This window comes from Polaromonas sp. C04, assembly GCF_002002705.1.
Classification (GTDB): domain Bacteria; phylum Pseudomonadota; class Gammaproteobacteria; order Burkholderiales; family Burkholderiaceae_C; genus Rhodoferax_A.
In genome coordinates this window covers 1-55,598 of sequence record NZ_MUNS01000029.1, presented here as the reverse complement: position 1 = coordinate 55,598, position 55,598 = coordinate 1, and the positions used below count along the sequence as shown (strand labels likewise).

General features: G+C 64.8%; 55 protein-coding genes, 1 tRNA gene and 1 riboswitch (1 of these 57 running past the window's edge). Of the genes, 22 read left to right on the top strand and 34 right to left on the bottom strand.

Annotated elements, in window-relative coordinates; genetic code table 11:
• The 8 genes from B0E49_RS09600 to B0E49_RS09565 all read right to left on the bottom strand — a co-directional run.
• Positions 1-572, bottom strand: the 5' portion of a protein-coding gene (locus B0E49_RS09600) for an XrtA-associated tyrosine autokinase (protein WP_077561976.1). 352 nt of this gene lie to the left of the window's left edge; only the first 572 of its 924 coding nucleotides appear in the window; its start codon is at positions 570-572; its stop codon lies off the left edge, out of view.
• A 7-nt stretch (positions 573-579) separates the two neighbouring features.
• Entirely contained in the window at positions 580-2,154 is a 1,575-nt protein-coding gene (locus tag B0E49_RS09595) for an XrtA system polysaccharide chain length determinant (protein WP_077561975.1), read from the bottom strand.
• 78 nt (positions 2,155-2,232) lie between these two features.
• Positions 2,233-2,823, bottom strand: coding sequence for an XrtA/PEP-CTERM system exopolysaccharide export protein (locus B0E49_RS09590; protein ID WP_502688703.1), 591 nt, complete (start codon positions 2,821-2,823; stop codon positions 2,233-2,235).
• 443 nt (positions 2,824-3,266) lie between these two features.
• Positions 3,267-3,342: transfer RNA gene (locus B0E49_RS09585), tRNA-Asn, on the bottom strand.
• 270 nt (positions 3,343-3,612) lie between these two features.
• Complete coding sequence (thiE, locus tag B0E49_RS09580; RefSeq protein ID WP_077561974.1) at positions 3,613-4,539, bottom strand: thiamine phosphate synthase; 927 nt, start codon at positions 4,537-4,539, stop codon at positions 3,613-3,615.
• Positions 4,540-4,541: 2 nt separating this feature from the next.
• Positions 4,542-5,348, bottom strand: a complete 807-nt coding sequence (locus B0E49_RS09575; RefSeq protein WP_077561973.1) for a thiazole synthase — start codon at positions 5,346-5,348, stop codon at positions 4,542-4,544.
• A 12-nt stretch (positions 5,349-5,360) separates the two neighbouring features.
• Positions 5,361-5,558 (bottom strand): sulfur carrier protein ThiS, encoded by a 198-nt coding sequence (thiS, locus tag B0E49_RS09570; RefSeq protein ID WP_077561972.1) that lies wholly within the window; start codon positions 5,556-5,558, stop codon positions 5,361-5,363.
• On the bottom strand, positions 5,555-6,670 hold the full coding sequence (locus B0E49_RS09565; RefSeq protein ID WP_077561971.1) for an FAD-dependent oxidoreductase: 1,116 nt from the start codon (positions 6,668-6,670) through the stop codon (positions 5,555-5,557). The genes thiS and B0E49_RS09565 overlap by 4 nt, the downstream gene beginning before the upstream one ends.
• A gap of 38 nt (positions 6,671-6,708) precedes the next feature.
• Positions 6,709-6,807, bottom strand: a riboswitch (TPP riboswitch).
• Between the two features lie 71 nt (positions 6,808-6,878).
• On the opposite strand from B0E49_RS09565, the gene thiD reads away from it, so the two are divergent.
• On the top strand, positions 6,879-7,730 hold the full coding sequence (thiD, locus tag B0E49_RS09560) for a bifunctional hydroxymethylpyrimidine kinase/phosphomethylpyrimidine kinase (protein ID WP_144264512.1): 852 nt from the start codon (positions 6,879-6,881) through the stop codon (positions 7,728-7,730).
• A gap of 8 nt (positions 7,731-7,738) precedes the next feature.
• Here the strand turns inward: thiD and B0E49_RS09555 are convergent, their stop codons facing one another.
• From B0E49_RS09555 to dsdA, 12 genes are all read right to left on the bottom strand, one after another.
• Positions 7,739-9,028 carry a purine-cytosine permease family protein gene (locus tag B0E49_RS09555; RefSeq protein WP_077561969.1) on the bottom strand — a complete coding sequence of 430 codons (1,290 nt, stop codon included), beginning with the start codon at positions 9,026-9,028 and terminating at the stop codon, positions 7,739-7,741.
• 60 nt (positions 9,029-9,088) lie between these two features.
• On the bottom strand, positions 9,089-10,456 hold the full coding sequence (locus tag B0E49_RS09550; protein WP_217349232.1) for an MATE family efflux transporter: 1,368 nt from the start codon (positions 10,454-10,456) through the stop codon (positions 9,089-9,091).
• Complete coding sequence (locus tag B0E49_RS09545) at positions 10,453-11,097, bottom strand: DUF2239 family protein (RefSeq protein ID WP_077561968.1); 645 nt, start codon at positions 11,095-11,097, stop codon at positions 10,453-10,455. Before B0E49_RS09545 ends, B0E49_RS09550 begins: the two co-directional genes overlap by 4 nt.
• Before the next feature lie 133 nt (positions 11,098-11,230).
• On the bottom strand, positions 11,231-12,331 hold the full coding sequence (locus tag B0E49_RS09540) for an NAD(P)/FAD-dependent oxidoreductase (protein ID WP_077561967.1): 1,101 nt from the start codon (positions 12,329-12,331) through the stop codon (positions 11,231-11,233).
• A 35-nt stretch (positions 12,332-12,366) separates the two neighbouring features.
• Positions 12,367-12,696, bottom strand: a complete 330-nt coding sequence (fdxA, locus tag B0E49_RS09535; protein WP_077561966.1) for a ferredoxin FdxA — start codon at positions 12,694-12,696, stop codon at positions 12,367-12,369.
• Positions 12,697-12,824: 128 nt separating this feature from the next.
• A complete protein-coding gene (locus tag B0E49_RS09530; protein WP_077561965.1) occupies positions 12,825-14,186 on the bottom strand; it encodes a sulfate adenylyltransferase subunit 1 in 1,362 nt (453 codons plus the stop codon).
• Positions 14,186-15,130, bottom strand: coding sequence for a sulfate adenylyltransferase subunit CysD (cysD, locus tag B0E49_RS09525; RefSeq protein ID WP_077561964.1), 945 nt, complete (start codon positions 15,128-15,130; stop codon positions 14,186-14,188). The genes B0E49_RS09530 and cysD overlap by 1 nt, the downstream gene beginning before the upstream one ends.
• Entirely contained in the window at positions 15,127-15,900 is a 774-nt protein-coding gene (locus B0E49_RS09520) for a phosphoadenylyl-sulfate reductase (protein ID WP_077561963.1), read from the bottom strand. The genes cysD and B0E49_RS09520 overlap by 4 nt, the downstream gene beginning before the upstream one ends.
• The gene (locus B0E49_RS09515; protein ID WP_077561962.1) at positions 15,897-16,304 is read right to left on the bottom strand and encodes a DUF934 domain-containing protein; all 408 of its coding nucleotides are present in this window, start codon (positions 16,302-16,304) and stop codon (positions 15,897-15,899) included. The genes B0E49_RS09520 and B0E49_RS09515 overlap by 4 nt, the downstream gene beginning before the upstream one ends.
• Before the next feature lie 25 nt (positions 16,305-16,329).
• Positions 16,330-18,132: a nitrite/sulfite reductase gene (locus B0E49_RS09510; protein ID WP_077561961.1), complete on the bottom strand. Its 1,803-nt coding sequence runs from the start codon at positions 18,130-18,132 to the stop codon at positions 16,330-16,332.
• Between the two features lie 35 nt (positions 18,133-18,167).
• A complete protein-coding gene (locus tag B0E49_RS09505) occupies positions 18,168-18,959 on the bottom strand; it encodes a sulfite exporter TauE/SafE family protein (RefSeq protein ID WP_077561960.1) in 792 nt (263 codons plus the stop codon).
• 96 nt (positions 18,960-19,055) lie between these two features.
• Positions 19,056-20,408, bottom strand: coding sequence for a D-serine ammonia-lyase (gene dsdA, locus B0E49_RS09500; protein WP_077561959.1), 1,353 nt, complete (start codon positions 20,406-20,408; stop codon positions 19,056-19,058).
• Positions 20,409-20,520: 112 nt separating this feature from the next.
• Here dsdA and B0E49_RS09495 point away from each other — a divergent pair, with 112 nt between their 5' ends.
• Positions 20,521-21,747 (top strand): ABC transporter substrate-binding protein, encoded by a 1,227-nt coding sequence (locus tag B0E49_RS09495; protein ID WP_077561958.1) that lies wholly within the window; start codon positions 20,521-20,523, stop codon positions 21,745-21,747.
• Between the two features lie 56 nt (positions 21,748-21,803).
• On the opposite strand, the gene mnmC1 is transcribed toward B0E49_RS09495, so the two are convergent.
• Both mnmC1 and B0E49_RS09485 read right to left on the bottom strand, forming a co-directional pair.
• Positions 21,804-23,672, bottom strand: a complete 1,869-nt coding sequence (gene mnmC1 / locus B0E49_RS09490; RefSeq protein ID WP_077561957.1) for an FAD-dependent 5-carboxymethylaminomethyl-2-thiouridine(34) oxidoreductase MnmC1 — start codon at positions 23,670-23,672, stop codon at positions 21,804-21,806.
• 23 nt (positions 23,673-23,695) lie between these two features.
• Positions 23,696-23,968, bottom strand: coding sequence for an oxidative damage protection protein (locus tag B0E49_RS09485; RefSeq protein WP_077561956.1), 273 nt, complete (start codon positions 23,966-23,968; stop codon positions 23,696-23,698).
• A 324-nt stretch (positions 23,969-24,292) separates the two neighbouring features.
• Between B0E49_RS09485 and B0E49_RS09480 the strand changes: the two genes are divergently transcribed.
• From B0E49_RS09480 to B0E49_RS09455, 6 genes are all read left to right on the top strand, one after another.
• Positions 24,293-25,537 carry an ABC transporter substrate-binding protein gene (locus tag B0E49_RS09480; protein WP_168175029.1) on the top strand — a complete coding sequence of 415 codons (1,245 nt, stop codon included), beginning with the start codon at positions 24,293-24,295 and terminating at the stop codon, positions 25,535-25,537.
• A 25-nt stretch (positions 25,538-25,562) separates the two neighbouring features.
• Positions 25,563-26,321, top strand: coding sequence for an ABC transporter ATP-binding protein (locus B0E49_RS09475; protein ID WP_077561954.1), 759 nt, complete (start codon positions 25,563-25,565; stop codon positions 26,319-26,321).
• Positions 26,318-27,118 (top strand): ABC transporter ATP-binding protein, encoded by an 801-nt coding sequence (locus tag B0E49_RS09470; RefSeq protein ID WP_077561953.1) that lies wholly within the window; start codon positions 26,318-26,320, stop codon positions 27,116-27,118. The genes B0E49_RS09475 and B0E49_RS09470 overlap by 4 nt, the downstream gene beginning before the upstream one ends.
• Positions 27,115-28,008 (top strand): branched-chain amino acid ABC transporter permease, encoded by an 894-nt coding sequence (locus tag B0E49_RS09465; protein ID WP_077561952.1) that lies wholly within the window; start codon positions 27,115-27,117, stop codon positions 28,006-28,008. The genes B0E49_RS09470 and B0E49_RS09465 overlap by 4 nt, the downstream gene beginning before the upstream one ends.
• The gene (locus B0E49_RS09460) at positions 28,005-28,973 is read left to right on the top strand and encodes a branched-chain amino acid ABC transporter permease (protein ID WP_077561951.1); all 969 of its coding nucleotides are present in this window, start codon (positions 28,005-28,007) and stop codon (positions 28,971-28,973) included. Before B0E49_RS09465 ends, B0E49_RS09460 begins: the two co-directional genes overlap by 4 nt.
• Before the next feature lie 93 nt (positions 28,974-29,066).
• Entirely contained in the window at positions 29,067-29,621 is a 555-nt protein-coding gene (locus B0E49_RS09455) for an NADPH-dependent FMN reductase (RefSeq protein WP_077561950.1), read from the top strand.
• Between the two features lie 75 nt (positions 29,622-29,696).
• Here B0E49_RS09455 and B0E49_RS09450 read toward each other — a convergent pair whose 3' ends face one another.
• A complete protein-coding gene (locus B0E49_RS09450) occupies positions 29,697-30,344 on the bottom strand; it encodes an FMN-dependent NADH-azoreductase (protein ID WP_077561949.1) in 648 nt (215 codons plus the stop codon).
• Positions 30,345-30,515: 171 nt separating this feature from the next.
• On the opposite strand from B0E49_RS09450, the gene B0E49_RS09445 reads away from it, so the two are divergent.
• The 3 genes from B0E49_RS09445 (at position 30,516) to B0E49_RS09440 (ending at position 32,438) form a co-directional block, all read left to right on the top strand.
• The gene (locus B0E49_RS09445; protein ID WP_077561948.1) at positions 30,516-31,412 is read left to right on the top strand and encodes a LysR substrate-binding domain-containing protein; all 897 of its coding nucleotides are present in this window, start codon (positions 30,516-30,518) and stop codon (positions 31,410-31,412) included.
• A 127-nt stretch (positions 31,413-31,539) separates the two neighbouring features.
• Positions 31,540-31,698: a hypothetical protein gene (locus B0E49_RS20500; RefSeq protein WP_168175028.1), complete on the top strand. Its 159-nt coding sequence runs from the start codon at positions 31,540-31,542 to the stop codon at positions 31,696-31,698.
• 98 nt (positions 31,699-31,796) lie between these two features.
• On the top strand, positions 31,797-32,438 hold the full coding sequence (locus B0E49_RS09440) for a peroxiredoxin (RefSeq protein ID WP_077561947.1): 642 nt from the start codon (positions 31,797-31,799) through the stop codon (positions 32,436-32,438).
• Positions 32,439-32,443: 5 nt separating this feature from the next.
• On the opposite strand, the gene B0E49_RS20135 is transcribed toward B0E49_RS09440, so the two are convergent.
• Positions 32,444-32,728: a hypothetical protein gene (locus B0E49_RS20135; protein WP_144264510.1), complete on the bottom strand. Its 285-nt coding sequence runs from the start codon at positions 32,726-32,728 to the stop codon at positions 32,444-32,446.
• Here B0E49_RS20135 and B0E49_RS09435 point away from each other — a divergent pair.
• The 6 genes from B0E49_RS09435 (at position 32,711) to B0E49_RS09410 (ending at position 37,890) form a co-directional block, all read left to right on the top strand.
• A complete protein-coding gene (locus B0E49_RS09435) occupies positions 32,711-33,727 on the top strand; it encodes a sulfate ABC transporter substrate-binding protein (RefSeq protein ID WP_077561946.1) in 1,017 nt (338 codons plus the stop codon). The genes B0E49_RS20135 and B0E49_RS09435 overlap by 18 nt on opposite strands.
• 181 nt (positions 33,728-33,908) lie before the next feature.
• A complete protein-coding gene (locus B0E49_RS09430; protein ID WP_286137900.1) occupies positions 33,909-34,496 on the top strand; it encodes an RBBP9/YdeN family alpha/beta hydrolase in 588 nt (195 codons plus the stop codon).
• Entirely contained in the window at positions 34,493-35,374 is an 882-nt protein-coding gene (gene cysT, locus B0E49_RS09425) for a sulfate ABC transporter permease subunit CysT (RefSeq protein ID WP_077561945.1), read from the top strand. Before B0E49_RS09430 ends, cysT begins: the two co-directional genes overlap by 4 nt.
• Entirely contained in the window at positions 35,371-36,246 is an 876-nt protein-coding gene (cysW, locus tag B0E49_RS09420; protein WP_077562036.1) for a sulfate ABC transporter permease subunit CysW, read from the top strand. Before cysT ends, cysW begins: the two co-directional genes overlap by 4 nt.
• Entirely contained in the window at positions 36,243-37,346 is a 1,104-nt protein-coding gene (locus B0E49_RS09415) for a sulfate/molybdate ABC transporter ATP-binding protein (protein WP_077561944.1), read from the top strand. Before cysW ends, B0E49_RS09415 begins: the two co-directional genes overlap by 4 nt.
• Before the next feature lie 19 nt (positions 37,347-37,365).
• Positions 37,366-37,890, top strand: a complete 525-nt coding sequence (locus B0E49_RS09410) for a disulfide bond formation protein B (protein WP_077561943.1) — start codon at positions 37,366-37,368, stop codon at positions 37,888-37,890.
• Here B0E49_RS09410 and B0E49_RS09405 read toward each other — a convergent pair.
• The 4 genes from B0E49_RS09405 to argA form a co-directional block, all read right to left on the bottom strand.
• Positions 37,872-39,239: an erythromycin esterase family protein gene (locus tag B0E49_RS09405; RefSeq protein WP_077561942.1), complete on the bottom strand. Its 1,368-nt coding sequence runs from the start codon at positions 39,237-39,239 to the stop codon at positions 37,872-37,874. The genes B0E49_RS09410 and B0E49_RS09405 overlap by 19 nt on opposite strands.
• Positions 39,240-39,260: 21 nt before the next feature.
• Positions 39,261-39,929 (bottom strand): phosphoribosyltransferase, encoded by a 669-nt coding sequence (locus tag B0E49_RS09400; protein ID WP_077561941.1) that lies wholly within the window; start codon positions 39,927-39,929, stop codon positions 39,261-39,263.
• Entirely contained in the window at positions 39,926-40,612 is a 687-nt protein-coding gene (locus B0E49_RS09395; RefSeq protein WP_077561940.1) for a dienelactone hydrolase family protein, read from the bottom strand. Before B0E49_RS09395 ends, B0E49_RS09400 begins: the two co-directional genes overlap by 4 nt.
• Before the next feature lie 236 nt (positions 40,613-40,848).
• Entirely contained in the window at positions 40,849-42,198 is a 1,350-nt protein-coding gene (argA, locus tag B0E49_RS09390) for an amino-acid N-acetyltransferase (protein ID WP_077561939.1), read from the bottom strand.
• A gap of 66 nt (positions 42,199-42,264) precedes the next feature.
• On the opposite strand from argA, the gene hrpA reads away from it, so the two are divergent.
• Positions 42,265-46,614 carry an ATP-dependent RNA helicase HrpA gene (hrpA, locus tag B0E49_RS09385; RefSeq protein ID WP_077561938.1) on the top strand — a complete coding sequence of 1,450 codons (4,350 nt, stop codon included), beginning with the start codon at positions 42,265-42,267 and terminating at the stop codon, positions 46,612-46,614.
• Here the strand turns inward: hrpA and B0E49_RS09380 are convergent, their stop codons facing one another.
• The 6 genes from B0E49_RS09380 to lptF form a co-directional block, all read right to left on the bottom strand.
• Positions 46,615-46,773, bottom strand: coding sequence for a DUF3309 family protein (locus tag B0E49_RS09380; protein WP_077561937.1), 159 nt, complete (start codon positions 46,771-46,773; stop codon positions 46,615-46,617).
• Between the two features lie 89 nt (positions 46,774-46,862).
• Positions 46,863-48,038, bottom strand: coding sequence for a pyridoxal phosphate-dependent aminotransferase (locus B0E49_RS09375; RefSeq protein ID WP_077561936.1), 1,176 nt, complete (start codon positions 48,036-48,038; stop codon positions 46,863-46,865).
• Positions 48,039-48,164: 126 nt separating this feature from the next.
• Entirely contained in the window at positions 48,165-49,118 is a 954-nt protein-coding gene (locus B0E49_RS09370) for a CysB family HTH-type transcriptional regulator (RefSeq protein ID WP_077561935.1), read from the bottom strand.
• Between the two features lie 54 nt (positions 49,119-49,172).
• Entirely contained in the window at positions 49,173-49,538 is a 366-nt protein-coding gene (locus B0E49_RS09365; RefSeq protein ID WP_077561934.1) for a sirohydrochlorin chelatase, read from the bottom strand.
• Between the two features lie 2 nt (positions 49,539-49,540).
• On the bottom strand, positions 49,541-50,662 hold the full coding sequence (gene lptG / locus B0E49_RS09360; RefSeq protein ID WP_077561933.1) for an LPS export ABC transporter permease LptG: 1,122 nt from the start codon (positions 50,660-50,662) through the stop codon (positions 49,541-49,543).
• A complete protein-coding gene (lptF, locus tag B0E49_RS09355) occupies positions 50,659-51,780 on the bottom strand; it encodes an LPS export ABC transporter permease LptF (protein ID WP_077562035.1) in 1,122 nt (373 codons plus the stop codon). The genes lptG and lptF overlap by 4 nt, the downstream gene beginning before the upstream one ends.
• A gap of 23 nt (positions 51,781-51,803) precedes the next feature.
• On the opposite strand from lptF, the gene B0E49_RS09350 reads away from it, so the two are divergent.
• The 4 genes from B0E49_RS09350 (at position 51,804) to B0E49_RS09335 (ending at position 55,406) form a co-directional block, all read left to right on the top strand.
• Positions 51,804-53,315 (top strand): leucyl aminopeptidase, encoded by a 1,512-nt coding sequence (locus tag B0E49_RS09350; protein WP_077561932.1) that lies wholly within the window; start codon positions 51,804-51,806, stop codon positions 53,313-53,315.
• A gap of 7 nt (positions 53,316-53,322) precedes the next feature.
• Entirely contained in the window at positions 53,323-53,757 is a 435-nt protein-coding gene (locus tag B0E49_RS09345; protein WP_077561931.1) for a DNA polymerase III subunit chi, read from the top strand.
• A complete protein-coding gene (locus B0E49_RS09340) occupies positions 53,757-54,107 on the top strand; it encodes a hypothetical protein (RefSeq protein WP_077561930.1) in 351 nt (116 codons plus the stop codon). The genes B0E49_RS09345 and B0E49_RS09340 overlap by 1 nt, the downstream gene beginning before the upstream one ends.
• A 165-nt stretch (positions 54,108-54,272) precedes the next feature.
• A complete protein-coding gene (locus tag B0E49_RS09335; protein WP_077561929.1) occupies positions 54,273-55,406 on the top strand; it encodes a branched-chain amino acid ABC transporter substrate-binding protein in 1,134 nt (377 codons plus the stop codon).
• The last annotated feature ends 192 nt before the right edge of the window (positions 55,407-55,598 follow it).

The window sequence follows — 55,598 nt, the reverse complement described above, 5'->3', positions numbered from 1 at the left end:
GCGCGGGCGTGCGGCGTTCCAGCAGGCAGGATGGTCAGCTTGTCGATGTTTGTTTTCAGCAGCATGCCCGACATGTCGCTGGACTCACCCAGCACCAGGTCGAGTAAGCCGGGACCTTCTGACAGCCCCAGCACTTTCATCACGGAGGGCCGCGCCACGTCGGCGTCCACCAGCATGACCGTGTAATCCAGTTCGGTGGCCATGCTCATTGCCAGATTGATGGCCGTAAAAGTCTTGCCTTCACCAGCCAATGCACTGGTGACCATGATCAGGTTGCCGTGGGCAATGACAGATGCGCCTTTACCCATGGCGTTATTGATCAGCGGACGTTTGATCACCCGGAACTGATCCGCAATCTGGGATCGTGGCGCGTGGGGACTGACGATGCCCGCTGCGGCGAGTGCCTCCAGATCAATGTCAACACGTCGGGACAGAAGGGCGGGCTGGACCGCGCTCACAGGTCTCTGGGCAGCGTCAACCGCTTGAGCCACTTCAGGCCTTGCAGGCATTTCAGCGCCCGCCTGACGAAGCTGCTCCAGACGTTCTGCGGCCTGTTCGATCAAACTACTCATAGTTGATTCATCCTGCCCGCCCGGACATCATGGAAAATATGATCATCCCGGCAACAAAAGTTGCAACCAGCCCGCCTGATGCGCCCAGGAACTTCTTTAAATCGGACTTTTCCTGTCGTGCCTCCGAGTCGTCCATGACCATCGAGACAACACCCACCAATGGCAAGCCTACCGCCTCCCTCAAGGAGCGCGCATCGTAAAAGACGGCTCGCAGCTGGCTGGCGATAAAGGTGACTGCAAGCCCGGCACCCAATGCCGCCAGCAGCGCCAGAGGCAGCAGCAGCAGACGGTTGGGCGCCACCGGTTTGGGAGAGGCGCGTGGTGGATCAATCAAACGAAAGTCTGCGACGCCTGCGGCATTGTCCAAATCACCCGATAAGGAGGCCGACTCCCTTCGGGCCACAAGATCGTTGTAGTGCTTTTTATTGATGTCGTAATTGCGGTTCAACTGGGCATACTCAGCCTCAATTTCGGGCGCTGTTTTCATCATGTTGCGCGCCCGACTGAACCGCGCCTCATATTCCGCCACTCTGGCTCGCAAGGCAGCAACCTGTACCTCCGATGTGGCCAGCAGACGGTTGAGCTCCTGATAAGCCAGGCTGTTGCTGGATACCGGTGCCGGATTCGCCATTGCAGCTTTCCGCAATTCGTCTACCCTCTTTTTCTTTTCAGCCTCCAGTTCAGCAATGAGTCGCCTGGCTGCGATCACGTCGGGGTGTTGTTCTGTAAAACGCTGCAACAGGTCATCGAGGCTGTGCTTCTGCGCCTCGATTCTCTTGTCTAGCTCAGGAGTGGCAATTGACATGGCGGACTCCTGCAACAGGCTGCGCGATGTGATATCGGCGTTCTGTGCCTGTTCTGCCTGCAATTGTTGCTTGGCCGCATCACGCGCGTTCTCGGCCTCACGCAAATCAAGCCGGGCCTGGCTCAATTGAGCGCTCACGGCACTGAGTTGACCGGCCATGTCGGTACCGTCGGCGTTTTGCAACTCGATATTGCGGAGTTTGAATTCCTTCAGGCGGGACTCGGCCTCTTCGAGCTTGGCCAGGTAGGTTTTGATTTGCTCGTCGATGAACTGCTTGGCCGTATTGGAGTCCTTGCGTGTGTCCCCCAATCGTGATTCCACAAAAATGGACACCAGTGACTGGACCACCTTCTTTGCCTTCTCGGGGCTGGTATCGCGGTACGACAGCACATAAAGGTTGTCCTGGCCGACATTGTTGATTTGGAGGTTTTTCATCAGGCTGTCAATCAGCGCATCCTGTGCGGCCTTGGACTGGGTTTTCAGGTCCAGATCGGCCATGCGCACCAGCTTTTCAACGTTGGGGCGACTGATCAGCGTGCGACTCAGCATCATCACTTGCTGCTCGACGTTGGGTTGCACCGCCAGGCCCGACATCAAGGGCTTCAGGATGGACTGCGTGTCCACAAAAATGCGGGCCGATGCCTCATATTTGTCAGGTACCGACAGCACCACGAAAGCACCGATCGCAGTGACCACCCACGCAACCAGCAGGCCCAGCCAGCGATACTTCCACATGCCCCTGGCAGCGGTAAATACTTGGCGAATCAACTCATCCATCGGATCAGGTCCTTGCAGTCAGGGTGCGGCGCTGCAATACCTTCGTCAAGCGAAGCAGCAAACAGAAGGATGCCAACCTTAAAACCACCCTTGCGGAATGATCAGGATGTCGCCTGGCTTCATTTCAACATTGGCAGATATGTCGCCGCGCTTGATGAGATCTTTGAGCCGTACTGAATATCGCTTGTTGTTCTCGGACGCACGTGTGATGGAAGCACTATTGCCGGCAGCGAAGTCGGTCAGGCCACCCACCGCGATCATGACGTCCAGCACGGTCATGTGTTGCTTGTAAGGCAGGGTCTGGGGTTTTGCCGCCTCGCCAATTACCCGTATTTGCTGGCTGTACGGGCCCACAAAACTGGTAACAATGACGGTAACGACGGGGTCACGTACGACTTTTCCCAGCGCCTTCTCGATGTCCCGGGCAATTTCCTGGGAAGTTTTGCCTTGTGCAACAAGCTCATCGACCAATGGGGTCGAGATTTTTCCATCCGGGCGGACCGGAACCGAGAGGGAAAGCTCGGGATTGCGCCAGACAATAATATTGAGCACGTCGCCAGGCCCCACAACATAGTTGTAATCCGGGGTGGCCGCATCGATCGGCGCGGGCGGAAAAGCGGTTGAAAAACCAGCACACGCAGACAGCACGCTGGCAAGCGCGCCTAGCAACGCCCAACGAAACACAGTCGTGGTAGCGATCGAAAAGCTTTTCACAGCGTATCCCCCAATAAAAGATGCAACCAGACGTGCAATACGAGTTGCGACTATATAACAGTTGCCAGCGCTGTCAGCGCAAAACGGTGCTTCGCTCGATCAGAGGTGAAAAATGCGTCACTATTTCACACTTTTAGTGTATCTATCTTGGGTTTGGATTCGATGACGACGCCTGTTGACCATGCGCGTAGTTCATGCTTGCGGCGCGTGGCTGGCGACCCCGGCGGCGCGCGCGATGGAGTGCATGCGGCAGTATCCGGCGCAGGAGCTTGTGGCTGCGGCTCCTTGATCGGGTGCCGAAAACCGCTGGATACCACTGGGTATTAGAGCGCGTCTAACAAGAAGAAAGCCCGCTATTCAAAAAATAGCGGGCTTTCAAGTGCCTGTGCGGCTTGTAGTGGCTCCTCGACCTGGGCTCGAACCAGGGACCTACGGATTAACAGTCCGGCGCTCTACCAACTGAGCTATCGAGGAACAAGCCTTAAATTATAGCAATGTTTTTGGGCGATCCTGGCGTGCTTCGAACTGAGATGCGGTGCGCTACGGGGGACGCCTGAGGCGATCCATGCCTCGCGGGTTCAGCTGGCCCTGAGCCGGCCGTCCATGGATGGGGCATCGCCAGCGGCGGTAACGTGTGGTCATTCAAAAGCATGGATTGCTATAAAAATAGAAGCAATATGTCAAGACTTCGCAGGGGCTACGGGTGTATTTCTTTTAAATTTTGCCGTGACTGGTGACTCCCTGTCACGGCATTTGAATCGTCCCCTGCCTCGTCATCCAGGCCTGCATCTCTGCTTTCAACTTTGCTACCGCCGCCTCCGGTTGCGCCGCAGCGACCAGTGCGCGCACGACCGCCACCGAACCCACGCCGCTGGCGAGCACCTCGGGCAGTTTGCTGCCGTCGATGCCGCCGATCGCCACCAGCGGATAGTCGCGCATCAGCCGGGCATAGGCGGCCAGGCGGCCGGTGCCTTGCGGCGCGGTGGCCATCTGCTTGAGGGTGGTGGGGAACACCGCGCCCATGGCGATGTAGCTGGGGCTGAGGCGGTCGGCACGCAGCATTTCGGCATAGCCGTGGCTGCTCAGGCCGAGCCGCAAACCGGCGGCGCGGATGGCGGGAAGGTCCGCCGTGGCTAGGTCTTCCTGTCCCAGATGCACGCCGTACGCGCCTGCGGCGATGGCGGCTTGCCAATGGTCGTTGATGAACAGCAGCGCGTCCGTGCCCTTGACAGCCTCGACCGCCGCGCGCACTTCACGCTCCACGGCCTGGGCATCGCCGGATTTGAAGCGCAGTTGAACCGTGGGCACGCCGGCCCGCGCCATGCGCGCGACCCAGGCTGCATCGGGCAGCACGGCGTACAACCCGAGCTGCTTGGGGCAACTGGCGAAAGCGTCCGGCCGCGGCCAGGCCCGCATGCCGAAGTCCTGGGGATCGGCGGGCCAGTCGGCGGGACCGAAATGGCCTGTGCGCAGCGTCATCGCCTGCCAGGCGTGGGCCAGGCACTCGGCGTCGATTTCGATGAATCCCAGATCCAGGCAGGCTTGTTTGGCGGCGCGGTAGACCGGCGCCTCGCTGCTGAATGCCGGCGCGGTGCGAACCTGCGGCGTCAGCCCGAGCGTGGCCTGATGCGCCGACACAATGGCCTGCGCCATGTCGTGGTGGGAAGTCATGGTCAAGCCTCATGCCAGAAAGGGGTGCCCAGTACGGGGGTGCTGGGCTGGGCGGCATCGTGCTCCAGCATGGCGCCGGCAAGGTGCGCGTCGCGCCCCGCCTGCACCGCGCCGGCGAATGCGCCCGCCATGACCACGGGGTCCTGCGCCAGCGCCACGGCCGTGTTCAGCAGCACGCCGTCATAACCCCATTCCATTACCTGGCAGGCGTGCGAGGGCAAGCCCAGCCCGGCGTCGACGATCATGGGCACGGCCAGGCGCTCGCGCAGCATGCGCAGGGCATAGGGATTGACGGGGCCCTTGCCGGTGCCGATGGGCGCCGCCCACGGCATCACGGCCTGGCAACCCACGTCCACCAGACGCTGGCACAGCACCAGATCCTCGGTGCAATAGGGCAGCACCTTGAAACCGTCCTTGATCAGCCGGCCGGCCACGTCGACCAGATTGAGGGTGTCGGGCTGCAGTGTGTAGTCGTCACCGATCAGTTCGAGCTTGATCCACGGCGTGGCAAACACCTCGCGGGCCATGTGCGCCGTGGTGATGGCCTCCTGCACGCTGTGGCAGCCGGCGGTATTGGGCAGCACCGGCACATCGAACTGGCGCAGCAACTCCCAGAAGCTGTTGCCGGCGTTGCTGTCCGCCACCTGCTGGCGCCGCAAAGAGGCGGTCACCATCGCAGGGCGTGCGCGGCGCACGGCCGCTTCCATGGTGGCGGGCGAGGGGTAACGGGCCGTGCCCAGCAGCAGGCGGCTCTGGAATGTCTGGCCGTACAGGACCAGGGGATCGGAAGGCGTGGAGGCGTTGTTCATGGATGGATCCTTTCAGCCGCCGGTGACCGGGAAAATGACCTCGATGTCGTCGCCGGGCTGCAACAAGGTCTGCGTGTAATGCGTGTTGGCGACGAACTGCATGTTGACGGCCACGGCGAACGGCGGCCGGGGTTGCAACAGGGCGAGTGCGTCGGCCAGCGTCGCGCCACTGTGGATTTCGTGTGCCGTTTTGTTGAGAGTGATGTTCATGAGGCCACCCCCTCGGCCTGTTCAAGGTCCAGTGCAAAGGTATTGGCCAACGCGGACTCGCCGGTGGCAACCAGTTCCATCACCACATCGAGCAGCGCCGGTGCAATCATGAAGCCGTGGCGGAACAGGCCGTTGATTTGCAGCACGCGCGGGCCCAGCGCGCGAATGGCCGGCAGGTTGTGGGGCAGGGCGGGGCGGCACTGCGTGGCGATCTCGACGATGCGCGCCTCGGCAAAACCGGTGTGCACTGAATACGCCGCGCTCAACAGCTCGAGGGTGGAGCGCACACTGGCGGGAGAGAGATCGTCCGACTCGATCTCGGTCGCTCCGATCACAAACAGATGCTCCTGCTTGGGGACGATGTAGAGCGGGTAGCGCGGATGAATCAGGCGGGTCGGGCGGATCAGCGTCACTTCGGGCGCATGGACCCGGATGATTTCGCCGCGCACGCCGCGCAAGGCCGGCCACTGGCCGCGCGCGCCCAGGCCGCGGCAGTCGAACACCCAGTCGGGCTGGCCGCGCTGGCCGGGGTGGAAGTCGCCTGGGTCGCGCGGGCTGTGCCAATGCAGTTCGACCTGCAGCGTTTGCAGTCGATGCAGCAGCGCCGCCAGCAACTGGCGGTTGTCGAGCTGGCCTTCACCGGGCAGATAAAGCCCCTGCGTAAAACGCGCGCCCAGTGCGGGCTCCAGCCGGGCCACGCCGGCAGCGTCCAGCGGCTGCACGGCCGGCAGCGCCGTGATGCGCTGTTGGATGGCTTTCATCTGGCCGGCGAAACGTGCGGCCTCCGCGGCATCTTGTCGGTGCCACAGGATCAACGAACCCTGCTGCTGGAAAAACACCGGCTGATCGAGCTGCGCGATCAGCGCAGGCCAGCGCCCCAGCGCGTGCAGCCCCATTTGCACCACGCCGGCTTCGGTTACGGCGGATTCGGCCAGCGGTGCCAGCATGGCTGCCGCAACATGGGCAGCCGCACCTTCAGCCTGCGGGCCGCCGGCGTCATACAGCTCGACCGCATGGCCCGCGCGCGCGAGCTGCACGGCCAGCAGCCGGCCCATCAGGCCGGCGCCCAATACCACCGAGGTGGACAACTTTGACGAGGAGTGGAAATTCATGGGTCCATCTGCAGAAAACAGCTGGACAAAACGAGGTGGCCTCATTGGTGGAAACTTCCCACGCCAGCATGATCTGGATCGGGTCTTAGGGTTTATCTCAGTCAAGCCAAACTGGCCAGACACCCCTGTTTCATCCGTACCCCAGATTACATCACACCCCGCAGGCATTGGTCGCATTGCAACTTGCCGCATAATTTTCGCAATGACCATGAATGATTCTTTTCGGCCGCCGGGCGGCCGCTATCCGCGGGTTTTGTCGATTGCGGGCTCGGACAGCGGCGGCGGCGCCGGTATCCAGGCCGACCTCAAGACCCTTAGCGCGCTGGGCTGCTACGGCATGACCGCCATCACGGCCATCACGGCACAAAACACGGTGGGCGTGCGCGCCATCCATGGGGTTCCGTCGGACATGGTGAAGGCCCAGATTCAAGCGGTGGTGGAAGACATCGGCGCGGATGCCGTGAAGATCGGCATGCTGCACTCGCCCGAGATCGTGAAGGTGGTTGCGTGGGCGATTGACCACTACCAGCTCACGCAGGTGGTGCTGGACCCGGTGATGGTCGCTACCAGTGGCGACCGTTTGATCGCCCAGGAGACCGTACAGGTTCTGGTGCAGGAACTGTTTCCGCGTGCGACGGTGGTCACACCCAATCTGGACGAAGCGGCCTTGCTGCTGGCGCGCGACATCCGTGGCGTCGAAGCGCTCGACCAGGCCGCCAGCGACCTGCTGGCGCTGGGCGCGCGGGCGGTGCTGCTGAAGGGTGGCCATCTGCCAGGAGATCAGGTGGTGGACGTGCTGGCGCAGTCCGCTGGCGCGCGCCAGCGTTTGCAATCGGCGCGCATTGCCAGCCGCAACGTGCATGGCACGGGCTGCACCCTGTCCTCGGCCATTGCAGCGTATCTGGCGCTGGGGCTGCCCTTGCCGCAAGCGGTCGAGCAGGCACGCGCCTATATTCTGGCGGCGATCGCCGCGGGGGCCGGCGTGCATACGGGACACGGGCATGGCCCCTTGAACCACGGCCACGCGCCCGTGCCGCTGCGCATACTGCCAGCGCTGTAGCGAGCTATTCAGACCTGTTTCGGACGCGTCAGCCAGGCCAGCGCAAAGGTGAGCGCGAGGGTCGGCAGTGCGGAGCCCCATTGCGGCGCCCAGGCTGCGGTCGCGTGATAGATGGCAATACCAGCCAGCCACAGCACGGCGGCAGTGACGTCAATCTTGCGAGGCGAGGGTGCGAGTTCGGGCCGCTTCCTGAGGCCCAGCCGGCCCAGGATCACGCCATACAGCGGCACAAACACCGAGCTCAAAGTCAGCAGAAATGGCTCCAGGCTGTGCATTGGCAGCACCAGCGCCAGGGCGGTGCACAGGAGCGCAAGCAACAGGCCCCAGCGGCGGATGCTCCACGACGGCTTGAGGCTGTGCGCCGACACCGAGCCCGAGTAGACATCGCCATAGGCATTGTCGATTTCATCGATCAGGATCAGGCTCAGCGCAATCAGGCCACCCTGTGCGAGCAGCAGCGCGCCCACCAGGTTGTCCCCCGGCTGCGCCACGCTGGCCACCAGCACGCCCAGCGCATAGCACCAGATATTGGCAACGGCGTAACCCAGCCAGGTGCCCCCCAGCGCGCTCCTGCCGCTGCGGCCGTGGCGTGCATAGTCCGCCACCAGAGGCAGCCACGACACCGGCATTGCAATCACCAGATCGAGTGCCGACAGCATGCCCATGCTGCCATCGCCGGGCCGGGCCCAGATGGCTGCAAAACCCCGGCTCTGCAACTGCCCGGCAAACTGCCACGTCAGCCACAACAGCGAGGCAATCACCAGCGGCAGCCCGAAACGCGCCACAAACCGGCGTACCAGCCGGATCATGGAGCCGGCCATCAGGGCCGTCAGCACGGCGCCCCAGAGCAGCGTGGTGCCCAGTACACCGGCCGGTCCGTCGAGGGCGAAACCCAGGGTCTGTTTGCCGATGGCGGCCGTGCCGTCGCGCATGATCACGAGCTCGAACGTGGTCCAGCCAATCAGTTGCACGATATTGAGCAGCACCGGCAGCCGGGCGAAAAAACTGCCGTAGGTGGCATGCATCAACCCGGCACTGGACAGGCCGCTATCGCAGCCGATCTTGGCGGTCCAGGCCAGCAGGCCCGCGCCCACCAGCGACCCGAGCACGACGGCCAGCATGGCGTCGCGCGTGCCCACGGCAGGCACCAGGTAGGCGCCGACCTGGATGACGAGCAGGCCAACGCCCAGGCTGAACCAGAGCGAGGCATGCTCCGGCCAGTGAAAAACCCGGTCTGCGGCCGGGACTGGCGTCAAAGCCAGGTTGCCGGGGGCGGGAAGCGATGTGGTATCGGTCATGTGTTCGGTTCTGTGCAGGGTGAAAGGCGAGTGGGCTTGGCTTTTGTACGAGGGCTGCGCTCACAGCCTGCGAATGGGCCGTTTGCGCCAGACCAGCCGGTAATAGCTGGTCTGCATTGCGAGCATCGCCAGAAAGGCCACAGGATAGGCCATCCAGATGCCATTCAATCCGATGCGATGGCTCAGGACCCAGGCAACGGGCACCTCGACCGCCAGGATGGCGAACATCGAGATGGCGGTCGGGACCAGCACGCTGCCGCTGGCACGCATCAGGCCCGACAGCACGGCAGACATGCCGAAGACGATGGAGCTCCACAGCATGATGTGCAGCAGGGTTTGCGCGACCTCCACCACCGGCGCGCTGGTGATGAAAAAGCCGACGATGGTGCGCGAGAACAGATACGCCAGCACCACCAGGGAGCCCGTGATGGCGAGGTTCATCAGGATGCCGGTGCGGGCGATCTTGCCCAGCGAACTTGTGCGCCCCGCGCCAATCGCCTGGGCGCCCAGAATGGACGCCGTGATGGCGATGGAGATCGCCGGAAACTGAACGTAAGCAACGACCTGATTCACCGCGCCATAGGCCGCCGTGGCGTCCGAGCCGAACCGGTTGACCAGGAACAGCACGGCCACCTCGGCCAGCGAGATGGTGATCATCTGTACTGCCGTCGGCAGGCCGATGCGCAGCACCCGCGCCAGGATGGCGCTATCGATCTTCATGTGGTGCAAAAAAACCGCATCCGGGGCCAGGGGGTGCTGGCGTTTGAGCATGTACCAGCCGAGCCAGAGCAGCGCCACCGAATACGAGGCCACGCTGGCCCAGGCGCCGCTGGCGACCCCCATCATCGGCAAGCCGCCCCAGCCACGAATCAGTGCCGGCGTCAGCACCAGTCCGATGGCGGTCGAGATCAGCAGGGTGAGCAGCGGCGTCACGGTGTCGCTGACGCCGCGCATCATCGAGGTCGCGAGCAGAAACACGAAGATGCCCGGTGCGGCAATCAGCATGATGCGCGCGTAGCTCGTGGCCCCGGGCAGGATATCGGCCGGCGTGCCCAGCAGGGTCAGCATCGGGCCCGTGAAAGCGCCACCGAACACGGCCACCAGCAGCCCCGCACCGATGCCGACGCTGAGCGTGGTGCCCGCAATCGCCTTGACCCGTTCGACTTCCCGGGCGCCCCAGGCCTGACCGATCAGCACCGAGGCACCGGCGCCCAGGCCGATCATGAACGAGATGAAGAAAAACAGAATCGGAAAAAATGCAGACACCGACGCCATCGCCCCGACGCCCAGCATCTGGCCGAGGTAGACGTTGTTGATGGTGCCGGACAGGGCCTGCAGGATATTGGCCAGCATCATCGGCCCGAGAAAGGCCAGGAACGCCTTCCACAGCCGCGGGCGCGTCGCCGGGTTTGCTGCTGCGGCGCTCATTCGGCGCTTCCTTCAAGGTGCGCTTGAGGCTGCGGCTCGAAGGCCGCTGTTGCCAGTTTCGTCGCATGAAGACAGACATCCACAGGCCACGCCTGCACGAGCTCGTCAAAGCGTGCGGCGTTGCCGGCGAACAGCGCTCGGGTGGCTTCTTCGAAGCCGCTCTGGTGCCCCGCGATCGCCGACATAAAGCGGTAGGCCGCTTCCTGCGCCTGCCGTACACGGTCCTTGCCGGCATTGGCGCGCCGCGCTTCTTCCACCAGTTTGCGCAGCGCCACGGAGGCGCCGCCGGGCTGGCCGGCCAGCCAGTCCCAGTGCCGGGGCAGCAGGGTGACTTCGCGTGCCACCACGCCCAGCCGGGGCCGTCCCGGGCCGCGGCGTCCCTCTGCCATGGCGCCGCACGGCGGATTCTGCCCGCCGTCGTGATGCGGCTTTTGTTCGAGTCGCTGCGCCACGTCAGCCGGGGTGCCGCGCAAATCAAGTTCGACAATGGCACTTGTCTTGTCGTCAAACACCAGCACGGGCTCCGTGACCCCCTGGTCAATGATTTTTTTTACGGCGACGGCGACGGCCTTCAGCTCGCCGGATGCGATGCGCCGGCTGCCTTCAAAGGCGATGCAATGCGCGGGTGTTGATTCGTCCATTTTTTATTTTCCCAAAATTGGATCGAATAATACCCGGATTAAATTGGTTTTTAATATCGCCCGGGTAAAAATAAATCGAATCGGGCACAAAAAAGGCCCGCACGCGCGGGCCTGATCGATGAGCGCAGCCGGCTCAGTCGAACACCGGCGTCTCCACGCCCAGCACCTTGTGCAGCTTGGGGCTGGTGGTGGTGTACTGCAGATGGATCTTCTTGTCCGGGAAGATGAACGGCGCGGCCCCAAAGGCGGCCAGCGCGCACTCGTGAAAGCCGCTCAAAATGAGCTTCTTCTTGCCCGGGTAGGTGTTGATGTCGCCCACCGCAAAAATGCCGGGCACGTTGGTGGAGAACTTCTCGGTGTCCACCTTGAGCTGCTTGCGCTCGATGTCCAGACCCCATTCGGCAATGGGCCCCAACTTCGGGCTGAGTCCGAAAAACACCAGCAGCACGTCCAGCGGCACCACACGCGTCACGCCGTCTGAGCCCGTGACCTTGGCGCCGGTAAGCCGCCCGTCCTTTTCCTCGTAGCCGGTGACCTGGCCGACGATGAACTGCATCTCGTAGGCGTTGCACAGCTCATGCATCTTCGCGACGCTGGCCGGCGCCGCCTTGAAGCCGTCGCGGCGGTGGATCAGGATCACGCTCTCGGCCTTGTGCGGGCCGTCCTTGACAAAGTTCAGCGCCCAGTCCAGCGCGGAGTCGCCGCCCCCCACGATCACCAGGTTCTTGCCCGCGAAATCGGCCGGGTTCTTGACACGATAGAACAGCTGCGAGCCATCGAACTTGTTCAGGCCGTCGACCTTCAACAGGCGCGGCTGGAACGCGCCGACGCCGGCGGCGATGAAGATGGTCTTGGTCAGGAAGCGCGTGCCCCGGGAGGTTTCGACATAGAAGCGGCCGTCCTCCTGCTTTTCCACCACCGTCACTTCCTGACCAAAATGGAAGGTCGCGCCGAACGGCTCGATCTGCTTGAGCAGCGAATCCGTCAGTTCCTGGCCGGTGCACACCGGCACGGCGGGAATGTCGTAGATCGGCTTATCGGGATAGAGCTCGACGCACTGGCCGCCGGGATGGGCCAGCGAGTCGATCACATGGGCCTTGATCTCGAGCAGGCCGAGCTCGAACACCTGGAACAGGCCGACCGGGCCTGCGCCGATGATGACGGCATCGGTTTCAATCGGGCCATCGTGGGCCTGGGCGGTGTTGATCACTTCTTGGTTCAGTTGAGGTTCCATAATTCTTTCGCCGGGTCTGCGGCAGGCCCGGTGCTTTAACGCACCAGCTCGCCGATTTTGTCGGTCTTGTCTTTCCATTCTTCGGCGTCGTCGAGCGCCGGTTTGCGTTTCGTGATGCTCTTCCAGCCGGGCGCATGGCTCAACTCGACATTGAGCTTGATGAAGGACATTTGATCAGCGGGAAGATCTTCTTCGGCGTAAATCGCATTCACCGGGCATTCGGGGATGCAGACCGCGCAGTCGATGCACTCGTCAGGGTCGATCACCAGCATGTTCGGGCCTTCGCGGAAGCAGTCCACGGGACAGACGTCCACGCAGTCGGTGTATTTGCAGCGGATACAGGAATCGGTGACGACGTGGGTCATGTTTTGTTCTGTTCGGATCGATCAAAAGAAGGGCCAGCCCTTGATTTTATTGGGTTTTGCGTGTCGGGTCTCGGGGACGGGTCCCGAACCCAGGCCCGACGCGATCAAATGCTGATCTGGCGCAAGCTTTACTGCACGAGCAACGCACCCGACGTCTTGTTGGACGCCGTGTCCACCAGCACCATCGAGCCCATCATGCGCGATTGCGCGTAGGGCCGCGTGGCAACGGGCTCCTGCAGCGCAAGTTCCACATGCCCAATGGCGTTGGGGGCGAGCTCGGTAGCGTCTTCCTCGGCCAGGGTGTTGATGTTGAGCCTGTGAACGATGCGGTTGACCCGCGCCTTGACCCAGCGATGACCGTGCAGGGCCCAGTAAACGCGGCCCGCCACCAGCGGCACATCGTCCATCCAGGCCACCGTGGCGTTTAGGGTGGTCTTGCCCTCAAGGCTGATCGCGTTGTACCCGTCGTCCGGCTCGCTGGCCAGCAGCCAGTCACCGCGCGAGACATCGATTTCGCGGTCCAGCACGATGCCGGCGCTGCTTCCCGCCAGGATGGCCTTGGGCTGGCGCGCATGATCAAACACCTGTGCCACCGTGGCCGTCTGCCCGCCGGGCATGACCGTGATACTTTGCCCGGGCTGCACGCCGCCCGCCGCCACGCGGCCCCAGAACACGCGCCGCCCTTGCGTGGTGTCGGCAGAGGACGAAAATTTTTCGACCCACTGCACCGGAAAGGCGAACGGCTGCGTCGGATCCGCACCGGTGCTCGGCAACTGCTCCAGGATCTCCAGCAGGCTGGGGCCGATGTAATCGCACCAGCCGAGGTTTTGCGCATCCGGCGCGCTGGCACCGCGCTCCACCACGTTCCAGCCCTTGAGGGCGGAGATGGGAACGATGGCGTGCACCGCGATCTGAGCCGAGGCCGCAAAGGCGCGCAGCGCCGCGCTGATGTGGGCAAACGCCGCCACAGGGTCCTGCACCGCATCGAGCTTGTTCACGGCAAACACGATGGAGGGCACGCGCAGCAGATTCACCAGCAGCGAATGGCGCCGGGTTTGCGCCAGCAATTCCAGCTGCGGGTTGTTCCAGTCCAGCTTGGTCGCATCCACCAGCACCACGGCGGCATCGGCGCTCGAGGCCGCCGTCACCATGTTGCGGGTGTATTGCTCGTGGCCGGGCGCGTCGCCGATGATGAATTTGCGCCGCTCGGTGGCAAAGTAGCGATACGCCACGTCGATGGTGATGCCCTGTTCGCGCTCGGCCAACAGGCCGTCGGTGAGCAGCGCCAGATCGGTCTCGCCGCTGCGCTGCACGCCGGCCAGGTGGTCCTGCAGCACCGTGCGGCTGTCCACCAGCAGGCGACCGATCAGGGTGCTCTTGCCGTCGTCGACCGATCCGCAAGTGATGAACTTGAGGGCGGAATCGTGGTCTTTTTGGCCTGCAGACCCCGTGTACTCTTCGTTAGCTGCTATCAAAGTAGTAGTGCCCATCAGAAATACCCGTCCTTCTTGCGTTTTTCCATGGAAGCGTCCGAAGTCTTGTCGTCCATGCGCGTGGCACCGCGCTCGCTCACGTCGGCGGCCAGCGTCTCGATCACGACCTCGGCCGCCGAGCCGGCCAGGCTCGCCACCGGGCAGGTGCAGGTGATGTCGCCCACGGTGCGAAAGCGCACATCGCGGGTCACCGCGACCTCACCCTCGCGCAGCGGCGTGAGCGGCGTCACCGGCACCAGCAGGCCGCGGCGTTCCACCACTTCGCGCCGGTGCGTGTAGTAGAGCTGCGGCAGCGCGACCTGCTCGCGCTCGATGTACTGCCAGATGTCAAGTTCGGTCCAGTTGGAGATCGGGAACACGCGAAAGTGCTCGCCGGGCGCCAGGCGCGTGTTGAACAGCGTCCACAGCTCGGGCCGCTGCGCCTTGGGCTGCCACTGGCCGAAGCCGTCCCGGTGCGAGAAGATGCGTTCCTTGGCGCGGGCCTTTTCCTCGTCGCGCCGCGCGCCGCCGATCAGCGCGTCGAAGCGGAACTCCTCGATGGCTTCCAGCAGCGTGACCGACTGGTGCACGTTGCGGCTCTCGAGCGCATGGGCCAGCCGCACGGTGCCGCGCGCCATGGAGTCTTCGACCTTGCGCACGATCAGTTTGGCGCCAAGCTCCCGCGCGCGCAGGTCGCGGAAATCGGTCACTTCGGGGTAGTTGTGGCCGGTGTCGATCATCAGGAGCGGATAGGGGATGCGGCCCGCGCCGAAGGCCTTCTCGGCGCACTTGAGCAGCACCAGCGAGTCCTTGCCGCCCGAGAACAGCAGGGCCGGGCGCTCGAACGCGGCGGCGACCTCGCGCAGGATGAAGATGGTTTCTTCTTCCAGCGCATCCAGGTGCTGGTTGCTCAGGGTGGGGCGCAATTCGGGTTCGAGTGAAAAGTCGGTGCGGGCGTTCATGCGGCAGCTTTCTCGGGAGTGTTGTGTTGTTTCACGTGCAGCCCGCATTCCTTCGCGGACTCGTCTTCCCACCACCAGCGGCCGGCGCGGAAATCCTCGCCCAGGCTGATGGGGCGCGTGCACGGCGCGCAGCCGATGCTGGGGTAGAACTGGTCGTGCAGCGGGTTGTAGGCCACCTGGTGCAGCGCGATGTAGTGCCACACGTCGCCCCAGGTCCAGTTGGCGAGCGGGTTGAACTTGACGCGGCCCGTGCCACCGGTGAGGTCGCTGGTGTCGATCATCGGCACCTCGGCGCGTGCGCCGGACTGTTCGCGGCGCATGCCGGTAAGCCAGGCCTTTTTGCCGGCCAGCGCGCGCGCCAACGGCTCGACCTTGCGGATATGGCAGCAGGCCTTGCGCAGATCAACGCTTTTGTACATGGCGTCTTTGCCTTCCCTGGCCACGAACCGGACCACCGACTCGTTGACGGGCTTGAATACCTCGACCGGCGCGCGCGACGTGGCCTGCAGCTGCGCCAGCAACTGCAGGGTCTCGGCGTGCAGCATGCCGGTCTCCAGCACGAAGATGCCGATGTCCAGTTGCAGCGTGTTGATCAGGTGGCTGATCACCATGTCTTCGGCGCCGAGGCTGGACGCCTGCGCGACGAGTGGTGCGCCCGCGCCCGGCGCACGGGCGAAGTCGTGCGCGGCCAGCTTGAGCAGCGCGGTGGTGGCGGCCAGTTTCGCGTCGAAGTCAGGCGATGGCCTGGCATGCAGCTCAACGGCGCTCATGCGGCCTCCCGTGCCGTATCGCGTGCAAAGAGCGGGCGCGGCTCCAGCACGTCGCCCTGGTAGAACGCGCTGTAGCGTGCGAACTGGCGCTCGGCGGCGGCCGGGTCCACGCCCTCGGCCAGCACGGCGCTGCTGAAGCCGCTACGGTGCATGTGCACCAGCAGGTCGATCAGCACGTCGCCCGTGCCGCGCAGGTCGCCGGCGAACTTGTAGCGGCGGCGCAGCAGCACGGCCTGGCTGAAGGCGCGGCCGTCGGTGAACTTGGGGAAGTTCAGCTCGATGCGCTCCACGCCTGCCAGGGCACCCTCCTGCGCCAGCTGCGCGATGTCGGCGTCGTTGGCGATTTGCAGGGTTTTCAGGCTGTCCGACGGCGTGGAATCCGGGCTTTTAGCTATGATTTTCATAGTATCTGGTTTGATCGTGAGAGGCTCAGGTGGTGGCTTCCTCGACCGCGTGCGCGGCGCGGCCGCCCTGGTGGCGCGCGCCATTGGCGGCGGCCTTGAACGGGTCGTGGCCCACGCGGCGCAGCGTGTCGATGAAGAACTCGCCGCTCTTGCGCAGTTCGCGGTAGGTGGTGAGCACAGCCTCGATCACGCCGGGCACTTCGGCGGCCGAGAACGAGGGGCCGACCACCTTGCCGCCGATGGCGGGACCGGACAGGTCGGTGCCGTCGGCGCCGCCCAGCGTGACCTGGTACCACTCCTTGCCGTCCTTGTCCACGCCCAGGATGCCGATGTGGCCGCTGTGGTGGTGGCCGCAGGAGTTGATGCAGCCGCTCATGTGCAGGTCGATCGGGCCGAGGTCGAACACCTCGTCCAGATCCTGGTAGCGCTCGGTAATCGCTGCGGCGATAGGCAGCGAGCGTGCGTTGGCCAGCGAGCAGAAGTCGCCGCCGGGGCAGGCGATCATGTCGGTCAGCAGGCCGATGTTAGGCTGCGCCAGGCCCAGCGCGCGCGCGGCATCGTAGAGCGCGGGCAGGTCGCTGGCATGCACCCAGGGCAGCAGCAGGTTCTGCTCGTGCGTCAGGCGTGCCTCGCCGGCACTGAACTGCTCGGCCAGCCGGGCCAGCGCGTCCATGGTGTCGGCATCGGCGTCGCCGGGCGCGAAGCCCACGCGCTTGAACGACAGGCTGACGGCGCGCAACTGCGGCAGGCGGTGGCCGCGCACGTTCTGCTGCAGCCAGCGCTGGTACAGCTGGCCGTCGGTATTGACCCTGGAGGGCAGGTTGGCGGGCTTGAGCTCGGGCACCACGAAGTTGGCGCTGACGCGGTCCAGCTCGGCCTGGGTGATGGTGTGCGGGGCACCATCCTGCTCGACGATGGCCTTGTACTCGGCCTCTACCGCATCGATGAATTTCTGGCCCTCGGACTTGACGAGAATCTTGATGCGCGCCTTCCACTTGTTGTCGCGCCGGCCGTAGCTGTTGTACACGCGTACCACGGCCTCGATGTAGTTGAGCAGTTGGTCCCACGGCAGGAATTCCCGCACCACGCTGCCGATCACCGGCGTGCGGCCCATGCCGCCGCCCACCTTCACGGTGAAGCCCACGGCGCCGTCGTCCGCGCGGCGCGCCTGCACGCCGATGTCGTACCAGCCGGTGGCGGCGCGGTCTTCGACCGAGCCGTTGTAGGCAATCTTGAACTTGCGTGGCAGGAAGGAGAACTCGGGGTGCAGCGAGCTCCACTGGCGCGTGATCTCGGCGAACGGGCGCGTATCGACGATCTGGTCCTGCGCGATGCCCTCGTAGGCCTCGCAGGTGATGTTGCGGATGTCGTTGCCGCTGGTCTGGATGCCGTGCATGGACACGCTGGCGAGCAGATCCATCACGTCGGCCGCGCGGGTGATCGGGATCCAGTTGAACTGCACGTTGGTGCGCGTGGTGAAGTGGCCGTAGCCGTAGCGCAGCGGCGGCGCGGCCAGCGTCAGGCCCGGCTGGGCGGCCTGCAGTTCGTCCTGCGTGGCCTGGGCGTGCGCCAGCAGCTCAGGGCTCGGCCTGTCGTACTCGCGGGCGATGTGCGCCAGCGTGCGCAGCTGCGTGCTGCTGATCTCGCCATAGGGCACGGCGATGCGCGCCATGGGGGCGTAGCGCTGGATGTACCAGCCGTTTTGCAGGCGCAGCGGCAGCAGTTGCTCGTCGCTCAGCTCGCCGCGCTGCCAGCGCTCGAGCTGGTCGCGGAATTGGGTGGCGCGCAGCTTCACGAACTGTTTGTCGAAGTCGGTGTATTGGTACATGGTTCAGTCAGCTCCAGGGGCGGTTGCGCGAAATTTCAGAAGGCGATCAGCTTGGCCCCGGCATAGGCCATGAGCACGGACAAAAGGGAGCGGATCACGCGGTCGGACGTCTTGCGCATCAGCGCCGAGCCGAGCCAGATGCCGGGCAGCGAGCCCGTCAGCAGCCACAGCAGCAGCGGCCAGTCGACCGAGCCGATCGAGGCGTGGCCCAGGCCGGCCACCAGCGTCAGCGGCACGGCGTGCGCAATGTCCGCCGCCACGATGCGCGGCAGCGGCAAGGTCGGGTACAGGAGCATCAGCACCAGCACGCCGATGGCGCCGGCGCCGACCGAAGTGAGCGTGACCAGCGCGCCGACGACGGCGCCAAACAGCACCGCCAGGGCCCGGCTGCGGGGCCGGATGGCCTGTGCCAGGGCTGCGGCGTCGATGTGGCGCGGCGCGGCCTTGGCGGCGACAGCCTTGTACAGGGTCGCGGCGGCGGTGAGCAGCAGCGCCGCGCCCAGTGTGCTGGTCATGATTTGTTGCACGACGGGATTGGCCGGCCCCACGGTGTGCAGGATGTACAGCGTGATGAGGGCGGCCGGCATGCTGCCCAGTGCCGTCAACCCCACAATCGGCCAGTCGATCACGCGGGCGCGCGCCAGGCCGATGGAGCCGCCCATCTTGGTGAAAGACGCAAACAGCAGGTCCGTGCCAATGGCCAGGTGCGGCTTCATGCGGAAAAAGAAGATCAGCAGGGGCGTCATCAGCGAGCCGCCGCCGACCCCGGTCAGGCCGACGACGAAGCCGACAAAGAAGCCGGCGCAGATGAAAGCAAATTCATGCATGGCCGCGACTGTAAAAGTGCGGCTTATAAAAACAAACTATTTATTTGTTCTGCGCTTATGCGCATAAGCTTATGCGCCAGCATTGGCGCGGGGGCTTCAGTCCTGCAGTAACTGGCGGCCCCTGGCCAGATAGGTCTCCATCTCGTTTGGGGGCACCATGCCGCCGCCGGTGGCCCACACCAGATGCGTGGCCTGGGCCAGGCGCTGCGCGCTCAGGCCGGCACGGGCGCGATAGCCCTGCTGCTCGCCCAGCACCCGCGCCATGCCCGGCACGCCGGCCAGCGCCGACGGCTCCAGGCGGAGGCCTTCGCTGCGCTCCATGAGCGCCAGCAGCCGGTACAGCTCCTCGTCGCTGACGGTGTAGTAGCCGTCCAGCAGGCGCTGCATGGCGCGGCCGACAAAGCCGGAGGCGCGGCCCACGGCCAGTCCGTCGGCGGCGGTGACGTTGTCGATGCCGAAGTCCTGCACCGACACGGCGTCGTGCAGCCCGGTATAGACGCCCAGCAACATGCACGGCGAGTGGGTGGGTTCGGCAAAGATGCAGTGCACGGCGTCGCCGAGGGCCAGCTTGAGCCCGAAAGCCACGCCGCCAGGGCCGCCGCCCACGCCGCAAGGCAGGTAGACGAACAGCGGGTGCTCGGCATCGACCACGATATTGGCCGCGGCCAGCTGGCCTTTGAGCCGTTCCGCCGCCACCGCGTAGCCGAGGAACAGACTGGTCGAGTTCTCGTCGTCGACAAAGTGGCAGCGGGGGTCGGATTCGGCCTGCCTGCGGCCCTCGGCCACCGCCACGCTGTAGTCAAAGGCGTACTCCACCACGGTGACGCCGTGCGAGCGCAGCTGGTCCTTCTTCCATTGGCGCGCGTCGGCCGACATGTGCACGGTGGCCTGGAAACCCAGGCGCGCGCTCATGATGCCGATCGACAGGCCCAGGTTGCCGGTCGAGCCAACGGCAATCTTGTACTGGCCAAAGAAGGCGCGCGCCTTGTCACTGTCCAGCACGGCGTAGTCGTCGCCGGCGTGCAGCAGGCCGCCGGCCAGCGCCAGGTCTTCGGCGTGCTTGAGCACTTCGTAAATGCCGCCTCTAGCCTTGATGGAGCCGGAAATTGGCAGGTGGCTGTCGGTCTTGAGCCACAAGGCGCCGCCGCCTGGCGCCAGACCGTAGCGCTGGCTCAAGAGCGCTTGCAGGGCCGGCAGGGGCCGGATGCCCGATTCGATGATGCCGCCACTGGCCGCCGTCTCGGGGAACGCCCGCACGATGTAGGGCGCAAAGCGCGCCAGGCGGGCGCTGGCGTCGGCCACGTCAGCGGCGCTGAGGCCCACATCGCCCAGCGCTTGGGCTGTGGGGGCGACAGCCGGGTTGAACCAGCTGGTTTCCTTCAGCTCCACCAGTTCGCGGATCAAAGGGTGGCTGGTGGTCCAGTCTTCCAAAGCTTTTCCCAAAATCATGATCCGGCTCCTTGATGTTTCCGATGGCTGTGACCCTACCTGTCAATGACCCGGGCCGGCGTCGAAACTGCAGCATACGCAAACTGATAGAGTCCGTGGCCTTGGAGAAATTATGAAATCTGTCCGTACCGTTTTTCTGACCATTGCCGTGAGCGGCGCCCTGTTGCTGCTGGCGCCCGCCGCCTCGTTTGCGCAAAGCGCTCCGCCGATCAAGATTGGCGAGATCAACAGTTATTCCGCCATTCCGCAGTTCACCCAGCCGTACCGGCAGGGCTGGGAATTGGCCGTGGACGAGATCAATGCCAGCGGCGGCCTGCTGGGGCGCAAGGTCGAAGTGATCGCGCGCGACGATGCCGGCAAGCCCGAGGAAGCCCTGCGCCATGCGGTCGAGCTCACGTCGCGGGAAAAAGTCGATGTGCTGGCGGGTGGCTTTCTATCCAATGTGGGGCTCGCGCTGGCCGACTACGCGCAGAAGAACAAGCGCCTGTTCGTGGCCAGCGAGCCGTTGACCGACGCCATCGTCTGGGACAAGGGCAACCGCTACACCTTCCGCCTGCGCCCCAGCACCTACATGCAGGCTGCCATGCTGGTGGAAGAGGCCGCCAAACTGCCCGCCAGGCGCTGGGCCACGATTGCGCCCAACTACGAATACGGCCAGAGCGCGGTGGCCAGCTTCAAGGAACTGCTCAAGGCCAAACGCCCCGACGTGGAATTTGTCGGCGAAGCCTGGCCGGCGCAGGGCAAGCTCGATGCCGGCAGCACGCTGACCGCCATCATGAACAGCAAGCCGGATGCGATTTTTAACGTGACCTTTGCGGCCGATCTGGCCAAGCTGGTGCGCGAGGGCAACCAGCGCGGCATTTTCCCGAAGATCCCCGTCGTGTCGATGCTCTCGGGCGAACCTGAATACCTCGAGATGCTGAAGGACGAAACGCCCAAGGGCTGGATCGTGACCGGCTACCCCTGGGACCAGATCGACACACCGGCACACGCCGCCTTCGCCACGCATTACTACCAGAAATTCCACGAGAACCCCAAGGTCGGCTCCGTCGTGGGCTACGCCACCATGCAGGCGATTTTTGCCGCCATCAAAAAGGCCGGCAGCACGGACAACGAGAAACTCGTGACCGCCATGCGCGGCCTGAAATTCAGCACGCCGTTCGGGCCGGCCGAGTTCCGCGCGATCGACCAGCAGTCCACCATGGGCGCCTATGTGGGCAAGCTGGATGTGCGCGGCGGCAAGGGCACGATGGTGCAGTGGCGCTATGACGACGGCAAGAACTACATGCCGACCGATGCCTACGTCAGGGCGCGCCGTCCGGCCGAGGCGATGAAGTAGGGCGCTATCAGATCAGTAGCTATACCCCAAGATACGATAAGGGCTACGGGCACTTTTCATTGAGAATTTCCGCCTCGGGCGCCGGCCACGGCATCGAACCGATCCGCGGCGAGCCGCCGGGCCAGCCGGGCTTCCAGGGGCAGCGGCTCGCCGTGGACGAGCGCTGCCAGCAATTCCCCGCACAGCACGGCCAGGCTCATGCCGCGGGAACCCATCGCGGTGCAAACCCACAGGCCCGGCTGCTGCGCAGGCCCGAGCAGCGGCAAGCGATCCGGCGCGGCGCAGCGCACTCCGGCCCAGGCCTGCACCCGGCCGCCGGCAAATTCGGATTGCAGCTGCCGGGCCGCGTTCGGCAGCAATGTCTGCAGGCGCTGCAGATTGGCCTCGTGGTCCTGGGCGTGGCAGGAGGCACCGGCGTTGTCGCGCTCGTAACTGGCGCCGGCGAACCAGGCGCTGCCGGATCCGAAAGGCACGTTCGGGGTCAGATGGCCGTTGCCGTTGACCGGAAAGGGCGGTAAGTTGGATGGGCCGGGGCAGCCCGTCGCCGCGTTTATGCCGTACGAGATCTGCCCTCGGATGGCTTGCAGCGGGGGTGCCGTGCCCGTTGCGGCGGCGAGCAGGGCGCGGCTGTCAAAGCCGGCCGCAACCACCACCATGTCGGCCTGCGCCAGCACCCGTGCGGCCGAATCGAGCACTTGCCAGCCGCAGTCAGCATGCGCCAATGCGGCCACCTGTGCTTCGCCATGCCACGCGATGCCCGGCTGCGACAGCAGGGCTTGCACCAGGCACGCCGGTTTGACCCAGGCCGCCTGCGTGTGCCAATAGGCCAGCGTGGACTGGGCCAGCCCCGCCCGCGCCAGCTGCAGGGCGCTGGCGGCCACCGTCCAGTCGCACCCCGCCTCGGGCCATTGCGCCGGCAGCGCGGCGTGGCCGTCCACACGATGTTCCAGCAGGCCGCTGGGCTGCCAGTCCACACCTTCACGCAACAGGGCGCGAACCTGCTGCAGGGTGAGCCGCACACCGCAGCGCGACAGCCTGGACAGCATGCTGTCGTCCGGCGAAATATGCGGCGCCAGCAGGCCGGCCGGCAGACCCGAGGCGCCGCTGGCCGGCGCTGGTGCGGCATCGAGCAGCTCGACCTGCCAGCCGCGCCGCGCCAGGCTGGCGGCCACGGCGGCGCCCGACAGGCCGGCGCCGATCACGGCGCAGCGGCCCGGGCGCGCGGCCGGGCTGCTCAGCGCATACAGGTCACTTGCCGGACGACGCCTTTTGGGAATCCAGGCCGGGTTGAACGTGCCACGAAAACTGATCGAGCCCCGAGCGTCTGCCGCCTGCGGCGGCTGTGGGTCCGCATCCAGCACGAAGCCGACCTGCACCAGCGCGCGGCGCACGGCCAGCGGAATGCCGGGCCCGGCCGCCAGCGTCGTGCCGCGCCGGCAGCAGTGCGCCAGCGCCTTGCAGGTCCACAGGTCCCAAGCGCCGGCGAGGGGCGCGGCCTCGCTGCATGGCGTCGCAATGTCCGCCAGATGGATCGCATCGGCCTCGAACTGCTGCTCGCGCAGCAAGGCCTTGGCCTCACCGACGCACACGGTCAACAGGACGCATCCGCCTTCAAACGCCATGCGGTGAAAGCCGGGCAGCAGGCCAAAGCACTGCGCCCGCAGCTGCTGTGCCAGCGGCGCCAACGCGGGTTCGGGCTCGGGCGCGGCGCGGCGTCGCCAATCTGCGGCACTTAGCGCACCAGCTTCCAGCGCGACGTAATGCAGCAAACGCGGGCGCTGCGGGTCGGCCTTCCAGGCATGCCAGGCTGCGAGAAAGCGTTCGCCATTCCCAAGGCCGGTGTCCAGAATGCGCCATTGCGCTTGCCCCGCCCATGCGGCGGGCAGCCCGAGGCTCTGCAAAAACGGGGGGCGGTCCTGTTCCATCGACCGCTGAGTGTGGCGCGACGTTACGCGCTGGGCGGCACGTAGCCTTGCGCCGCCTCGGCGCCGGCGCCGAAGAAATGCGCCTCCATCTGGCGCGCCAGGTATTGCCGTGCCCGCTGGTCGGCCAGGTTCAGCCGGTTCTCGTTGACCAGCATGGTCTGGTGCTTGAGCCAGGCGGCCCAGGCTTCCTTGCTGACGTTTTCCCACAGGCGCTTGCCGAGTTCGCCGGGGTAGGGCGGGAAGTCGAGGCCTTCGGCCTCGCGGCCGAGTTTGATGCAGTGAACCATGCGTGCCATGAGAGAACCTTTTTAAAACAGACTTGATGCGACTCTATCAATGTTTTGGATCACGCGGCCAAGGCCGAGGGTGAAATCCGTATCCGTTGCCCGGGTGTCGCCGGCCATCGCGGGCAACAAGAGCGGGTGCACTGCGGCGCACCGGCGGAACTAAATGTAAACCTGTGCCGTCGAAAGTTTCCGGAGACCCGCGACCGTTCCGACCAGGCCATCAATGCTTGGGGAGATCCGAGTGCTGCGTCGACGACCCGATTGGCCGCCGTGGTGGCCTGTTGCGGTCAATTTGATGCATTTACTTTGGAGGTGCTCGATATGTTGAGGAAAATGACTCTCGTCGGAATTGCCATCGGTGCCCTGAGTGGCAGCACGGCCTTCGCGGCTTGCACAACCACGATCGGGAGCGTGATGTCGCTGACCGGCTCGCTCGGCGTACTCGGCCAGAAGATCGCGCAGGGCGCGCAACTGGGGATCGCCGACCTGAACAGCGCGGGCGGTGCCAATGGCTGCACGCTCCAGCTGTCGCTGCTGGATGATCAAACCAGCCCCTCGGTCGGCGTTGATGCCGCCAAGAAACTGGTCGACGTGCAGCAGGTGCCGGCCATCATCGGCGCGCTGTCCAGCGGCGTGAGCGCGGCGATTTTGACCGCGGTGACGGTGCCGGGCAAGGTGGTGCAGATATCGCCCGCCTCGACCTCGCCTACTTTCACCGAGCTCGCCGAGCAGGGCAAGACCGGCGGCTACTGGTTCCGCACCACGCCATCGGACGCGCTGCAAGGCGTGGCCATGGCCAAGGTTGCGCGTGACGCCGGGTTCAAGAAAGTGGCCATTCTGTATCTCAACAATGCCTACGGGCAGGGACTGAGCAAGGAGTTCGCCAACGGCTTCACCAGGCTCGGCGGCAGCGTCACGGAAAACGTCGTGTACAACCCGAGCCAGCCGTCCTACCGTTCGGAAGTCAGCAAGGCGCTGAGCCCGGCGCCCGACGCATTGTTCCTGATCGGCTACCCGGGGGACGGCACCACGATCACGCGCGAGTGGATTGCCGCCGGCGGCCCGCAGAAGTTCCTGTTCCCCGACGGGCTGGAGTCGCAGGACTTCGTCAACGATGTCGGTGTCCAGTACATGAAGAACGTGCATGGCACCGCGGCGGGCTCATCCAAGACGCCCTCGCTGGGAACCTTCCAGACGGAGTACCAGGCGAAGTTCGGCTCGCTGCCGACCCAGGCCTACATCCCGAATGCCTACGATGCGACGGTGCTGGTCGGGCTCGCGATGGAGCAGGCCAGGAGCAACAAGGCGGACGCGATCCGCGACAGCATGCGCAAGGTCACCGATCCGAAGGGCGAAAAAATCTACGCCGGCGCGGCCGACCTGAAGAAGGCGGCGCAGCTGCTGTCCCAAGGCAAAACCATCCAGTACATCGGTGCTTCGGGGCCGCTGCAGTTCGACAAGAACGGCGACATCGACGCGCCGATGGCGGTCTGGAGCGTGAGCGACCAGGGCAAGGTGCAGCCGACCGGCATGGTGACGGTCGAGCAGATTGCCGAGCTGCGCTCCCAGGCCAAATAGGCGGCCCGACGGACGGGAGGTGCCTGTGCTTGAGGTTGGCGATCTGGTCAAGGAGTTCGGCGGATTGCGCGCCGTGGACGGTGTGTCGTTCACGCTCGCGGCGCACACCATCACCGGGCTGATCGGACCCAACGGCGCGGGCAAGACCACGCTGTTCAATACCATCGCCGGCGTGCACCGGCCGAGCTCGGGGTCGATCTCGTTTCTCGGCCGACGCATCGGCGGCCTGCCGCCGCACCGCATCTTTCATGCGGGCCTGGTGCGCACCTTCCAGATCCCGCGCCCTTTCGCCGGCATGACGGTGCTGGAGAACACCATGCTGGTTCCCGCAGGACAGGCCGGCGAGCGCTTCTGGAACAACTGGTTTGCGCGCAGTCAGGTGCGCGCCCAGGAACGTGCCGGGCGCGAGCGCGCGCGCGAGGTGCTGGATTTCGTTGGCCTTGAGCGCCTGTCGGGCGAATATGCGAAGAATCTCTCGGGCGGGCAGCAAAAGCTGCTGGAGCTGGCGCGTGTGCTGATGGCCGAACCCCAGCTGATCCTGCTCGACGAGCCCGGCGCGGGGGTCAATCCGACGCTGCTCGTGACCATCATGGACAAGCTGCGCGAGCTCCATGCGCGCGGCATCACCTTCCTGATCATCGAGCACAACATGGACTTGATCATGAACCTGTGCAACCCGGTGCTGGTCATGGCACAAGGCCGTCTCCTGCTGGAAGGTCCGCCCGAGGTGGTGCGCAACGATCCGCGGGTGCTCGAGGCGTATCTGGGCGGGGTACTGGCATGAACGCGGCCGCGACGTCCCCACATGCGCCCACCGGCACGGCGGCCTCCACGGGCGAGGCCGGGCAGTTGCAGCCGGCGCTGCTCGTGCGGGATCTGGTGTCCGGCTACGCGCCGGGGGTCGACATCCTGCGCGGCATCGGACTCGAGGTGCAGCGTGGCGAGATCGTGACCGTGCTCGGCCCGAACGGCGCCGGCAAGTCGACCCTGATCAAGACCATCGCGGGCCTGGTGCCGGTGCGCAGCGGGCAGGTGCTGCTGCATGGCCAAAACCTCGTTGGTGTGCCGGCGCACCGGATGGTGGGCCGCGGCCTGGCGTATGTACCGCAAACCGACAACATCTTCGCGCGCATGTCGATCGAGGAAAACCTGCAGATGGGCGCCTGTGCACGCCATGATCACGCCGGGGTCGGCGAGGACATCGCGCGCATGTACGAGTTGTTCCCGCGGCTGCGCGAGCGCCGCCGCCAGGCGGCCGGCACGCTGTCGGGCGGCGAGCGGCAAATGGTCGCGGTGGCGCGCGCGCTGATGGCGCGCCCCACCATGCTGATGCTCGACGAACCTTCGGCGGGCCTGTCGCCGAAGCTGGTGGGTGTGGTGTTCGCCAAGGTGCGCCAGGTGCGCGAGCTGGGCGTGACGATGCTGATCGTGGAGCAGAACGCGAAAGCGGCGCTGGCCATTTCCGATCGAGGCTATGTGCTGGCGCAAGGGCGCGAGCAGGTGAGCGGCGACGCGCGCGAGCTGCTCGCGAACCCCGAGGTCGGCGCGCTCTACCTCGGCATCCGGCGGGGGCTGTCATGATCGCGCAATACGCTGCCGATGGCATTGTGCTGGGCGTCACGCTGGCGCTGGGCGCGATCGGTCTCACGCTGACCTACAACATCCTGCGCTTCGCCAATTTTGCGCATGGCGAGTTCCTCACCTTCGGCGCCTATTTCGCGCTGGTCTTCGTGTCCTTCCTGGCCGGCGGCCAGACGCTGGGGCCGCTGACCTTTGGCTGGAGCTTCCTGGCGGCGATTGCCTGCGCGGTGCTGCTGACGGCGCTGCTCGCGCTGATCCTGGACTGGCTGCTGTACCGGCCGCTGCGCAAGAGCGACGTCGCGGTGGCGCTGGTGATTGCCTCGTTCGGCGCGTCCCTGATGCTGCGTAACCTCGTGGTGTTTGTCTGGGGATCGCAGCCCGAATACTACACACGCGGCATCGCGATTGCGCGCGAAATCATGCCGGGCGTACGCCTGAGTGCTAACGAAATTTTCGTCGTGCTGCTGACCGCGTTGCTCATGCTGGCACTGCACCTGTTTCTGAGCCGCACCCTGCTTGGCAAGCAGATGCGCGCCGTGTCGGACAACCCGGCGCTGGCGCAGGTCACCGGCATCGACGTGCGCCGCGTCGTGCGCTGGACCTGGATCATTGGCGGCGGGCTGGCAGCCGTGGCCGGCGTGATGTTCGGCCTGACGGTGCAAATCTCGCCCGAGATGGGGTTCAACCTGATCCTGCCGATGTTTGCCGCCGCCATCCTGGGCGGCATCGGCAGCGTCTACGGCGCGGTGCTCGGCGGTCTGATCATCGGTCTGGCGCAGTCGCTGTCGGTGCCGCTGATTGGCGCCGAATACAAGCCTGCGGTGGCCTTTGGGCTGATGTTCCTGATTCTGCTGGTCTATCCGAAGGGCATCCTGGGAGAGAAATCATGACCGGCGTCACGTCCTACCTCGTGTTTTTCCTGATCCAGGCGCTGGTCTTCATCGTTGTCTGCCTGGGGCTGAACCTGCAATGGGGTTACACGGGCCTGTTCAACATCGGCGTGTCGGGCTTCTTTCTCGTGGGCGCTTACGCCTTTGCGATCCTGTGCGGGCCACCCTATGCGAGCCATCTGGGCGGTTATGGCCTGCCGTTCGTGGTGGGGCTGGCCGGCAGCGTCGTGGCTTCGGGACTGGTGGCCTTCATCGTCGGCATTCCGACGCTGCGCCTGCGCGAGGACTACCTCGCGATCGTCACCATCGGCATCGGCAGCATCCTGCAGTTGATCGCACTCAACGCACACCTTCTCACCGGTGGTAGCCAGGGCGTCACCAGCATTCCGCGGCCGCTTCCCGGCCTGATGGATGGCGTGTTCAGCCGCAACCTGCTGATGCTCGCGTTGATGATTGTCGTCGTGCTGGTTCTTTTTGGCGCGCTGGAAGCCATGGTGCGCTCGCCCTGGGGCCGGGTGCTCAAGGCGATCCGCGAGGACGAGCAGGCCGCCGCCTCGCTCGGCAAGAATGCCTTCGGCTTCCGCCTGCAGTCCTTTGTCATCGGCTCGGCCATCATGGGACTGGGCGGCGCACTCTACGCCAGTTTCATCGGCTTCATCAGCCCGGAGGATTTTTTGCCCATTCTGACCTTCCAGATCTGGAGCATGCTGATCGTCGGCGGCAGTGGCAACAACAAGGGCGCGGTGCTGGGCGCCGTACTGATGTGGGCCGTGTGGACGCTGAGCGGCAGTGCTGCCCAGGTACTGTTGCCCGCCACGCTGCAGGTCAAGGGTGGTGCCGCGCAAATCATGCTGATCGGGCTGCTGCTGATGCTGATGCTGGTGTTTCGCCCGCGCGGGCTGATTGGCGAGGAGGCGGTGGTGTCGCACGGCGCCGAGATCGAGGCGCCGGGCCCATCGGGGTGACGGCCCGGGCCGGCCTGCCGGTGCAGGTGGGTGGCCGCCGCCGCATAATGGCCCTTCGGTTTTCCCACCGTTCAATTTTTAACTGGAGGCCTCATGAGCCAATACAACATTGCCCTGATCGTTGGCAGCCTGCGCAAGGACTCGTTCAACAAGAAACTGGCGCATGCGCTGACTGGCATGGCGCCCAAGGATTTCACCTTCACGCAGGTGCGGATCGACGATTTGCCCCTGTACAACCAGGATGATGACGCGAACCAGGCGGCCAGCGTGAAGCGCCTGAAGTCGGAAATCCAGGCCGCCCAGGGCGTGTTGTTTGTTACGCCGGAATACAACCGCTCGATGCCGGGCGTGCTCAAGAACGCGATCGACCATGCCTCACGTCCCTACGGGCAAAGCGCATGGGCCGGCAAGCCGGCTGGCGTGATCGGCATTTCGGTCGGCGCGATCGGCACGGCCCTGGCGCAGCAGCACCTGCGCAATGTGCTGGCCTACCTGAACGTGCCCACGCTGGGTCAGCCCGAAGCCTTCGTGCAGGCCAAGCAAGGCCTGTTCGATGCCGCCGGCAACATTGGCATTGAGGACACGAAAAAATTCCTGCAAGGCTGGGTGGACCAGTTTGTGGCCTGGGTGAAAATTCACAACGCCTGATTGGCGGCGGCCACGTGCCGCTCCCTACGAAAAAAGCCCGCTATGCGGGCTTTTTTTGTGCGCACCAGGCAGGCGTCAGGCTGCGATGGCGGCCTGCGGCTGATTCGCCGCATCGGCGATCAGGGCCTTGATGTCCAGGCCGGCGGCGGCCAGTGCCGCGGACTTCTGGGCTTCGCCCATGGCGACGCCCTCGGCGCGCACGAAGCGCACGTCGGTGATGCCGAAGAAGCCGAACACCGTCTGCAGGTAGCTTTCCTGGTGTTCCATGGCGCGGCCACCCTCGCTGGTGGAATACACGCCACCGCGGCTGGAGGCCACGATCACGGTCTTGCCTGTGGCCAGACCGACCGGGCCTTTTTCGGTGTAGGTAAACGTGCGGCCGGCCTGCGCAATACGGTCGATCCAGGCCTTGAGCTGACTCGGCACCGAGAAGTTGTACAGGGGAGCACCCACCACGATCACATCGGCGGCGAGGAACTGGGTCACCAACCGCTCGGACACTTCGTTTTCACGGCGCTGGGCTTCGGTCGGCTGGGCCTGGACGCCGACCTTGATGCCGAGCGCGTCGGCGCTGAAATGGTTGGGGGTGTCCACCGCGAGGTCGAGGTACTCGACGGTCGTGTGGGGATGAGCCTTGCGCCAGTCGGCCACGATTTCGGCGGTCAGTTGGCGGGAAACCGAGTTGCCGCCCAAAACGCTGGAGTCAATGTGTAGCAGTTTCATGATGCGTGTTCCTTGAATTGAAGTTGGATAGAACGAGTGGCGGTGCGACTGCGGACTGTTCCGCAGATCACGTCAAACGCCATGCATAGATTGTGCAGGTGAACTTATTTGTTGATAAGTCGATGGAATTGCGATAGATTGTTCTACCAGTAGAACAATAAGGGCTTTTCCATGCAAGACTTGAATGACATGCTGTACTTCACCGAGGTGGTGGCCTCCGGTGGCTTTGCGGCGGCGGGGCGCACGCTGGGTTTGCCCAAATCACGGCTGTCGCGACGTGTCGCCGACCTGGAGAGCCGGCTCGGCGTGCGCTTGCTGCAGCGCACCACGCGCAAGCTCTCGCTGACCGCCGTAGGCGAGGTTTATTACCGCCACTGTGTTGCCATGTGTGACGAAGCCCGGGCGGCCGACGACGCCGTGGCGCAGGCGCAGAGCGAGCCGCGCGGCACCATCCATGTGACCTGCCCGGTGACGCTGGCGCAGACCGTGCTCGGGCCGATCCTGCCGCAATTCCTGGCGCGGCATCCGCAGGTCAGGCTGGACATGGAGGTCAGCAACCGGGTGGTGGATCTGGTGCAAGACGGGGTGGACGTGGCCCTGCGCGTGCGCCCGTCCACGGCCGACAGCGGCAGCCTGGTCGTCAAGCATCTTGGCACCACCCAAAGCCTGCTGGTGGCCAGCCCGGCGCTATTGGAGCGCCAGCAGCGGCCCGCGGTGCCCGACGATCTGGCGCGGCTCGACACGGTGGCCATGTCCGCCAGCGACGGCCGCATGAGCTGGAAGCTGCTGGGTCCCGGCGGCGCCGAGCATCTTTTCCAGCACCAGCCGCGCTTTGTGGCGGACGATTTGCTCACACTCAAGTTCGCCGTGCTGGCCGCAGTCGGCTTTTGCATACTGCCCGACTACATGTGCCGCGACGAATTGCAGGACGGGCGGCTGATCTCCGTGCTGCCCGGCTGGGAGCCGCCGCCCGCCGTGGTGCATGCGGTGTTCCCGTCGCGGCGCGGCCTGCTGCCCGCGGTGCGGACCTTTCTGGATTTTCTCGGCGACAACCTGCCAGGCCGGTGACAGGCATTGTGGGTGAGGTAGCTGCCCGCAACACTCTTCATGGAGCTTTACAGGACTTCACAGGGCCGGTCGTACGCGCGGGTGTCGGCTCGGGCGTTAATTGGACATCACCAATTGGAGTCTCTTCATGAAAATTGCAATCCTGGTTATCGCGCTTGCCGCCTCCCTCACCGGTTGTGCGATCGTCCCTTACGGCCCCTACGGTGCCTATGGCCCTGCCGTGGTTGTGAGCCCCGGTTACCATGGTCATGGCTACTATGGGCGGGGTTATTACGGAGGACGGTGAACTCAAAATTCGTTATATAAAAATAGTGTTGTTTGAATTTCGCGGGGCACTCACCACAATAGATGGTTAAGTCATCAACCAACCAAAAGGAGTAAACCATGACGACTCTCAGACTCGGCGACACGGCCCCTGATTTCACCCAGGATTCCACCGCGGGTCCCATCTCGTTTCACAAATGGGCTGGCGATTCGTGGGTGGTGCTGTTCTCGCATCCGGCCGACTTCACGCCGGTGTGCACCACCGAACTGGGCAAGACGGCCGCGCTGTCGGGTGACTTCGCCAAGCGCGGTGCCAAGGCCATTGCCGTGAGCGTCGACCCGCTGGATTCGCACGAAAAGTGGATCAGCGACATCAACGAAACCCAGAACACCACGGTCAACTTTCCCATCCTGGCCGATGCCGACAAGAAAGTTGCGACGCTGTATGACATGATCCACCCGAACTCGCTGGCCAATGCCACAGTACGCAGCGTGTTCATCATCGACCCGAAGAAGGTCATCCGCGCCACCATCACCTACCCGGCCAGCACCGGGCGCAACTTTGACGAGATCCTGCGCGTGATCGACTCGCTGCAGCTCACTGACAACTACAAGGTGGCGACGCCGGTCAACTGGAAGGATGGCGATGATGTGGTGATCGTGCCCAGCATCCAGGATCCGGCCGAGCTGGCCCAGCGCTTTCCCAAGGGATTCAAGGCGGTCAAGCCGTATCTGCGCATGACGCCGCAGCCCAACAAGTAAGCACTTCAGGCGCCCGCCGTGCAGCGCGGGCGCTCTTCCTGTTCCGCTTTGTCATCCGCTCCCGGCGGCGACTCGCTGCCCGCTCGCTCCAATTTCAATAGCTGACTGCGCACGACAGGCGCGGGCTGTGCCCCTGAATCGCTTGAAAATAGGTGGTTCTGTCTTGAGATGATTTCGGCATGAGTAACTGAAATCTTGTTCGTTCCGTTTTTCGCAAACCGCTTCCAGAATTCCTTCATTGCAATTTTCGCAATGTCTGGAACAGGAAGCACATGACGCAACGCCGCCACTTCATTTCTCTGCCACTCGCCTTTGCCGTATCAGGCGCGCTGACCTCCATCGCGCGCGCCCAGCAGCTTGTGACTTTACTCAACGTGTCGTACGACCCGACGCGCGAGCTCTATGTGGATTACAACGCGGCCTTTGCCAAATACTGGAAAGCCAAAACTGGGCAGGATGTGACGATCAGGCAGTCGCACGGCGGCTCGGGCAAGCAGGCCCGCTCGGTGATCGACGGTCTCGACGCCGATGTGGTGACGCTGGCGCTGGCCGGCGATGTGGACGCGCTGGCCAGCCACGGCGGGCTGCTTCCCAAGGACTGGCAAAAGCGCCTGCCGCACAACTCGGCGCCCTACACCTCGACCATCGTGTTCCTGGTGCGCAAGGGCAATCCCAAGGGCATCAAGGACTGGGACGATCTCATCAAACCCGGCGTGGCCGTGATCACGCCCAATCCCAAGACCTCGGGCGGCGCGCGCTGGAACTACCTGGCCGCGTGGGAGTTTGCGCGGCGCAAATTCGGCGGTGACGCCAAGGCCAAGGAATTTGTCGGCCGGCTGTACAAGAACGTGCCCGTGCTCGATACGGGCGCGCGCGGCTCGACCATCACCTTCGTGCAGCGCAATGTGGGCGACGTGCTGCTGGCCTGGGAGAACGAAGCCTTCCTGGCGCTGAAGGAGTTCGGGGCCGACAAATTCCAGATCGTCGTGCCCAGCATCAGCGTGCTGGCCGAGCCGACCGTGGCACTGGTGGACAAGAACGTCGATAAAAAGGGCACGCGTGCGGTGGCAACGGCTTATCTGGAGTACCTGTACTCGGACGAAGGCCAGGACATTGCCGGGCGCAACTATTACCGGCCCACCAGCGACAAGGCGCGCGCCAAATACGCCAGCCAGTTTCCGAAGCTGGCATTGGTCACCGTTGACCAGGCGTTTGGTGGCTGGGGCCGTGCCGACCAGGCGCATTTTGCCGATGGCGCCAGCTTTGACCAGATCTACAGCCCCAAATAGCCGGCGTGACAAGAACCCGGCGCTGGAGCTTGCGCAGCCAGGCGCCCCGTAGAGCCATCATTTCCCGCCCAATGAGATGTTAATAACTTTATCTAATATAAATTAACAACAATATATTATTTTGAGATTTTTGATCGACTTCGCACAATGCAATTCACCTGTGCACTTTAAAGAGCAACCCATGGCAAGCAGCATGCGCATCATCATCGTTCCGGGCTGGCGCGACTCGGGGCCGAGCCACTGGCAAAGCCTGTGGGCCAACCGGCTGCCGGGCGCCGAGCGCGTGCGCCAGGACGACTGGATCACGCCGGCGCGTAGCGCCTGGGTGGCGTCGATTGCCAACACCATCCTGGCACAGCCCGGCCCGGTGCTGATCGCCGCGCACAGCCTGGGCTGCATCGCCACCACGCATTTGCCGCCCGAGGCCGCCGCGCGCATTCAGGGCGCACTGCTGGTGGCACCCGCCGACCCCGAGCGGCGCGCCGTGCTGGCGGACTTTGCGCCCGTGCCGTATCGCCTGCTGCCTTATCGCAGCGTCCTGGTGGCCAGCGGCAACGACCCCTATTGTCCGATCCGCCTGGCCGGCGCCTATGCGCGCGCCTGGGGCAGCGATTTCGTGCGGCTGCCGGCAGCCGGGCACATCAATGTCGAGTCCGGGCATGGCGAATGGCCGCTGGGGCTGGCGCTGCTGCACTCGCTGGCGGACGAGTCCGCCTTGGCGGTCCCGGCTTCTTCCCGGTCTGTTCTGATGTCGCTGGAAACTGCATGACGGCAGTGACCCTGTCCAGGCCGCTGCCCGCGGTCGGCCAGCCCGTGCGGCGACGTTCGGCGCGGCGCGCGCTGCCGGGTTTTCGGCTCACGCTGGGCTACACCGTGCTGTACCTGGCCCTGATCGTGCTGATTCCCCTGTCGGCGCTCGTGTTCAAGACCTTCACGCTGAGCTGGGCTTCGTTCTGGAGCGCAGTAACGTCCCCGCGCGTGCTGGCCTCGTACCGGCTGACGTTTGGCGCCTCTTTCCTGGCGGCCGGCGTCAACGCGGTATTTGGTTTTTTGCTGGCCTGGGTGCTGGTGCGCTACCCCTTTGCAGGCAAGAAGGTGGTGGACGCGCTGGTGGATCTGCCCTTTGCGCTGCCCACCGCCGTGGCGGGCATTTCGCTCACGGCGCTGCTGGCCGGCAATGGCTGGATCGGCCGCTACCTGGATCCGCTGGGCATCAAAGTCGCGTTCACGCCCGCGGGCGTGGTGATCGCGCTGATCTTCATCGGCCTGCCATTCGTGGTGCGCACGGTGCAGCCGGTGCTGGAAGACGCCGAGCAGGAGCTGGAAGAAGCGGCCGCCTGCCTGGGCGCCACGCGCTGGCAGACCTTTACCCGAGTGATCTTCCCGTCCGTCGCGCCGGCGCTGCTGACCGGCTTTGCCATGGCGTTTGCGCGCGCCATCGGTGAATACGGCTCGGTGATCTTCATCGCGGGCAACATGCCCATGGTGTCCGAGATCACCCCGCTCATCATCGTCGGCAAGCTGGAGCAGTACGACTATGCCGGCGCGACGGCCGTCGCGGTGGTGATGCTGGGGATCTCGTTCGTGCTGCTGCTGGTCATCAATGGCTTGCAGGGTTGGCAGCGGCGCCGGCAGGCCGCGTCATGAGCACTGCGCGTGCGCAGGCCCAAGTCGTCACCACCGAGCCTGCGTGGGTGCGCCGCGCGCTGCTCGGCCTGGCGCTGGCCTTCATCGGGCTGTTTCTCGCGCTGCCGCTGGCGGCGGTGTTCACCGAGGCGCTGCGCAAGGGCCTGGGCGCCTACCTGGCCGCGCTGCGCGAGCCCGATGCGGGGTCGGCTATCCGGCTGACGCTTCTTACCGCGGCGATCGCGGTGCCTTTGAATCTGGTGTTCGGCGTGGCGGCCGCCTGGGCCATTGCCAAGTACGAGTTTCGCGGCAAGGCGTTCCTGACCACGCTGGTGGATCTGCCGTTCTCGGTCTCGCCCGTGGTGGCGGGGCTGATCTACGTGCTGCTGTTCGGCGCGCAGGGCTGGTTCGGGCCGTGGCTCGCGGCGCACGGCATCCGGATCATCTTCGCGGTGCCGGGCATCGTGCTGGCCACGGTGTTCGTGACCTTTCCCTTCATTGCGCGCGAACTGATCCCGCTGATGCAGGCCCAGGGTAATGACGAGGAACTGGCCGCCATCGTGCTTGGCGCCACCGGCTGGCAGACCTTCCGGCATGTGACGCTGCCCAACATCAAGTGGGGCCTGCTGTATGGCGTGATCCTGTGCAACGCGCGGGCCATGGGCGAGTTCGGAGCGGTGTCGGTGGTGTCGGGCCATATCCGGGGGCAAACCGACACCTTGCCGCTGCACGTGGAGATTCTCTACAACGAGTACCAGTCGGTGGCCGCGTTCGCTGTGGCCTCGCTGCTGGCCCTGCTGGCACTGCTGACGCTGGCCATCAAGTCGGTGGTCGAGTGGCGCCAGGCGCGCGAACGCAGGGCTACGGCCGAGGAAGAAAGATTAGCACCATGAGCATTGAAATCCGCCACGTCAGCAAGCAGTTCGGCCGCTTCCAGGCGCTGAGCGACGTCAGCCTCGACATCGATTCGGGTGAACTGGTCGCGCTGCTGGGCCCCTCTGGCTGCGGCAAGACCACGCTGCTGCGCATCATCGCCGGGCTGGAGACGCCCGATGCCGGCAGCGTCCTGTTCAGCGGCGAAGACACCACTGACGTGCATGTGCGCGAGCGCCAGGTCGGCTTTGTGTTCCAGCACTACGCGCTGTTTCGCCACATGACGGTGTTCGAGAACGTGGCCTTTGGCCTGCGCGTCAAACCGCGCGGCCTGCGCCCATCCGAGGCGCACATCAAACAGAAGGTGCACGAGCTGCTGGACCTGGTGCAGCTCGACTGGCTGGCCGCTCGCTACCCGGCGCAGCTCTCGGGTGGCCAGCGCCAGCGCATTGCGCTGGCACGCGCGCTGGCGGTGGAGCCCCGCGTGCTGCTGCTCGATGAGCCGTTTGGCGCGCTCGACGCCAAGGTGCGCAAGGAACTGCGCCGCTGGCTGCGCCGCCTGCACGACGACCTGCACGTGACCAGCATCTTCGTCACGCATGACCAGGAAGAGGCGCTGGAGGTAGCGGACCGGGTGGTGCTGATGAACGCGGGCCGCATCGAGCAGATTGGCTCGCCGCAGCAGGTCTGGGACCACCCGGCCAGCCCGTTCGTCTACGGTTTTCTGGGCAGCGTGAACCTGTTTCATGGCCGTGCGCACCAGGGCGAAATGCAGATTGGCGCAGCGCAGGGCGGCCTGCGGCTGCACGCGCCGCAACACCCCGACGCGCAGGATGCCCAGGCACTGGCCTACGTGCGCCCGCATGACCTGGAGGTGCAGCGCTACGCGCCCGGCGCCACCGGCATCGTCGCCACGCTGACCCGCGCCATCGTGATCGGACCCATGGCGCGGCTGGAACTAAATCGGGCCGACACACATCAAGACATGGACAATGAAGTCATTGAGGCGCAGATTTCTGCGCAACAATTCAGGGAACTGGGCTTTCGTGAAGGCGAAACGCTGGTCTTGACACCGCGCCATGCCCGCGTGTTCGTGCACAGCGAAGCCCGAGCGGCGTAATGCATAAAGAAGGATATCGATGTTGTTGAACTGGTTTGATGCGGCACCGCGCCGCGTATTGGCAGCGGTCTGCCTGATTTCGGTCGCGCTGCTGGCTTTTGGCCTGTACCTGCAGCATGTGGTCGGGCTGGACCCGTGCCCGATGTGCATCGTGCAGCGCTATGCTCTTGTTTTGATAGCGATCATCGCAGGTGTGACCTCGGCTTCAGGCCGAAAAGGCTTGCAAATCTCGGGTGCCGTGCTGCTCCTCTTGAGCGCCGGCTTTGGCGCCTTCGTGGCAGCGCGCCAGAGCTGGCTGCAGTGGTATCCGCCCGAAGTCGTCTCCTGCGGGCGCGACTTCTACGGCATGATCGAAACCTTCCCGCTCAAGCGCGCCCTGCCCATGATTTTCAAGGGCGGCGGCGACTGCACCAAGGTGGACTGGACCTTCCTGGGCGGCTCGATCGCCAACTGGTCGTTCCTGTGTTTTTGCGCCGTGGTCCTGGTCAGCCTGCTGCTGATTGCGCGGACGGCGCGGCGGCCTGACTACAAGCCTGAAGGATAGGTTTCCGGCGCCTCGCCCCGATCCCATTCCACGTTCATCTCCAGCGGCTCGAGCGCGTGCGTTTCGTCCAGATGGATGATGGCGTCGAACTGGGCTGGCAGCCGCGTGTGGAAGTAGTGGCTCTGGCGTTCGGTCTGCGGGTGGTAGATCACCCCGATGGCCCGCTGCAGCCGGGGCGCGGCCAGCAACTGGCGCAGCGGCGGGTTGCCGCGCAGCGGGAGCCAGAAGCGCGTCTGCCCGCACTGGTGGAACAACGCCTCGAAGCTGCCCGGCAAGCCGTGACGCACCCGTTTCCTGTGCGGCGGCGCGTCCCATTCGGAAGCCGCCGTCACGCTGCCGTGGTGGGTGCTGAAGCCGACCAGCGTGGCCTCGTCGCCATAGCGGTCGCGCACCAGCTGGCCCACATTCCATTCGCCCCTCTCGCCCATCTCGGTGGCGCCGGCATCGCCCAGGTGCGAGTTGTGGGCCCAGACGGCCAGGCGCGGCGGCGCAGCGCCGCGCACAGTGAGATGGCGGTCCAGCGCCTGCAGCGTCTCCACCATGTGGCTGTCACGCAGGTTCCATGACGAGATGCGGCCGTGGAACATGGAGCGGTAGTACTCCTCGGCATTGCGCACCAGGCGCGCATTCTGCTGGGCGAAGAAGGCCTCGTCACGCTCCAGGCCCGGCGTCGCCGGGAACTTGGCCGCGCGCTGGTTCATGTCGCGCAGCTGCTGCACGACCTCGTCCTCGCAGATCGGCTGCAGGCCGAAGCTGGCGGCGTAGCCATAAGCCTGGCTGTCTTCGTGTGCATGGTCGAAGCACGCATAGCGCGCACGGGCCCGGGCCGCAGCTTGCGGGTCGACCCGGTCCAGGTAAGCCAGCACTGCCTGTATCGAGGTAAAAAGGCTGTACAGGTCGATGCCGTAAAAGCCGACCCGGCGGGAAGAGGGCAGGCCGCGGTTGTGCTCGCGCAGCCATTCCACGAAGTCACGCACCACGGTGTTGCGCCACATCCAGGTGGGAAAACGCCTGAAGCCGGACAGCGCGGCATCCGCATCCACGTCTTCGCCCAATCCGCGCACGTAGCGGTTGACGCGCCAGGCGTCGGGCCAGTCCGCCTCGACGGCCACTGCGGTAAAGCCCTTTTCGACGATCAGGCGCCGGGTGATGGCGGCGCGATCGGCATAGAACTCCTGCGTGCCGTGCGAGGCCTCACCGAGCAGGGCGAAGCGGCTCGCGCCGATCAGTTCCAGCAAGCCGTCGTATTCGCCGTCGCTGCCGTCCAGCAGACCGAGGTGGGGGAGCAGGCCCGCCAGGAGCGGGTCGGTGTGCTGCGCATGCGCGGGGGGGTGATGTGTTGTTGCCATGGCCGCGACTCCTGTGTCGTCTTACCGCGCATCCTGCGCATGCTCGCGCCGCGCTTGCTCAAGCAGCGTGCGCACCTCGTCGTCGCTTGCCTGCGGGAAGTCTTCGTACCACAGGCCCACGGCGCGAAATGGCTCGGGCATGGCGGCGCACACGATCTCATCGGCCTGGTCCTGCAGGGCCCCGCAGGTATCCCGCGCGCCGACCGGCACCGCCACCGCCACGTGGGCCGGATGCTGCTGGCGGATGGCCAGCAGGGCCGCCCGCATGGTGGAGCCGGTGGCCAGGCCGTCGTCGACCACGATGACCGTGCGCCCGCGCAGCGGCACGCCGGGCCGCTGGCTGCGGTAGAGCTGTTCCCTGCGCACCAGTTCGGCCTGTTCGCGCTCGATCACCGCCGCCAGCGCCTGCGGCGAGACATTGCCGCCCGGCAGCGGGTTCATGACGCGCACGCCGCCGCTGGCGATGGCGCCCATGGCGTATTCCTCATGCCCGGGATAGCCGAGCTTGCGCACCACGAAGACGTCCAGCGGCGCCTTCAATGCGCGCGCCACTTCAAACCCCACGGCCACTCCGCCGCGCGGCAGGGCCAGCACCAGCAGGCCCGGCCGGCCCCGATAGTGCTCCAGCTTCTCGGCCAGCACGCGGCCGGCCTGTTGGCGGTCGTGATAGGGCAGGTGGTCGGCTGTCATGATGCGTGCGCCGTCACGGTGAGGTGCGCCGCGAACCACGCGGCGGCCAGCGCCGCGGCCTGCTCCAGCGTGCCGGGCTCCTCGAACAGGTGGCTGGCGCCGGGCACGATGGCCAGCTGTTTCTCGCAGCGCAGCAGCGCGTGGGCCTGCTCGTTGAGTTCGATGACGCCATGGTCGGCGCCACCGACAATCAGCAGGGTGGGCGCGGTGACGGCGGCGAGCGCCGCCGGGCCGGCCAGATCCGGACGCCCGCCGCGCGACACCACCGCCTGGACCCCTGCGCCCAGCCGTGCGGCGGCAATCAAGGCGGCGGCGCTGCCGGTGCTGGCGCCAAAGTAGCCGATGCCCGCGTACCGCAGGCCCGGCTGCGTGAGCACCCAGGCCGTGGCATCCTGCATCCGCTGTGTCAGCAGCGGAATGTCGAAGCGGTGCTCGCGTGTGTGGATGTCCACCTGCTCTTCCTGCGCCGTGAGCAGGTCGAACAGCAAGGTGGCGATGCCGCGCAGCTGCAGTTGCCGGGCGACATAGCGGTTGCGGGCGCTGTGCCGACCGCTGCCGCTGCCATGGGCGAACAGCACCAGTCCGTCGAATGCCGGCGGCTGGGCCAGGTCGCCCTGCAGCCACACCCTGCCCGAGGGAATTCGCACCTCACGGCTCGAAATCGCGGATGTCGTGTTGTCCATCGTCTTCTCAGGGCCGGCGGGGCCCTGCCTCGAAAATCAGGTACCGCGCAATGCGGACCATGGCAGATCATTTCCCGTTTTGCGCAAAAAGTCCAACATGGCCATGAGGCCGATTCTTGACGAAAGATCTGGCTGCAGCCCGCATGGGGCCGCAACATGTTGCTATGAAAGAAGTAGTAAGCGCCGCTTGGGAACGAGTAGGGCGCTTGATCTGGATCAACTGCCGGATGCGTTCCTCAGCCGAGCTTCTTCACCAGCACCTGGCTCTTGCGGTCCCAGTTGTATTTGCGCTTGCGCGCCTCGGGCAGCCAGTCGGGATCGACCACCTCAAAACCGCGCTTGAGAAACCAGTGCATGGTGCGGGTGGTCAGCACAAAAATGCTTTGCAGGCCGGCGGCGCGCGCGCGTTGCTCGATGCGCTTCAAGACTTTTTCGCCATCGCCCTGGCCCTGGCTTTGCGGCGACACGGTGAGAGCCGCCATCTCCCCCGTCCTGGCCTCGGGATAGGGATAAAGCGCGGCGCAGGCGAAGATCACGCCGTCGTGCTCCAGCACGGTGTAGAGGCTGGCATCGCGCTCGATTTCGGTGCGGCTGCGCTTGACCAGGGTGCCATCGTTCTCGAACGGCTCGATCAGCTGCGCGATGCCGCCCACGTCGTCGGCGCTGGCCTCGCGCAGGCTCTCCAGCTTCTCGTCGATCACCATGGTGCCAATGCCGTCGTGCACATAGACTTCCAGCAGCAGCGAGCCGTCCACCGCAAACGGCAGGATATGGCTGCGCTCCACGCCACCCTTGCAGGCTTTCACGCAGTGCTGCAGGTAGAACGCGGTGTCGGTCGGATGCTGGCCGGGAGGCGACTGGGCCAGCAACTGCTCGGCGGCGGCCAGCGGCAGTTCGGTGTCGATGGGATTGTCTTCGCTCTCGGGCTCGCCCGGCTTGACGCGAATGCCGGGGACTTCGGTCACGAAGATCAGCTTGTCGGCCTGCAGCGCGATCGCCACCGAGGTGGTAACTTCTTCCATGGTCAGGTTGAAGGCCTCGCCCGTGGGCGAAAAACCGAATGGCGAGATCAGCACCATGGCACCGAAATCGAGCGTGCGCGTGATGCCCGCCACGTCCACCTTGCGCACCACGCCTGAATGCTGGAAGTCCACGCCGTCCACGATGCCCACGGGACGCGCCGTGATGAAGTTGCCCGAAATCATGCGCACGGTGGAGCCCGCCATCGGCGTGTTGGGCAGGCCCTGGCTGAAGGCGGCCTCGATTTCGTAGCGCAACTGGCCGGCGGCTTCCTGGGCGCAGTCGAGCGCGACCTCGTCGGTGATGCGGATGCCGTGCGAATACCTTGCAGCGTGTCCCTTGGCCTTGAGCTGCTCGGTGACCTGCGGGCGAAAGCCATGTACCAGCACCAGCTTGACGCCCAGGCTGCGAATCAGCGCCAGATCCTGCGCCAGGTTTTGCAGCTTGCCCGCCGCAATGGCTTCGCCGCAGATGCCCACGACAAAGGTCTTGCCCCGGTGCATGTGGATGTAAGGCGCCACCGAGCGGAACCAGGGAACGAAGGTGAAGTTGAAGACGGTAGACATTCGCGGCAGGCAATCAGGAAAGGGCGGGGCAGGGGCGGCGGCAGGCAGGTCGGGCGGGGATAATCCATGATTCTCTACGAAGTTGCCGCCTTGCCAGTCCAGTCCTCCCCATCTTTGCTCAAAATCGAGTTCCCCGAAGCGCTGCCGGTGTCCGCCAAACGCGAGGACATCATGGCCGCCATGGCCGCGCACCAGGTCATCATCGTCTGCGGCGAAACCGGCTCCGGCAAAACCACCCAGCTGCCCAAGATCGCGCTGGCGATGGGGCGCGGCAAGCTGAATGATCCACAGCGCGGCAAACTGATCGGCCACACCCAGCCGCGCCGTATCGCCGCCAGCAGCGTTGCCAAGCGCATTGCCGAGGAACTCAAAACGCCGCTGGGCGAGGTGGTGGGCTTCAAGGTGCGGTTCCAGGACCGCGTAGGCCGCGATGCCTCGGTCAAGCTGATGACCGACGGCATTTTGCTGGCCGAAACGCAGACCGATCCGCTGCTCAAGGCCTACGACACCCTGATCATCGACGAGGCGCACGAGCGCAGCCTGAACATCGACTTTCTGCTCGGTTACCTGCGCGAAATCCTGCCGCGCCGGCCCGATCTGAAGGTGGTGGTGACGTCGGCCACGATCGACGCCCAGCGCTTTGCGGATCACTTTGCTTCGAGCCGCCCGGCGCCGGGCCGTCCCAAGCCGGGCGTGGCCCCCTCGGGGGGCAGCGACGACGCGCAGCGCGGAGCGTGGGGGCAGGAGTTGATTCCGGCGCCGGTCATCATGGTGTCGGGGCGCATGTTCCCGGTCGAGCAGCGCTGGCGGCCGTTCGAGGAATCGCGCGACTACGGCTTGAACGAGGCGATTGCCGACGCCGTGGACGAACTGTGGAGCGGCCGTCCGGCGCCGGGCCGCCCCAGGACGGACACGGCCCCTGGCCCAAGCAAAGCGCAGGGCGCCGCTGCGCTTGGGGGCAGCGACGACGCGCAGCGCGAAGCGTGGGGGCCAAGTCGCGGCGCCGGTGACATCCTGGTGTTTCTGCCCGGCGAGCGCGAAATTCGCGAGGCCGCGGACCATCTACGCAAGCACTTGAGCCATCAGCCCGTGTTTCGCGATGCCGAGGTGCTGCCGCTGTTTGCGCGCCTGTCCCAGGCCGAGCAGGACCGGATTTTTGACCGCCACAGTGGCCGGCGCATCGTGCTTGCGACCAATGTGGCCGAGACCTCGCTCACGGTGCCCGGCATCAATTACGTCATAGACGCTGGAACGGCGCGCGTGAAGCGCTACAGTTTCAGGAGCAAGGTGGAACAGTTGCTGGTCGAGCCGATCAGCCAGGCGGCCGCGAACCAGCGCGCCGGGCGCTGCGGCCGCGTGGCCAACGGCATCTGCATCCGCCTGTACGACCAGCAGGACTTTGACGGCCGCCCCCGGTTCACCGACCCCGAGATTCTGCGCAGCTCGCTGGCCGGCGTGATCCTGCGCATGAAGTCGCTGCATCTGGGCGTGGTGGAGGACTTCCCGTTTATCGAACGCCCGCAGGGCCGCGCCATTGCCGATGGCTACCAGCTGCTGGCCGAGCTGGGCGCGGTGGACGACGCCAATGAGCTCACCGCCATTGGCCAGGAGCTGGCCCGGCTGCCGCTGGACCCGCGCGTGGGGCGCATGATCCTGGAGGCGCGTTCGCGCCAGGCGCTCGACGAGGTGATGGTGATTGCCTCGGCGCTGTCGGTGCAGGATGTGCGCGACCGGCCCATGGAGGCGCAGGCCGCGGCCGATCAGGCGCACGCGAAGTTCGATGATGACAAGAGCGAGTTCAGCGGCTACCTCAAGCTCTGGAAATGGCTGGAAAGCGCCCGCGGCGGTCCGCCGCCCGTGCGGCATTCCAGCGCGGCGCTGCCTCCCCCTCGTCATCCCCGCGCAGGCGGGGATCCATCCCCGCAAGCCGCTATGCGTGGACAAGCGGCAGGCGATCGTGCAACCGTGGATTCCCGCCTGCGCGGGAATGACAAGGTCTGCGGGAATGCCGGCGTTCGAGGGGAGGCCAGCGTTCGAGGGAATGCCGGCCCCCGTAATGACAGTGCACCAGCGCACCGCCTGTCAAATCGCCAGTACGAACAACTGTTGCGGCAAAACTTCATCAACATACGCCGCGTGCGCGAGTGGCGCGACATCTACAGCCAGCTGCACACCGTCGTGGCTGAACACAAGTGGCAACTCAACACGCAGCCCGCCAGCTACGAGCAACTGCATTTGTCGATGCTGGCCGGGCTGCTCGGCAACGTCGGCTGCAAGCTCGAAGACGAAGAGGTGTACCTGGGTGCGCGCGGCATCAAGTTCTACCGCCACCCCGGCGCGCACCTGGGCAAGAAACCGGGCCGCTGGATCGTGGCCGCCGAACTGGTGGAAACCACGCGTCTGTTTGGCCGCGGCATCGCCAACATCGAGCCACCGTGGATCGAGCAGGTGGCCGGCCATCTGCTGAAAAAACAGATGCTCGACCCGCACTGGGAAAAGAAGGCTGCGCAGGTCACGGCGCTGGAGCGTGCCACGCTCTATGGGCTGGCCGTGTACAACGGGCGGCGCGTCAACTTTGGCCGGATCGACCCGGTGGCTGCGCGCGAGATCTTCATTCGCGAAGCGCTGGTGGCGGGTAACTGGGACACCAGGCTGCCGTTTCTCGCGGCCAACCTCAAGCTGATCAGCCAGGTGCAGGACCTCGAGCACAAGGCGCGCCGCCAGGACGTGCTGGTGGACGAGGAACTGATCTACGCCTTTTACGACCAGCAGCTGCCGGCCGATATCTGCAGCGGCGCCGGCTGCGAGAGCTGGTACAAGGACGAGGTCAGGCGGCAGCCCCAACTGTTGCTGCTGACCCGCGAGGAACTGATGCGCCACGAGGCCGCCGGCATCACCACACAGGCCTTTCCCAAGACCCTGCGCCTCGGCGGCGTGGACTGCATGGCGACCTACCTGCACGAGCCCGGCGATGCCCGGGACGGCGTGACCGTGGACGTGCCGCTGTTCGCGCTGAACCAGGTGAACGAGGAGCGCTGCGAGTGGCTGGTGCCCGGCATGCTGCGGGACAAGGTGCAGGCGCTCATCAAGACGCTGCACCAGCGAGCGCGCTCGCGCCTGGTGCCGCTGCCAGAGACCGCGACGCGCATGGCCGAGGCGTTGAACCAGCCGCAGGTGTTTGGCGGCGGCTCGCTGGTGGACGCGGTGCTCAAGCTGGTGCGCGATGCGACCTCGCTGGACATCAAGCGCGCCGACATGAAGCTCGACATGCTGCCGCCCCATTTGTTCATGAACTTTCGCGTGCTGGACGAGCACGGCCGGCAGCTGGGCACCGGCCGCAACCTGGGCGCGCTCAAGGGCGAGTTGGGGTCGCAGGCGCGCGGCGCGTTCCAGGCGCTGGCTGGCCTCAGAAGCCGGGTTGTGCCGGCTGCATCGGGCGCCGGGGAAAGCGCCGGCTCGCTCACGGATTCAGCATCAAATAGGCCTCCAGCCCAGGCGGGTCGTGCACAATCAGCTCCCGAAAAGATAGCGCCCAAGACCGTTGAACGTTACACCCGTTGGAGCTTCGGCGAGTTGCCCGAGCTGATGGAAATCCGCAAGGGATCGCAAACGCTGATTGGTTTTCCGGCGCTGATCGACCTGGGCGATGCGGTCACGATCGAGGTGTTTGACGAGCCCGATGTGGCCGCCGCCAAACACCGTGCCGGCTTGCGGCGGCTGTTCTCGCTGCAGATCCGCGACGCGCTCAAATACCTTGAAAAGAACCTGCCCGACCTGCAAAAAATGGCGACGCAGTTCATGCTGGTGGGCCGCGCCGCTGACAACTCGGGCGGCGGCACGCTGGAAGAGCTGCGCCAGCAAATCATCGAGGTGGCGCTGGACCGCGCCTTCCTGCTGGAGCCGCTGCCGACGCACGAGGCCGAGTTCACCAAGCGGGTGGAGGACGGCCGCGGGCGCCTGACGCTGATTGCCAATGAGGTGGCGCGGCTGGCCGGCGGCATCCTGACTGAGTTCGCGGTGGCGCAGCGCAAGATCAAGGACACGAAAAATGCGACGGAGGCCGCGCTGGACGCCGCGCAGCAGTTGCAGCGACTGATGCCCAAACGCTTCCTGGCCGCCACGCCCTACGGGCAGCTGCAGCACTTTGCACGCTACCTCAAGGCCATCACCCTGCGGCTGGAGAAGTGGCGCGCCGACCCGGCCCGCGATGCAGCCCGTTTAGCCGAATTGCGCCCGCAGGAACAGCGCTACTGGCGCCTGGTGGCCGAGCGCAAGGGGGCGGTGGACGCGCGCATGCAGGAGTTTCGCTGGCTGCTGGAAGAGCTGCGCGTGAGCTTCTTTGCCCAGGAGTTGCGCACACCGCAGCCGGTGAGCATCAAGCGACTGGAAAAGCTGTGGATTCAGCTCAACAGCTGACTAGATGCGTCCCATCAGCAGCAGTACCACGACCACGAGTACAACAAGGCCAAGACCGCCGCTCGGGCCGTAGCCCCAATTCCGGCTGTGGCCCCAGGTCGGCAGGGCGCCCACCAGAATAAGAACGAGAATAATCAGGACGATGAGAGATAGAGACATGAAAGCACCCTTTGTTATGTGCTTTCATTCTTGCCCGCAGCGCAATGAAATCAAGCAGGACGGGAGCGCGTTCAGCCGTCAGGCGGCGCCTACAGTTTCGCGAGACGCTCCAGAGCCAGATTCAGCGTCTCATCCTTCTTGGCAAAGCAAAAGCGCACCACGCCCTGGTCGAACCCGTCGCCGTAGAAGGCAGACAGCGGAATGGCCGCCACGCCAATCTCGGTGGTCAGCCACTTGCAGAATTCGGCTTCGTTCAGGTCGCTCACGGCCGAGATGTCGACGCACTGGAAGTAGCTGCCCTCGCTGGGCAGCAGCTTGAACCTGGTGCGCGCCAAGCCTTCGCGGAACAGGTCGCGTTTGCGCTGATAGAACGCGGGTAGCTCCAGATAAGGCCTGGGGTCGGCCATGTAGGCCGCCAGCCCGTATTGCATCGGCGTGTTGACGGTAAACACGGTGAACTGGTGCACCTTGCGGAACTCTGCGGTGAGCGGCGCGGGCGCGGCCACGGTGCCCACCTTCCAGCCCGTCACATGGTAGGTTTTGCCGAAGCTGGAGATGATGAAGGCGCGTGCCGCCAGGCCAGGAAAGCGCGCCACGCTCTGGTGCTCGGCTGGCGCGTAGACCATGTGCTCGTACACCTCGTCGCTGATCAAGAGCACGTCGGTTGGCGCCAGGATCTCCTGCAACTTGAGCATGTCGTCCCGTGTCCAGACGGTCGCGCTCGGGTTGTGCGGCGAATTGATCAGGATGGCGCGGGTTTTGGCGTTGATGGCGGCGGCGATCCTGTCGAAGTCGGGGCGGAAGGTGCCGGGCGTCAGGGGCACGCGCACCACGGTGCCGCCGGCCAGTTCGATGTTGGGCACGTAGCTGTCGTAGCAGGGCTCCAGCACGATGACTTCATCGCCGGGGTGCACCACGGCCAGGATGGCGGTGATGATGGCCTGCGTGGCGCCGGCCGTGACGGTGATCTCGCTGGCCGCATCGTAGTCACGGCCGTTGTGCGGGCCATGCAGGGCCCTGATTTTTGCGGCGACCGCCTCGCGAAGCAGCGGCACGCCCGGCATCGGCGGGTACTGGTTCAGGCCGCGCGCCATGGCGTCGGTGACGGCCTGTACCAGCCTGGGGTCGCAATCGAAATCCGGAAAACCCTGCCCGAGGTTGACCGCGCCTCTAGCCGCGGCCAGGCCCGACATGACGGTGAAGATGGTGGTGCCAACGGTGGGCAATTTGGTCTGAACGAGCGGAGTGCGTACGGTCGTGCTCATGGGTAAATGCAGCAGGCAATGAAAGAGGGCGGGGTTGTTTACAGGGCTACCGCAGAACCGGCTTTGCCGGGCTGCTGGTAGCGCCCCCTTGAGGGGGAGGCGGCCGCAGGCCGCTTCGGGGGGGAGTTAAAGCTCATAATCATTCACATGGCCGGTCATGGCCCTGACAATAAGGTTGCGATCGAGCCGGTCGCTCAGCAGCTCGGCAAACTTGAAAACGAAATCGCGCAGATAGGCGCTGCGCTTGAAGGCGACGCGCGCCACATTCTGCCCAAACAGCTGCCCGGCGGGGCGCACGACCAGATCGGCGTCGGCGCCGCTGCTGGAGACGTCGCGCACCGCCATTTCGGCCACGATGCCGATGCCCAGACCGAGCCGCACATAGGTCTTGATCACGTCGGAGTCGATCGCCTCGAGCGCAATGCGTGGCTGCAATTTACGCTGGGCAAAGGCGTGATCGATCTTGGTGCGTCCGGTGAAGGAGGGGTGGTAAGTGATGATCGGTTCTTGCGCGATGTCTTCGAGCGTAAGGCGCTCCTTTTTGGCCAGCGCATGGCCGGCGGGCAGGACCACGACGTGCTGCCATTCGTAGCAGGGCAGGGTGATCAGGTCGGGGTAGTCCGCCAGCGACTCGGTGGCGACGCCGATCTCGGCCACTTCATCGATCAGCATCCTGGCCACCTCGGCGGGTGTGCCCTGGTGCAGGCTGATGTTGACCTTGGGATAGACCTCGCGCAGCTTGGCCACCGGCACCGGCAGCACATAGCGGGCCTGCGTGTGGGTGGTGGCAATGCTGAGCGTGCCGCTGTCTTCGGCGCTGAACTGCTCGCCGATGCGCTTGAGGTTGCCCACCTCACGCATGATGACCTCGATGCTCCTGAGCACATGCTGGCCCGGCTCGGTGATGCGTTTCAGGCGCTTGCCATGGCGCGCAAAGATCTCAATGCCAAGTTCTTCCTCCAACTCGATGATGGCCTTGGATACGCCGGGCTGCGAGGTATGAAGGGCCTTGGCCGCTTCAGTCAGGTTCAGGTTGCGGCGCGCGGCCTCCTGGACGAAGCGGAATTGATGTAGATTCATAACGAATTTCAACTAACAATGAAATTTATTATGCCGCAAAGATCTATCAAATCATCAGGAAAGTGCGATTTGGGCCATTAATTCAATCATCCGGGCGTCCTCGCCGATGGCGGGCTGCAACGTCAGTCGAATTTGCGGATACCGGACTTTGAGTTCCGCGACCAGGCGCGGCAGGTCGTCGCGCACGTGCTGGCCGATCCCCAGAAACATCGGCACCACGCGGATCGAGTCGGCACCTCGCTCCAATAGTTGCGCCGTGGCGGTGGCCAGGTCGGGCTCGGTCAGCTCCAGATAGGCGCACGCCACCAGCACCTGTGCATCGTGCTCGCGCATGTGCGCCGCCACGCGCTCGATGGGCCGGCGCCACAGCGGATCGCGCGACCCATGCGCAAGCAGCACGATGCCTCTGACGGTGACCATGACTACCTTCGCAGCACCAGCCAGCCGAAGGCCCCCAGCGACAACACCGAGTAGATCAGTCCGGGTGCCGCGGCGGCAAGCCAGGGCCGCCAGTTCTGCAGGTTGCCGAAGTGGCCAAACAGGTTGTTCAGCAGGAAAAAGCTGATGCCGGTCATGACGCCGATGAAAACGTAGGTCGAGATGCCGCCGGCCCGAAAGTGCAGGTAGGCAAAGGGCAGCGCCAGCACCACCATGACCAGGCAACTCAGGGGGTAGAACACCTTTTTCCAGAACTCGATCTCGTAGCGCTGTGACGACTGCCCATTGGCCTCAAGGTGGCGCATGTACTGGAACAGGTCCACGGTGCGCATGCGCTCGGGCTGCAGCAACGCCACCGACACCATCTCGGACGTGATGGTGCTGGGCCAGCGCAGGGAGGGTGTAACACTGCGGGTTACGCTGTCCGGTTTTGCCGACATTCCCGCGTCCAGCTGGGTATTGAAGTCTGTCCTGGACACATCCGTCAGCAGCCAGGTGCCATCTTTGGCAAAACTGCCTTGCGCCGCCTGCACGACTGACAGGAGACGGCCCTGGGCGTCGAATTCCACGACGCGCACGCCGCGCATGCTGCCGTCGGGCAGCAGCGAGCGCACGTTGACCGAATAGGAGTCGTTGCCCTGCTTTTCTTTCAGCCAGGCACCCGTTTGCCCGACCGTGATTTGCCCAAGGTAGCGCGAGCGCAGCAACTGGCCCGCGCGGTCGGCTGCCGGTGCCACATAGTCGCCCACGGCAAACGTGAACAGCACAAACATCAGCCCGAGCCCCACCAGGATTTGCAGTGCGCGCCACGGACCCAGGCCGCTGGTGCGCAGGATCGTGAACTCGGAGCTTTGGGCCATGCGGGCCATGACGAAGATCGTGCCGATGAGCACGGTGATCGGCAGCAGATCGTACAGACGGCTGGGAGACTCCAGCAGCACCACGACCAGTGCGTATTTCAAGGGGTAGCCGCCAGCCACGCCCTGATTCACCGAGCGCAACTCGTCGACAAAGTCAAAAAAGAAAAACAGGGCCAAAAACCCCAGCGTGACAAACGCGACCGACGCCAGCACGTCGGCGTGGATCATGCGCCGCACCGTTCTCACGTCATGCTCCCCGCCGGCTTCGCGCCTCGGCGCTCGCGCCGGCGCAATGCGGCGCGCAAGGTCCAGTTGTTGTGGCGCTTGAGCAGCCACAGCCAGGCCAGCACAAAGGTGCCACCATGCGCGGCCAGCATCATGCCGCTGAAGCTTGTTTTGCCGTCGCCAATCCAGCTTTGCCCCAGGTTGAGCAGGTTGTAGTACGCGACAAAGGCAAAAAAAGCGAAAGCCAGGTTGCCATTGCGGCCCATGCGCGGATTCACGCTGGAGACGCCCAGCCCGATGAGCACAAAATTGACGGCGGCCAGAGCCAGCCCGAAACGAAAGGACAACTCCCCCAGGTAATCAGGAGTGGGTTTGCGCATGAGCGTGGCGGTGGACAGGGTCTTGGGCGGCGCTGCTTCCTGTACGCCCAAAACTTTCTCGCCGATGCGAATGCCGTACTCCTCGAACTCGCTCAGCGTGATGTCGGGCTTGGCGGTCTCGCTCTCCAGGCGCTGGCCGTGTTCAAGGATCAGGAAACGGTCATTGCCTATGTTCTCAATGCGCCCGCTGCGCGCCGATGTCACGATCTGCTTGTTGTTTTCGGTGTCGGATATGAAGATATTGCTGCCCGCCTTGCCGCTCCCCGTGTTCTTGTCGACGAAGAACACCCGCCGGCCGCCCGCAGACTCCTGAAATTGCCCTGGCACCACGCGGTCGAGGTCACCGCGCGTTTCATAGCGGTCGCGCATGTCCTGGATTTGCTGGTTGGCCCAGGGCCAGACAAACACGGCAAGCAGCGCAATGACAATCAAGATCGGCAACGCAAAACGAAGCAGGGGCGACAAAAACGACGCCAGCCCGCGCCCGCTGGCGAACCAGATCACCATTTCGCTGTCGCGGTACATGCGCGACAGCGTGCTCACGATGGCGATGAACAGGCTCAGCGTCAGGATGGTGGTCAGATGCCCCAGCACGGTGTAGCCCATGACCATCAGAACGTCCGCGGGATTGACGCTGCCGCGCGAGGCCTGGCCCAGCGTGCGGATCAGCATCATGGTGACCACCACGGTGGCCAGCACCACCAGCGTCGCGCCAAAACTGCGCGCCAGCTCTTTGCGGATCGAGGAATGGAATAACATCGGTTGGAACGAAAAGCGCAATTATGAACTTTGAACTTAAAACTCTCGATCTGACAGCGGCAGCCCTGGATAAATGTGATGCCTTGATCGTGCTGGTCACGCAAACATTCAAGCCCGGCAAGGACGCCTTGACCCAACTGGTGGGCGAAGCCCTCAAGGCCGGCGATTTCGAAACCAAGCCCGGCAAGCTGCTGCAACTCTATCGCTGCCCCGGTATGGCGGCGCCGAGGGCGGTTCTGGCGGGGACGGGCGACGGATCGGCCAGACAAGTTCGGCAGGCTGTTCAGGCCGCTGTGGGTGCCATCAAGGCGGGGCCGGTCCGGCGCGTGAGCATTTGCTTTGTTGGCGCCATAGCCGAGGTATCGGGCGCTGCCGTGCGCGCCGCGGTGCTGGCCGCGGCGGATGTCAGCTACGTGTACACCACCACCAAACCCAGTGCCGAGGGGCGGAAAATCGCGCGCGTGCTGCTGGGCGTGCCGGATGCTGCAGCCGTGAAGGCGGCGTTCGAGCACGCGGTGGCGGCGGTGGTGGGGGTCGAACTGACCAAGGAGTGGGCCAACCGGCCGGCCAACCATGCCACGCCGACCCTGCTGGCGGATGCCGCCAAGGCGCTGGGCAAACTGCCCAGGGTGACGTGCGAAGTGCTGGGTCCCAAGGAGGTGGCCAAGCTCGGCATGGGGGCGTTCATTGCCGTGGCCAAGGGGTCTGAGGAGCCGCTGCGCTTCATCGTCCTCAAGTACGAAGGCGCGGCCAAAGCGCAGGCGCCGGTGGTGCTGGTGGGCAAGGGCATTTCCTTCGACACCGGCGGCATTTCGATCAAGCCGGCGTCCGAGATGGACGAGATGAAGTTCGACATGTGTGGTGCGGCCAGCGTGCTGGGGGTGTTTCGCGCCCTGGCCGAACTCAAGCCCGCCCTCAACGTGGTGGGCCTGATTGCTGCGTGCGAAAACATGCCCGATGGCCGTGCCGTGAAACCGGGCGACGTGGTCACCAGCATGAGCGGGCAGACCATTGAAGTGCTCAACACCGACGCCGAAGGACGCCTGGTGCTGTGCGATGCGCTGACCTACGCCGAACGCTTCAAGCCCCGGGCCGTCATCGATATTGCCACGCTGACGGGCGCCTGCATCGTGGCGCTGGGCCATGTGCGCAGCGGCCTGTTTTCGTCCGACGAGGCGCTGGCGGGCGCGCTGCTGGCTGCCGGCGAGAGCGCCCTTGACCCGTGCTGGCGCCTGCCGCTGGACGACGAATACGCGGAGGGCCTGAAAACCAACTTTGCCGACGTCGCCAACGTGGCCGGACGCGCCGGCGGCGCCATCACGGCCGCCAAATTTCTGCAGCGTTTCTCTAACAAGTTCGCCTGGGCCCACCTGGACATCGCCGGCACCGCCTGGAAGGGCGGGGCCGTCAAGGGCGCGACGGCGCGGCCCGTGGGCCTGCTGCTGGCCTACCTGCTCGATCAAGCAGGAAAAGAGGCGGTAGTCCCCGTCAAACCTGCGCGATCAGCTCCTAAAAAAGTAGCGAAACCGGACTGATTGGCCGATGACCGAAGTTGCCTTCCACTTCAACACACCCGACAAGGTGGCCTACGCTTGCCGGCTTTTGCGCAAGGCGGTGAGCAGCGGCGCGAAGGTCGTGGTAACGGCCGGGGCCAATGATCTGCAGATGCTGGATATCGCGCTGTGGACTTTTGCGCCCCTCGAATTCGTGCCGCATTGCCGCGCCTTCGCCAACGCGGCGGTGCTGGCGGCATCGCCCGTGATGTTGACGGATGCGGTGTCTGCCGCGCCGCATCAGCAGGTTCTGGTCAACCTGGGAGAACAGGTGCCGGACGGGTTCGAGCGCTTCGAGCGCTTGATCGAAATCGTCGGCACGCAGGATGATGATCGCCTGCAGGCCCGCAGCCGCTGGAAGCACTACGCCGACCGCGGCTACGCCATCACCCGTCACGACCTTGCAGCCAGGAGCAGCAACTGATGCCCGGCGCCGCCCGAACCCCGCCGCGCTACGTCCCGACGCTGACCGAGATCGTGACCCCGGTCGAGGAGCCAGTGCCACAGTGGGCTGGGGACGCCATGGCGCTTTCAGACGAGGCGGCCGAACCCGAATCGTTCAGCTCCATGCAGGAACAGATGGTTCACCGGGTCATGCAGCGTGTGAACGTGTTGGTCGAACAGCGATTGCTCGAGGCCATCGCCGCGGTGGTGCAGCAGCACACCCAATCCCTGGAGCCGCTCCTTCGCGAAGAGATCGAGGAGGTGGTGCGGCAATCGGTGACCGAGGCAATCGCCGAGGAGCTGGCCATTGGCAACCCGGCCGGGGTGTGACAGTGTGCAATCGTTGTTGCGGCGACAGAACGGCAGGCACAGGGTAAACCCGTCATGACCATGGACCTAGCGTGTTCCCTCTGTTGCGGGCACCAAAATTGCGATATGTTCGCGGCCGTTGAGTTATAAATTCTCATCTCAACTTTTTTCAACTTGGAGTCTTTTATGCAAATGAAACTGAAATTGACCGTGGCCGCTGCCGTTGCAGCGATGGCGGGCCTGAGCTTCGCGCAGGATGTGCAAGTCGTGAAAATCGGCTCCGTCGCGCCGATGTCGGGCCCCCAGGCGCACTACGGCAAGGACAACGCGAACGGCGTGCTGATGGCGGTGGAAGACCTGAACAAGGAAAACCTGGTGATCGGCGGCAAGAAGATCAAGTTCGAAGCCCAGGTCGAAGACGACGCTGCCGATCCCAAGCAGGGTACCGCCGTGGCACAAAAACTGTGCGACAGCAAGGTTGCCGGCGTGGTGGGTCACCTGAACTCCGGCACGACCATCCCCGCGTCCAAAATCTACAGCGACTGCGGCATTCCGATGATCACCGGCGCCGCGACCAACCCCAGCTTGATGAAGCCGGGCTACAAGACCTCGTTCCGCATCATCGCCAATGACAACGCCCTGGGTGCCGGCCTGGCGTTCTACGCCGCCGATACGCTCAAGCTGAAGAAAGTGGCGATCATCGACGACCGCACGGCCTATGGCCAGGGTGTTGCCGATGTGTTCAAGAAGACGGCTCTGGCCAAGGGCATGCAGGTGGTGGACGAGCAGTACACGACCGACAAGGCCACCGACTTCATGGCCATCCTGACCTCCATCAAGTCCAAGTCGCCAGATGCCATCTTCTACGGTGGCATGGACGCCCAGGCTGGCGCGATGCTGCGTCAAATGGATCAGTTGGGCATGTCCAACGTCAAGTACTTCGGCGGCGACGGCATCTGCACCACGGAAATCATCAAGATTGCCGCGGGCGCGAAGAGCCTGGACGGTGTGGTCTGCGCCGAGGGCGGTGCATCAATTGCCAAGATGCCTGGCGGTGAGGCCTGGAAGAAGCGCTACGACGCCAAGTACCCCGGCCAATTCCAGATCTACAGCCCGTACACCTACGATGCCACGTTCGTGCTGGCCGACGCCATGAAGCGTGCCAACTCGACGGACCCCAAGGTCTACCTGCCGCAGATTCTGAAAACCAACTTCAAGGGCGTGACTACCACGATCCAGTTTGAACCCAATGGCGAGTTGAAGAACCCCGCCATCACGCTGTCCGTCTACAAAGATGGCAAGAAAGTGGCTTTGAACTAAGCGTTCAGGCATCCAGGAAGAAAGCCGTCGGAAGACGGCTTTCTTCTTTTCGGTGACCGTGAATCTCAGCAACCATCTTGAATGAAGACCTTAATTTGTCACTGCGATAGCGTTGTTCCAAGGCGACTTGGTGCGAGCGATGGCATTGAGGATGACCAGCAGCTTGTGCATGCAAGCCACCAGGGCGACCTT

Bases quoted from the DNA above. Each gene is read 5' to 3' on its own strand.
- B0E49_RS09595 (WP_077561975.1), bottom strand. From the start codon at position 2,154: ATGGATGAGTTGATTCGCCAAGTATTTACCGCTGCCAGGGGCATGTGG.
- thiE (WP_077561974.1), bottom strand. From the start codon at position 4,539: ATGACTTCCCACCACGACATGGCGCAGGCCATTGTGTCGGCGCATCAG.
- B0E49_RS09575 (WP_077561973.1), bottom strand. From the start codon at position 5,348: ATGAACAACGCCTCCACGCCTTCCGATCCCCTGGTCCTGTACGGCCAG.
- thiS (WP_077561972.1), bottom strand. From the start codon at position 5,558: ATGAACATCACTCTCAACAAAACGGCACACGAAATCCACAGTGGCGCG.
- B0E49_RS09565 (WP_077561971.1), bottom strand. From the start codon at position 6,670: ATGAATTTCCACTCCTCGTCAAAGTTGTCCACCTCGGTGGTATTGGGC.
- thiD (WP_144264512.1), top strand. From the start codon at position 6,879: ATGAATGATTCTTTTCGGCCGCCGGGCGGCCGCTATCCGCGGGTTTTG.
- B0E49_RS09555 (WP_077561969.1), bottom strand. From the start codon at position 9,028: ATGACCGATACCACATCGCTTCCCGCCCCCGGCAACCTGGCTTTGACG.
- B0E49_RS09550 (WP_217349232.1), bottom strand. From the start codon at position 10,456: ATGAGCGCCGCAGCAGCAAACCCGGCGACGCGCCCGCGGCTGTGGAAG.
- B0E49_RS09545 (WP_077561968.1), bottom strand. From the start codon at position 11,097: ATGGACGAATCAACACCCGCGCATTGCATCGCCTTTGAAGGCAGCCGG.
- B0E49_RS09540 (WP_077561967.1), bottom strand. From the start codon at position 12,331: ATGGAACCTCAACTGAACCAAGAAGTGATCAACACCGCCCAGGCCCAC.
- fdxA (WP_077561966.1), bottom strand. From the start codon at position 12,696: ATGACCCACGTCGTCACCGATTCCTGTATCCGCTGCAAATACACCGAC.
- B0E49_RS09530 (WP_077561965.1), bottom strand. From the start codon at position 14,186: ATGGGCACTACTACTTTGATAGCAGCTAACGAAGAGTACACGGGGTCT.
- cysD (WP_077561964.1), bottom strand. From the start codon at position 15,130: ATGAACGCCCGCACCGACTTTTCACTCGAACCCGAATTGCGCCCCACC.
- B0E49_RS09520 (WP_077561963.1), bottom strand. From the start codon at position 15,900: ATGAGCGCCGTTGAGCTGCATGCCAGGCCATCGCCTGACTTCGACGCG.
- B0E49_RS09515 (WP_077561962.1), bottom strand. From the start codon at position 16,304: ATGAAAATCATAGCTAAAAGCCCGGATTCCACGCCGTCGGACAGCCTG.
- B0E49_RS09510 (WP_077561961.1), bottom strand. From the start codon at position 18,132: ATGTACCAATACACCGACTTCGACAAACAGTTCGTGAAGCTGCGCGCC.
- B0E49_RS09505 (WP_077561960.1), bottom strand. From the start codon at position 18,959: ATGCATGAATTTGCTTTCATCTGCGCCGGCTTCTTTGTCGGCTTCGTC.
- dsdA (WP_077561959.1), bottom strand. From the start codon at position 20,408: ATGATTTTGGGAAAAGCTTTGGAAGACTGGACCACCAGCCACCCTTTG.
- B0E49_RS09495 (WP_077561958.1), top strand. From the start codon at position 20,521: ATGAAATCTGTCCGTACCGTTTTTCTGACCATTGCCGTGAGCGGCGCC.
- mnmC1 (WP_077561957.1), bottom strand. From the start codon at position 23,672: ATGGAACAGGACCGCCCCCCGTTTTTGCAGAGCCTCGGGCTGCCCGCC.
- B0E49_RS09485 (WP_077561956.1), bottom strand. From the start codon at position 23,968: ATGGCACGCATGGTTCACTGCATCAAACTCGGCCGCGAGGCCGAAGGC.
- B0E49_RS09480 (WP_168175029.1), top strand. From the start codon at position 24,293: ATGACTCTCGTCGGAATTGCCATCGGTGCCCTGAGTGGCAGCACGGCC.
- B0E49_RS09470 (WP_077561953.1), top strand. From the start codon at position 26,318: ATGAACGCGGCCGCGACGTCCCCACATGCGCCCACCGGCACGGCGGCC.
- B0E49_RS09465 (WP_077561952.1), top strand. From the start codon at position 27,115: ATGATCGCGCAATACGCTGCCGATGGCATTGTGCTGGGCGTCACGCTG.
- B0E49_RS09460 (WP_077561951.1), top strand. From the start codon at position 28,005: ATGACCGGCGTCACGTCCTACCTCGTGTTTTTCCTGATCCAGGCGCTG.
- B0E49_RS09455 (WP_077561950.1), top strand. From the start codon at position 29,067: ATGAGCCAATACAACATTGCCCTGATCGTTGGCAGCCTGCGCAAGGAC.
- B0E49_RS09450 (WP_077561949.1), bottom strand. From the start codon at position 30,344: ATGAAACTGCTACACATTGACTCCAGCGTTTTGGGCGGCAACTCGGTT.
- B0E49_RS09445 (WP_077561948.1), top strand. From the start codon at position 30,516: ATGCAAGACTTGAATGACATGCTGTACTTCACCGAGGTGGTGGCCTCC.
- B0E49_RS20500 (WP_168175028.1), top strand. From the start codon at position 31,540: ATGAAAATTGCAATCCTGGTTATCGCGCTTGCCGCCTCCCTCACCGGT.
- B0E49_RS09440 (WP_077561947.1), top strand. From the start codon at position 31,797: ATGACGACTCTCAGACTCGGCGACACGGCCCCTGATTTCACCCAGGAT.
- B0E49_RS09435 (WP_077561946.1), top strand. From the start codon at position 32,711: ATGACGCAACGCCGCCACTTCATTTCTCTGCCACTCGCCTTTGCCGTA.
- B0E49_RS09430 (WP_286137900.1), top strand. From the start codon at position 33,909: ATGGCAAGCAGCATGCGCATCATCATCGTTCCGGGCTGGCGCGACTCG.
- cysT (WP_077561945.1), top strand. From the start codon at position 34,493: ATGACGGCAGTGACCCTGTCCAGGCCGCTGCCCGCGGTCGGCCAGCCC.
- cysW (WP_077562036.1), top strand. From the start codon at position 35,371: ATGAGCACTGCGCGTGCGCAGGCCCAAGTCGTCACCACCGAGCCTGCG.
- B0E49_RS09415 (WP_077561944.1), top strand. From the start codon at position 36,243: ATGAGCATTGAAATCCGCCACGTCAGCAAGCAGTTCGGCCGCTTCCAG.
- B0E49_RS09410 (WP_077561943.1), top strand. From the start codon at position 37,366: ATGTTGTTGAACTGGTTTGATGCGGCACCGCGCCGCGTATTGGCAGCG.
- B0E49_RS09405 (WP_077561942.1), bottom strand. From the start codon at position 39,239: ATGGCAACAACACATCACCCCCCCGCGCATGCGCAGCACACCGACCCG.
- B0E49_RS09400 (WP_077561941.1), bottom strand. From the start codon at position 39,929: ATGACAGCCGACCACCTGCCCTATCACGACCGCCAACAGGCCGGCCGC.
- B0E49_RS09395 (WP_077561940.1), bottom strand. From the start codon at position 40,612: ATGGACAACACGACATCCGCGATTTCGAGCCGTGAGGTGCGAATTCCC.
- argA (WP_077561939.1), bottom strand. From the start codon at position 42,198: ATGTCTACCGTCTTCAACTTCACCTTCGTTCCCTGGTTCCGCTCGGTG.
- hrpA (WP_077561938.1), top strand. From the start codon at position 42,265: ATGATTCTCTACGAAGTTGCCGCCTTGCCAGTCCAGTCCTCCCCATCT.
- B0E49_RS09380 (WP_077561937.1), bottom strand. From the start codon at position 46,773: ATGTCTCTATCTCTCATCGTCCTGATTATTCTCGTTCTTATTCTGGTG.
- B0E49_RS09375 (WP_077561936.1), bottom strand. From the start codon at position 48,038: ATGAGCACGACCGTACGCACTCCGCTCGTTCAGACCAAATTGCCCACC.
- B0E49_RS09370 (WP_077561935.1), bottom strand. From the start codon at position 49,118: ATGAATCTACATCAATTCCGCTTCGTCCAGGAGGCCGCGCGCCGCAAC.
- B0E49_RS09365 (WP_077561934.1), bottom strand. From the start codon at position 49,538: ATGGTCACCGTCAGAGGCATCGTGCTGCTTGCGCATGGGTCGCGCGAT.
- lptF (WP_077562035.1), bottom strand. From the start codon at position 51,780: ATGTTATTCCATTCCTCGATCCGCAAAGAGCTGGCGCGCAGTTTTGGC.
- B0E49_RS09350 (WP_077561932.1), top strand. From the start codon at position 51,804: ATGAACTTTGAACTTAAAACTCTCGATCTGACAGCGGCAGCCCTGGAT.
- B0E49_RS09345 (WP_077561931.1), top strand. From the start codon at position 53,323: ATGACCGAAGTTGCCTTCCACTTCAACACACCCGACAAGGTGGCCTAC.
- B0E49_RS09340 (WP_077561930.1), top strand. From the start codon at position 53,757: ATGCCCGGCGCCGCCCGAACCCCGCCGCGCTACGTCCCGACGCTGACC.
- B0E49_RS09335 (WP_077561929.1), top strand. From the start codon at position 54,273: ATGCAAATGAAACTGAAATTGACCGTGGCCGCTGCCGTTGCAGCGATG.